Here is a 57352-nt window from a genome sequence, read left to right as displayed (position 1 = left end):
ACAGATCACTCATCGCATCAAGATAGAATGGATTTCCCGGATCTTGTGCCAGCAGTTTCTTCAGTATTGGTTCAGCTTTCGATAACTGTTTACTGTCTAAATAAACCAGAGCACGGCCATAATCAAACGCAGGCATGATATCAGCAGTGGCTTTCTTCTGTGTTCGCTCAAACCAACCTAATGCGGCTTGTCCGTCAATGCCGGCATAGCGGGCAACAATACGAGTTCGGGCTAGATGGTAGTCAATTGACGGAAGTATACGCAGTGGAGGGTAAGCCTGTGCTCGTTGTCGACTGTCCGCGATTCGGTCTTCAGGAAGCGGGTGAGTAAGTAGCATCGGAGGAGGCTTACTTGCATAACGATACTCGTCGGCTAATCGTCCGAAGAAGCGAGGCATGGCTTGTACATCAAACCCTGCTTTTGCTAGTGTCGAGATGCCAAAACGGTCGGCTTCTTTCTCGTTCGCGCGAGTATAGTTTATCTGGCTTTGCATGTTGCCAGCCGTAGCGGCTGTAATGGCGGCAATGCCAGCTTCTGGTGCTGCTATCGAAAGTAGCAGAGCTCCAGCTAACGCCGCCAATGATGCAGGTGAACGTCTTGCTTGCTCTTCCATACTACGAGCAAGGTGCCGCTGCGTAACGTGTGCGATTTCGTGGGCAACTACTGAGGCGAGTTCGCTCTCACTGCGAGCGTGTAGAAACAAACCGGAGTGCAGAGCGACATAGCCGCCAAAAAACGCGAAAGCGTTGATGTTGCGGTCACGAATCATGAAAAAATGGAACGGTGTCTTTACGTCATTTGCATTGGCCACTAAACGGTGGCCAAGAGAATCAATATACTCATTAATCACAGGATCGTTAACAAGCGGCTTGCTCGCTCTTAGCATCCGCATGTAGGCGTCACCATAAATCAACTCTTGGTCTATCGATAGAGTGCTACCTGCGGCTGTCCCAATATCGGGTAAGTCGATACTATTGGCGTAGGTTGTTGGCGAACTAATTGCAGCAGCAATACATAAGCAAACTAGCGATCGAGTGCGTTTTAACATACGTTTTAAAGGTTCTCCCAAATACCTAAGCATGTGGTAGGAGGTCGCGTACCTCACAACGTCACCACTATACTGTACGGTCATCCTGTTAATAGTATGCCCAAATAACCTCGAGAAACTCGCGTATCATGCACCTTGAAGTCATTTGGGTATATGCTAGCAATCAGACCGAGAATAAACGAATTGGTTTCGTAAATTGTTTATATCTGAGTGATTTCAGGATCTGGTTAAATCATGTCAGAAGTGCTAGCACCAACTTAAAAAGCCGTTACAATACAACCCTATCATAAGTGCAGAGCAATACAATGGAATCCATGCTACTTGATTTGCGCAAGCAACGCTGCCCCTTAGCACTGTTACTTGCAAAGCGTCACACTGTTGAGGCATTTGAAGGAGAAAATCCGCAATATCAAAAGCTTGTCATTCAAGTTACGGATAACAGCTCTAAACAAGATATTGTGAAATACTTAAATGCTCAAGGGTACGTGGTTGATTGCCAACCAATATCAGATCACTACACATTGACTGTTTTCAAAAAGGAATCCGCTTAGATGTTCGAAATGGTAAGTCGTTGGTATCAACGTCGATTCTCTGATCCTCATGCAGTGAGCCTGGTAGCGATTTTGCTGTTTGGTTTTATCACTATTTACTTCTTCGGTCATCTCATTGCTCCATTATTGGTGGCGATTGTACTCGCTTATCTGCTGGAGTGGCCGGTAGTGCAAATGTGCCGTATGGGAGTGCCGCGTACACTCGCTGTAATCATTGTATTGCTGATCTTCATTAGTTTGATGTTGATTGCTTTGTTTGGTTTAGTGCCAACTATCTGGACTCAGGTTGGCAACTTAATTAACGATATCCCTAATATGTACAATGGATTGCAGAAGTTCATTGTTACACTTCCAGAGCGTCATCCTGAGCTGGCTAACCTACAAATCGTAGAAACCATCGTGACAAATGCGAAAAATCAGGCTTTAGGGCTTGGGGAGAGCGTAGTCAAAGGGTCTTTGGCTTCTTTAGTCAGTCTCGCGACGTTAGCGGTGTATTTAATTCTGGTGCCTTTGCTGATCTTCTTTTTGCTTAAAGACAAAGAGGAAATGCTCGGTATGGCCAGTGGTATTCTGCCTAAAAACCGTAGACTAGCGAATAAAGTTTGGCACGAGATGAACGAACAAATCTCAAACTATATTCGCGGTAAAGTGCTCGAAATTCTGATTGTCGGAGGGGTAAGTTATGTCACTTTCGCGATTCTGGATTTACGTTATTCCGTATTGTTAGCCGTCGCGGTCGGTTTGTCCGTTCTTATCCCATATATTGGCGCAGCGGCGGTCACTGTCCCTGTGGCTATCGTGGGGCTGTTCCAGTGGGGGCTTACACCGCCATTCTATTGGCTACTGCTCGCATACGGGATTATCCAGGCACTGGACGGGAATGTATTGGTTCCGGTGCTGTTTTCTGAAGCGGTAAACCTTCATCCAGTCGCGATCATTATTGCAGTGCTAGTCTTTGGCGGGCTGTGGGGCTTCTGGGGGGTGTTCTTCGCTATCCCACTGGCAACGTTAGTAAAAGCGGTTTGGAATGCGCTACCAAGTACAGAAGACAGTGAACCTGCTGAGCAGGAATAACGATACCAATCTTATCTGCATTGAGTGTGTCAATTCTCACTGCCTGCGATAGAAAAAAGAAAGCCCAGCATGTACTGGGCTTTCTTGTATTTTAGGACATCGGTTCAATCAGACGTTGTTACGCGTTTTCGTTGAGATAATTTAAAACCACTTCATGGTGATCTTTGGTTTTAAACTTATTGAACACGTGCTCAATCACGCCTTCTTCGTTGATAAGAAAGCTGATGCGGTGTAGCCCATCGTAGATTTTACCCATGAACTTCTTTTCACCCCAAACGCCAAACTGGTCAGCAACCGCGTGGTCTTCGTCAGAAAGTAGCGTGAAATTAAGCTCATCACGTTCGATAAACTTACCCAGACGTTTTACTGGGTCAATGCTGACGCCAAGCACAACAACGTTGTGCGCGTCGAGTTCTGCTTTAATGTCACGCAGCCCTTTTGCTTGCGTTGTACAGCCCGGAGTCATGGCTTTCGGGTAAAAGTAGAAAAGTACTTTCTTGCCTTTAAAATCACCAAGCGTCACTGTGTTGCCGTCTTGGTCGAGCAAAGAGAAGGCTGGCGCTGGCGAGCCTGCTGTCAGCGTATTCATGTTGATTTCCTTTACTTTATAGTGTGTTTTTAATGAAATTCAGAGAACCTTGTACGTTGAGCGACTGACAAAGTTCATCGAAATCTTCTTGTAATTGCATCAGGTTGCAATCGGTACTCACCGATGCCGTAATGGCGATGTGGAATTGATCAACATCGGCCTGAATCTTTGATTTGCTAATGGTTTGTGCGCTTAGTGAGTCAAGCCCGATCTGCTGGTCAGCAAAGAACTGAGTGAATTTCTCAGTGAGGCCCGGACGGTCTTCTGACTCGATAAACACTTCCAAGGTGTAACTGTTGTCGAGTAAATCGTGAGTGGCAGTACGCTTCATTATGGTGATCAGGTCGTGTTCTTGTCCCAGTAAAGGCATCTGTGTTTCGACGCGAGTGATATTACTGGTGCTACCTGTCAGCAGCATGATTAGGGTAAATTCATTGCCAAAAATAGCAATTCGGCTATCGACAATATTACAGCCAGCTTGCGTAACGAGCTTTACGACTTGGTTACAGATACCTGGACGATCCGTTCCAACTGCTGTAAGTACCAGATGTTGCTTCATAAATGAGCTTCTTGTCCTTTGTTCAATAAAAAGATGTTAGCACAGATACGATAGAGAAAGATCGAGTCAGTCCGGTTTTGTTTACAGCCCGGTTTTTTTATTCACTCAAGTCTGACTTGATTAAGCGCTTCAGAGAGTATATTTCTGAGCATAGTAAAAATGAGGTCTTTCTTTTGCTCACGCCTTGTTCTTCAAAATTGAACCAGTTAACTAACGCTGTTATCAAGTTTTGTAGGAGTCCGGCCAAAGCGAGCATTTAATTTGCTAGATCTCTAACATCTGATAATTATTCACTCATTTGTACTTTGTAAGCGAGTTTACGCTCTTGTGTTTTTCAATCGCATTACAGTACCATGCAGAAAGAACTAAATAAGGGAGATAAACATGTTTTCAGGAAGTATCGTAGCGCTGATTACGCCATTCAAAGCGGATGGCGAAGTAGACTTTGATGGTCTGCAAAAGCTAGTGGAATACCATATCGAATCTGGTTCCGATGGTATTGTGGCAGTAGGCACAACCGGAGAGTCAGCGACACTGACGATTGAAGAGCATGTAAAGGTTGTTAACAAGACGGTAGAGTTTGCCAACGGTCGCATACCGGTGATAGCTGGTACGGGGGCAAATGCTACCCACGAAGCAGTGACGTTCAGTAAATTACTGGCGGATTCTGGTATCGCGGGTTTCCTAAGTGTAACGCCTTACTACAACAAGCCGACACAAGAAGGCTTGTTCCTGCACTATAAAGCTATTTCTGAAGCGAGTGATGTGCCGCTCATTCTTTACAATGTACCGGGTCGCACGGCTGTAGATATGAAGCCTGAGACAGTGGCACGTTTGTCAAAGCTTGATAATATAGTTGCTCTAAAAGATGCGACAGGCGATTTGGATAGAGTTGCAATTCACCGTGAACTTTGTGGCGAAGATTTTATCTTACTAAGTGGTGATGATGCGACGGGTCTCGATTTTGTCAAACTTGGCGGCAATGGGGTTATCTCGGTAACCAACAATATTGCAGCAAAAGAAATGGCAGACATGTTCCATTTGGCAAGTGAAGGTAAGTACGAAGAAGCAGAAGCTATCAACCAGCGTTTAATGCCTCTGCATAAGAATCTATTCGTTGAAGCAAGCCCGATCCCTGTGAAATGGGCAGCTCAAAAGCTGGGTTTGATCGACGATGGTAGCTTACGTCTTCCTCTAACCACGCTTTCTGAAAAATCGCAGCCGATCGTGGAACAGGCGTTAACCGACGCCCGTATTTATAAAGATTGAGTTACTAGGATTGACGTTCATACTGGGGGCCAATGGGCCCTCAGTGTTTTAGGAGTATAAATGAAGCTTTCAAGCCAGTTAGTGTTAAGTTCATTAGCTGTATTCGTATTGACTGCCTGTACAGGTGGTGCCACCCAACGTCGTCAGGCAAAGGACGATTTCGAGTACTTAAACACCCCAACGCTGGGTGAGTGGAATACGCCACAAGGTGTTCAGCCTCAGCTTTATCCAAACTACGATGTCCCTCAGGGTGCTTATGCTGGTGGTGTGGGTGAAAACGTTGATATTCGTCCGCCACAACAAGTGCTAGAACTGATTCCTGGTGCTCGCTTGGATCGCAGTCAAGATGGTGAAGTGACGCTGTGGTTGCTCCGTAAAGACGAGTTAGATAAGGTTTGGCAAACGGTACAAGGTATGGTTGAAGCCAACAAAATTCCGGTTGAGAGCCAAACGGATTCGCGTATCGAAACGAGTTGGGTAACTTGGGATTCTCCTGATGAAGATATGGAGATTGGCAGTAGATACGAGATTTTGCGTACACAAGCCGGTGGTCGTTATGGATTTAAAGTTGGTCTTATCGACTGGCGTGAAGGTAGCCAAATTAAAGAAGTTACTCCAACAAACCGCGAACGTTACAATGTGTTCATGACTAACCTGGTTACCGCTCGCTACGATCAACAAGTTCGTGAAGATGCGCAGCGTAAAGCTCAGGAGTTGGTAAAGCAGATTCCTATTACTATGGGTACAGACCGAAGTGGGCTTCCTGTCATCATCGCTCGTGCTCAATATGACGTACTGTGGCCGCGTTTGCCAGTGATTCTACCTAAGATGGGTTTCACTGTTGAGGATCGCACTCAATCTCAAGGTACAGTAGAAGCGAGATACGCATCACCAGATGATGAGTTCTGGAATGATATTGGCGTTAAGCCTGTTGACTTAAAGGCGGGTAAATACACCTTCCTATTTGGCGACTTAGGTAACCGAACGTCAATTAATATTACAGACTCTTCAGGTAAGCCTGTTGAAGAGGAATTCCTTAAGTCACTGGCACCAGTTCTGGCAGAAGTGGTCAAGCAGTAATTAATCAGTACATAGATAAAAGGGACCGTTTGGTCCCTTTTTTGTTGGTATTCATTAACGAGAACCGTCGTCTTTCTTGTCTTTATCCCCATTGTGTTCCTGGTCGAGCTCGTTCAATTTATCCAAATCGTTCTTACGACCTTTGTCCATTCGGTGGAATTTCATTTTTGCTGTGTACTTCAGAGCGGCAATGTTCCCAATGACCACACTCAAGACCACAATGATGATAACCCAAGGGTTGGTAAGAAATTCGATCATAACGCCTCCGGCGGTGGGGTGATATTGCGAATAAAGGTAGATAAGATGTTATCTAAATTATTTAGTATCGATTCTAACCCTGCAATGTTGTGCTTTTGATTTTGTTTGATCAGTTCACTTCTTAGCAGATCTGGTGTTAATTGCGAGCAACATTGTTGACCGACTGCCTTATGGCTAATGTGCCATGGTTCAATCGCGACGCCACCAAGATCGTCTTTATATGGGAAGAAAAAACCAAACTCACCGAGGTTCGCTTTCAACCATAGATAGAACTCATGTTGGTGACCTTGCAGGTACTCCCATGGTTCCAGTTGCAGTGCTGTTCCTTCAGGTAACAAGTTACGAGCATAGACATCAAAATCAGACCCCCAGTGGTGACGACTTCCTCCCGGTAGAGCTGACCATCGCAAAATCGCTACGAGCTTCTCCTCATCACTTAAAGCAGACTTTTTCAGTGGCTTCGAGTCTGAATCAAGAATTGGCAACGCTCCGGCAAATTTCCCGTTCCAGATTTCGCGTTGGCGTGAAAAATCGCGAAAACCGCTGGCAATCTCCATTTTAAACCCAGCTGCAGTCGCGGCCTCAATCATTCTGAGCAGGTCCGGAGCCACTTCTGGATGAAGCAAAAAGGCTTTCTGACCAACCATGGTTGATTGAAGATGAGAATCGGTGGTGCCTGTGAGTTGCGATGGTGTCATGTTATTCTCGTTAATTGGCTTCCAGCGAACGATTATTTCGCCAATAAATGCTTAAGCGTGTTTTGGTACATGTCCGTCAACTTCTCTAAGTCGTCAACTTTTACGCACTCGTTCACTTTATGAATGGTTGCATTTACCGGCCCAAGTTCCACAACCTGACCACCCATTCGAGCAATAAAACGACCGTCCGAAGTACCACCAGTTGTCAGTAACGCTGGTTTAGTATGGTTTACTTCATCCACGGCAGCCACAACGGCGTCGAGCAACGCGCCAGTATCGGTTAAGAACGGGTCACCGTTGAATGTCCAGTCTAGCTCGTAATTCAGGTCGTACTTATTCAGTGTCTCAGTGATTCGTTCAACGATGATTTCATTGTTGAGTTCGGTGCTGAAACGCAGGTTAAACTGAACGTTGAATTCACCCGGAATGACGTTTGAAGCCCCAGTACCTGCCGATACGTTTGGAATCTGGAAACTAGTTGGTGGGAAGTAGTCGTTGCCCTTGTCCCATTCCGTTGTCGCTAATTCGTGAATCGCTAACAGAGAAGAATGAACAGGGTTATTGGCTAAATGAGGGTATGCCACGTGTCCCTGAGTACCTTTTACAGTCAGATCACCAGTGATTGAACCGCGGCGACCGTTTTTCACTACATCTCCCACGATCTCGGTACTTGAAGGTTCACCAACGATACACATATCGATGTTTTCACCGCGTTCCATCAGGGTTTCTACTACACGCACTGTACCGTTGATGAAAGGACCTTCTTCATCTGAAGTAATCAAAAAGCCTATAGAGCCCTTATGATCCGGGTTGTCTGCAATAAAACGTTCAACGGCCACAATCATCGCAGCGAGAGAGCCTTTCATATCAGCCGCCCCGCGACCGTGTAGGTAACCATCGACTATTGTTGGCTCAAATGGATGTGTGTCCCAATGTTCAAGCTTACCCGCAGGTACAACGTCAGTGTGGCCTGCAAAGGCAAATAACGGTGCTTCGGTGCCGCGGCGAGCCCAGAAGTTAGTAGTATCTTCAAATACCATGACTTCAATTTCAAAACCAAGCGCTTTTAGTCGCTCGATCATTAAGTCCTGGCAGCCCGCGTCTTCAGGCGTTACGGATTGTCTGCTGATTAGGTCTTTTGCAAGAGCCAGTACTGGACTGTCTGTCATCCTTGAGTGTTCCTTAAATTATGAGTTAAAAATCGTTGTGTATTGATCAGCTTTAAAGCCAATATGGAGTTGATCATTCACTTTTAGAATAGGGCGTTTAATCATCGCTGGGTTTTCGACTAGCAGCTTGATAGCATTTTCTGCATTCAGAGAATCTTTCTGTTCCTGAGTCAATTGGCGGTAAGTGGTACCACGTTTGTTGAGCACGATTTCCCAGCCTAGAGCATCACAAAACTCTGTCACCAATGCCTCATCTACGCCTTGTTTACGGTAGTCATGAAACTCATACGCGATATCTTCCGCTTCTAACCATTTCTTGGCTTTTTTAATTGTGTCGCAGTTTGGGATACCGAACATGGTAATCGTCATAATGTTTCCTTTTCTTTTTACTTTGTTCTTATGCACAGAGGCTGTGATTCTCTGGTGCTCAAGCTATTTTGGGCTGTTTATCGCATCCTACCAAGAAGAAAACAAACTGACAAAATGCGATAGAGAATAATTGATAACTTCTCACCAATCCAAATTGCTGAGTTATAAACGTTGATAACTTACAGAATGAGTCAAAATGGGAATAAAATTGTAGGAATTTGAGTAAAAAGACACCAAAAAAGGGTGGATAAGTCGAGTTATTGATCAAACGCAACATCTCGCTGTGCAAAAACGAAATAATGATTCAGCACAAGTTTAGGAGGTGTCAATGGAGTTGAGTCCTGTTTTTGCAAGGCGGTTATATTTGGCCTTGTTGGTCGAAAGCCTGGAAAGGCCAAATGTACCAAAATTAATCGAACAAACGGGTTGGCCTCGACGTACAATTCAAGATGTACTCAAGGCATTACCGGGTATCGGCATCGAGCTCATATTTGTTCAAGATGGTCGACGTCACAATGATGGCTATTACCAACTTTCGGATTGGGGACCTTTTGATAGTCAATGGGTTCTGGAGCGAGAGCGTGATATCGCTAGTAGCCTTGGATTTCGTGCTTAAGCCAGCAATCGCTGGCTTTTTTTCTTTTCAGGTAGGTGAGAAATAGCTTACGAGACTGAATGAATCACCTAGCGGGAAGCTATGTAAATTATTTCCCCATGAAAATCGTGGCTGCGAAGCCAATCCAGCTAAGAACTAGGAGTACCCATGGTAACGCTGATGATTTCGACGTAGTGGATTCTACCGTAGTCTGAGGCTCTTGTTGCGGTTGTTCTTCAACCTGGCGTTGCTTCTCTCTTTGCTGTTTCTTTTTGGCTCTGTCTGCTTGTCGGCTTCGTTCTTTTTGTTGCTTTTTATACAGTGCGATACCTTTCTCGATGCCTTGAGCAATCAGTTTGGTTTGTTCCTTCGTTTGCCCTGGTTTCTGAGTGGCCTTGGCAATGCTCATTGCTTCGTTCTGAGTTTCTTGAGAGGGGATGGGAACTGCTGTGTTTTTCTTTTTCATGTCTTTATTTACTCGGCGCTAGGAGCCTGCATCTTGAAATTAGTTAAGCCTAGTCTACTCGCCAAGCAGGATGAAATGAACCGCCTAACGCAAGTTCTGAACAAGCTTTCGCTTTTTTATACGAGGTGGGGAAGCGTTATTAACGGCGGTAGGGACTTGCGTTGCAGTTTCTCTGCGATCAGGTAAAGTGATCGCAGTAAGTTATTAAAGAAGAAGATATTGTGCGCTACGCATTTGATCAATATGACGCTCATGGTTTTTTAAAAGCGCCTATTTTTGTTTGGCTAGGGTGGCTGTTTCTTGCCCGATCTTGGGTGGTATTTGCCATGGCAGGTGTAAGCCGGGAAAGTGGAAGTAAACTGCTGTCGATTGTCTATCCAGACTCGAGCACATTATATTTAGGCTTATCGATGGGCATTCCCAGTCTTTTGATGATGTGGTTGATGGGTTTACGCCAACCTGATCGAAAATGGGTAAATAAAATAATGAGCTACGGGCGAGAGGTGACTTTGATCTTGTGCGGTATTCAACTGGCTCAGACTTTGTATCATGTGTATCTAGAGCATGGTGTATTCAACTGGGCAAACGCGCTGACCATCACCTTACTAACTTGGTTTATTATCTACTTTCTGAATGGAAGGTGGGTGAAAGACTGTTTTAATGTGCCACATTTTGAGCATAATAAAGAACAGTCTTCAAAGAATTAAAAAAATCAATAACTTCCCGCACAGGGGCAAAGTATAGAGGAAACCTCAATGTTACAAGCTCAAACGGCTATCGTGCCAGAAGCAGGACCATTTGCACTGTACACTCAACTAAAAGTAAACCAAAACCGTGATAACGTGTTGGCGAAACTTAAAGCGCTTCCAAAGCTGGTTGAAGAGTTGAATAACAGCCAGCCAGGTGCTGATCTCACACTATCCATCGCATTCACAAAAGCATTCTGGCAGCACTTTAACGTTGATACACCTGAAGAGTTAATTGACTTCCCACAGCTTGGCGAGGGAGACACCGTTGCTCCAGCGAGCGATGTTGACGTATTAATTCACTGCCACTCAACGCGTCACGATTTACATTTTTACGTATTGCGTAAGTTCCTGACAGATACAGCAGAAGATGTCACTGTTGTTGATGAAACGTATGGCTATCGTTATCTAGATTCCCGTGATATGACAGACTTTATCGACGGCACAGAGAACCCTGAGGGCGAAGCTCGAGCTGAGGTTGCCTTGATTAAAGAAGGCCCGTTTGCGGGGGGGAGCTACGTGATGGCTCAGCGTTTCGAACACAACCTTCCTGCATGGAACCGTTTGAACGTAAAAGCGCAAGAGAAAGTGATTGGCCGTACTAAGCCAGATTCTGTTGAGTTGGATGATGTGCCAGCTGCATCTCACGTTGGTCGTGTCGATATTAAAGAAGAAGGTAAAGGTCTTAAAATCGTTCGTCATAGCTTGCCATACGGTACAGTAACTGGTGCACATGGGCTGTTGTTTATCTGCTACTGTCATACACTGCATAACATCAAAGTGATGCTGGAGAGCATGTACGGTGTCACTGATGGTAAGACTGACCAGCTTCTGCGCTTTACTAAAGCCGTTACTGGCGCGTACTTTTTCGCTCCATCTCAGGTAATGCTGGCGGAGCTGGCTATCAAATAAACCTAAGTTGCTGCTTTTCCAAACCCTCCATACTGGAGGGTTTTTTGTCTCTTCATTGTTATTTTTTTGCTTCCTATCTTATCTTGTTTCCCAAAACGCTAAACCTTCCACATATCTGGCCGATAAATATTCAATACTTCATTGTTTTGGAACACATATTTGTGGCTATCACCGTTAATACCAATGTTTCAGCTCTGGTTGCGCAGCGTCATTTAACCAACGCAACCGACATGCTGAGCCAATCCATGGAGCGTTTGTCTTCAGGGAAGCGTATTAACAGCGCAAAAGATGATGCCGCAGGTCTGCAAATCTCTAATCGCTTACAAGCGCAGATGCGTGGTTTGGATGTCGCAGTACGAAATGCGAATGATGGTGTTTCTATCATGCAGACCGCAGAAGGGGCAATGAATGAAGTCACCAACATTATGCAGCGTATGCGCGATCTTTCCTTGCAGTCAGCGAATGGTTCAAACAGCAACGCAGAGCGTATTGCGCTGCAAGAAGAAGTCAGTGCATTGAACGACGAGTTGAACCGTATCGCTGAAACCACCTCGTTTGGTGGACGAAAGCTGCTTAACGGCACTTTTGGTAAATCAGCCTTTCAGATTGGTTCAGCGTCAGGAGAAGCGGTACAAATTGAACTGAAATCCATGCGTTCGGATGGCTTAGAGATGGGTGGGTTCAGTTACATATCACGAGGAAGAGCTGATACCAATTGGAAAGTTAAGAGTGATGCAAATGCACTTAACATGTCTTTTACTAACCGATTAGGTGAAACGGAACAAATCCATATTCACGCTAACGCCGGCGATGACATTGAAACCTTAGCCACCTACATAAATGGTCAAACCGACAGAGTTTCTGCTTCAGTGAATGAAAAGGGGCAACTACAGATCTTTATGGCTGGCAAAGAAACCTCTGGTACGATTTCGTTCTCAGGTAATCTGGCAAACGAGTTAGATTTGGGACTGAAAGGTTATCAAGCGGTCGATAACGTTGATATCACCAGCGTTGGTGGGGCGCAGCAAGCGGTGGCGGTTCTGGATACGGCGATGAAGTATGTCGATAGTCATCGTGCCGAGCTCGGTGCTTATCAAAATCGCTTTAACCATGCGATAAATAACTTAGATAATATTCATGAGAATCTTGCGGCTTCCAATAGTCGAATCTTAGACACGGACTATGCCAAAGAAACCACACAGATGGTCAAACAGCAGATCTTGCAACAGGTCAGCACCTCTATCCTTGCTCAAGCGAAACAAGCGCCAAATCTTGTTTTGTCTTTGCTTGGCTAATGTCGTCTTCCCTAAAATTCAGAAAAACAGCCTGTATCGACAGGTGAAAAAGAAGCTTTAGAGAAAATTTAGCGTTTTTTTGCTTTTTTATCTATTTCGTCACGATCGCTCCTAAAAGTGAACTTTTTATAAAAAAATCGAAGATTTTCCCTAAAGAAATCAGATTGTGCGTCGTTAATAAAAGTAACTTTGAGAGAACTACTTGGTTTTCCGAGACGTCGGAAACCGCTACACCGGAAAATCAATTGGAGAAATCACCATGGCAGTGAATGTAAACACAAACGTATCAGCGATGACCGCTCAGCGTTACCTAAACAATGCAAACTCAGCTCAACAAACTTCTATGGAGCGTCTGTCTTCAGGCTTTAAGATCAATAGCGCAAAAGATGATGCTGCTGGTCTTCAAATCTCGAACCGTTTGAATGTACAAAGCCGTGGCTTGGATGTGGCTGTTCGTAACGCGAATGATGGTATCTCAGTTGCACAAACTGCTGAAGGTGCGATGAACGAGACAACTAATATTCTGCAACGTATGCGTGATCTGTCACTTCAATCTGCAAACGGTTCTAACTCAAAAGCAGATCGTGTTGCGATTCAGGAAGAAGTGACTGCACTGAACGACGAGCTTAATCGTATCGCAGAAACTACCTCTTTTGGCGGTAACAAGCTTCTTAATGGTACATATGGCACCAAATCGTTCCAAATCGGCGCAGACAACGGTGAAGCAGTCATACTTGAACTGAAAGATATGCGTTCTGACAACAAAATGATGGGTGGCGTGAGTTACCAAGCTGAAAATAGCAAAGGTAAAGACTGGAACGTATCTGCGGATAAATCAGACCTGAAAATCAGCCTGACAGACAGCTTTGGTCAAGAGCAAGAAATTTCGATTAGTGCAAAAGCAGGCGATGATATTGAAGAGCTGGCAACGTACATCAACGGTCAGACTGATCTGGTAAAAGCATCAGTCAATGAAGATGGCAAATTGCAAGTCTTTGCAGGTAACAACAAAGTGGATAGTGAACTGTCATTCTCTGGCGGACTATCTGGTGAATTAGGTCTGGATGAAGGTAATAAAGTAACGGTTGATTCTATTGATGTAACGTCGGTAGGCGGAGCGCAAGAATCAGTAGCAATCCTTGATGCCGCTCTGAAATACGTAGATAGCCATCGCGCAGAGTTAGGTGCATTCCAAAACCGTTTCAGCCATGCGATCAACAACTTGGATAACATTAATGAGAACGTGAATGCGTCGAAGAGCCGTATTAAAGATACCGACTTCGCTAAAGAAACGACAGAAATGACCAAGTCTCAAATTCTATCGCAAGCGTCAAGCTCAATCCTTGCGCAAGCGAAACAAGCGCCAAACTCAGCGCTAAGTCTGCTAGGTTAAGCGTTATAGCAACATTAACTCCAGACGAGAACCTCATTGGCTCGTGGTGAGAGATGAGCGAGTAAACCCGGCTTCGGCCGGGTTTTTTTCTATCTATAGAAAGCACGCTGATGGACTATTAGGCCACATTGGATGACGGTCACACTTCGCTAAGTAGTGGATAATAAGCGCAAAAAAATGGAAAAATCACCTAAAGGATATGTCTTGATCGCCGTTAAAGGGATTGAGAGAAATGAGATGTACCTAAGTGAGGTGAGAGACACGAGGGTACATTCACAAAAGCCTTAAGGAGATCAACTATGGCGATTAACGTTAATACTAACGTTTCTGCAATGACCGCACAGCGTTACCTGAATCAGGCCGCTGATGGTCAACAAAAATCAATGGAGCGCTTGTCTTCGGGTTATAAAATTAATAGCGCGAAAGACGATGCTGCGGGTCTACAGATTTCAAACCGTTTGAACGCACAAAGCCGTGGTCTGGACATGGCAGTGAAAAACGCCCACGACGGTATTTCTGTTGCACAGGTTGCTGAAGGTGCAATGAATGAATCGTCTAATATCCTGCAACGTATGCGTGACCTATCGCTTCAGTCCGCGAACGGTTCTAACTCAAAAGCAGAACGTGTAGCGATTCAGGAAGAAGTGACGGCACTAAACGATGAACTAAACCGTATTGCGGAAACCACATCTTTTGGTGGTAACAAACTTCTTAATGGTACTTACGGTACTCAGTCTTTCCAAATTGGCGCAGACTCTGGTGAAGCTGTCATGCTTTCTATCAGCAGCCTGCGTTCTGATACTTCTGCTATGGGTGGTAAAAGCTACGCCGCAGAAGAAGGCAAAGATGCATCTTGGGCTGTCGGTGAAAAAACTCAGCTGAAAATGAATTACACCAACGCGCAAGGTGAAGAGCAAAAGCTGACAATCAACGCGAAACAAGGTGATGATCTTGAGCAATTAGCGACTTACATCAACGGTCAAAGCGATGACGTAAAAGCGTCAGTAGGCGAAGACGGTAAGCTGCAAGTTTTTGCTTCATCTCAGAAAGTGACTAGCGAAGTTGAGTTTTCTGGCAACCTGGCTGGTGAGATTGGTTTCGGTGATGCCAAAGACGTCACGGTTCAAGACATCGACGTTACCTCGGTAGCGGGTTCCCAAGAAGCTGTGGCTGTTATCGACGGTGCACTTAAGTCAGTGGATAGCCAGCGTGCGTCTCTTGGTGCTTTCCAAAACCGATTTAACCATGCAATCAATAACTTAGATAACATTAATGAAAACGTTAATGCGTCTAAGAGCCGTATCAAAGATACTGACTACGCGAAGGAAACAACGGCAATGACTAAGTCGCAAATCCTTCAGCAAGCGAGTACTTCGATCCTGGCACAAGCGAAGCAGGCACCATCTGCAGCGCTAAGCTTGTTGGGCTAATTAGGCTGGTTTAGTCAAGCGATAGACCCTATCGTTAGCTCATAAGTTGGAAGGGAGATTGTCATGGAAATAGCCTCCTACACATCGAACATCCAGTCTTACGGTGCAGAGGATGGCATCAAAGTTGCTAGTAAAAATGGCTATGGCATAGGCGTGCCGGACCCAGCAAGTTCAGTCGGTGATATTTCTCTGTCAAAAGTGAAAGACACCGAGAGTGATTTCTCTGTTCAAGCTGCTATCAAAATGGCAGAGGGCCGTCAGGTTTTGAACAGAGAAGAACGTGAAAAAATGGTCGCACAAATGAATGAGTTTGTGACATCCATAAACAAGGGAGTGGCGTTTCGCGTGGATGAAGAGTCCGGCAGAGACGTGGTAACGATTTACGAAGCCAAAACGGGCGACGTGATTCGTCAAATTCCTGATGAAGACATGCTGGTCGTTTTGCGTCGCCTAGCTGAGCACACAGCTAACAGCGGTTTGTTAGTTGAAAAAGTGTAAGTCGTTTTTAGAGGTGATTTAATGAGTTTAGGCCCGTTGGGGATGTCTGGTGGCATGGATATTAACTCCATGGTCAGCAAAATTGTCGATGCCGAGCGTGTACCAAAGCAGCAACGCATCAACAATGAACGCACGACGATAGATACCAGCATCAGCGCCTATGGGCGACTCAGAGAATCTCTGGATACGATGAAAAACCTCATGGTGAACTTCCGTCAGGAAAAAGCTTTTGCTGCCCGGACGGTTGAGACCACGGACGATAAAATCGTATCTGCCACTGCAACTACCGATGCTATAGCAGGTAAGTATGCTATCGATGTGTTGCAGCTTGCACAAAGCCATAAAGTTGCGTCTGATGTTTTACCACAAGACGCAAAACTTGGTCCGGGTAAGCTGCATATTTCGCTTGGTGACGACAGCTTTAACATCAATGTTCGTTCAAGATCTAAGCTCGTAGATGTTGTGCGAAGCATCAACGGTGCAAAAGACAACATTGGCGTACGTGCTTCGCTTATTAACGATGCAGAAGGCCCACGCCTTATTCTTGCCTCTAATCACTCCGGCAAGGACCACCAAATTACTGTTACAGTGGACGCCGAACAAGGTAACCCCCTCAAAAAATTCGCTTACCTAACACTTGAACAGCGAGCTCGGGCTTTGGAAGAGGCACGCGCAGCCGCTGAAGAAGTGCTGGGTCCTTTGCAGACCCAACAACCACCACCGGAAATGCAATCTGCCGAAGGGAAACCAGAGGCTAAGCAAAACGGCGCTTCTAATGAGCCGGTTTCTCCGTCTGGTGCTGCTGCAGCCAAATCGGGCCAAGACGCGCTCGATAAAGCGCAAGAACGAGCAAGTTGGCGTCCAGAAGATCGTATTCCTGGCTGGACTGAAACCGCCTCAGGCACCTTACTTGATTCTTACCAAGAGCCAGAATTGGAGCTGGACGAAAAGGCGATTGAAAAAGCGCCTGAAGTCCCGGGTTGGAGTAATGCCGCATCTGGCACACTGACCGACTCTTATGTCACCACAAAAGAAGCAAAGCAGCTACTTGATCAAGAAAAAGCGAAAATCGAGCAGAAAATTACTGATGAAAAACAGGAGCTTGATGAAAAAGTAAAGCGTGGTGAATTGACAGAAGATCAGGCGAAACAAATCCACCGCTCTAAGCTCGATCCTGAAGAGCGTGAGCGACTCGAAAAAATAGACGCTGCCGAAGCAAAAATCGCGCATGCTCAGTCAATGCTTGAAGGTTATAGCGGTATGACTGAAGTTCAGGCAGGACAAGACTCAGTCGTATTATTAGATGGCGTCGCGAAACTTTCGAGCCATAACAACGTTATTGAGGATGCGATAGAGGGCGTAGATCTCACATTGAAAGGGAAGTCTGAACCTAATCAAACACCAGCCGAAATAGGCGTTGAATATGACCGTCAGGGCGTTCGTAGCGATATAGAAAACTTTGTGGCGGCTTATAATTCGTTTTATCAAACCTCTCAGGCCCTATCGAGCGTTGATCCACTTACCGGGCAAAAAGGCCCTTTATCCGGAGACAGCACAGTACGAAGCGCTGATACCAGACTTAAATCGGTCTTCTCCTCCCAAATTGAAAAAGCGCCAGAAAACCTCAAGTCACTTACTGAGTTTGGTATCACCACGACACGACAGGGGACGCTCGAAATTAACTACGACATGCTTGATCGTCAGTTGAACAACAACTTCAACGAGCTAGAAATGTTCTTTGGTGGTAACACTGGTTTCGCGAAACGAATCGAAGATGCTATCCACGGTATAACTGGTATTACTGGCAGTATTCGTACCCGAGAAAAAAGCCTTACAGAACAGAATTACCGTTTAAATGATGATCAAATCGCCCTCGATCGCCGGATGGAGAGCTTGGAAAAACGTACCCATGCAAAGTTTTCTGCCATGCAAGATGCAACGGGCAAGATGCAAGGACAATTAGGTGCATTAATGAGTGCTCTGGGTTAATCAATGCAAAGCGAACTTATTGAAATTAACCACTTGGATCAACGTATTAGCCAAGAACTGCAAAAAGTCGATATTAACGATGAAGAAATTCTTCGTTTGGTCGATATCAGAGAAAGCTTATTGCAAAACTTGCTGCCAATGGTTCAGAAAAACCCATTGGTTAAGCAAGAAATAGAGTGGCAAGATTTGCTCGCTCGTACCCAAAGTATTGTTGAACTGATGCAATTAGAAACATCAAAGGTTGGCAAAGAGCTGCACAAATTGCGCTATGGCCAACGCTCGCTTCAGCAGTACAAAAAGTTTATTTAGAAAGAGGATTACTATGCGCGGATCTTTGCAAGCATACAAAAAGGTATCAGTCGATAGCCAGCTAAGCGCGGCTTCTCCGCACAAAGTCATTCAAATGCTAATGGCGGGAGCAGTTGAGCGCCTTATTCAAGGTAAAGCAGCGATGCAAGCTGGTAACATCCCAGTGAAAGGTGAACGTCTAGGTAAGGCATTAGACATTATCATCGCTCTGCGAAGCTGTTTGTCGATGGATGACGGTGGCGATATTGCTTCAAACTTAGATTCACTTTATGAATTTATGATTACGCAGATTTCTGCGGCCAATCACCAGAATGATCCGCAACTTATTGATGATGTTATCGATATTATTCGAGAGATAAAGTCAGCGTGGGATCAAATTCCGGCAGAGTTCCACAACCTAACGGCCGAAGAGGTCGGTATTTAATAAATAAAACAAATTGTCACATTGATTTGGATGTATATTGAACGCCTAAGCAACAAGTTGTGCAGCAAGGTCACAATCACACTTAGAGCTCTCGATTGCTTGGTTGCCTTATTTTTATATTCAAATAAAATAAGCGCCATTAGTAGCCCTAATGGCTTTTTTTGTTGCTGATTTTCCCTATGTCTCTCGTGCATTGAGTGTGGCGTTCCAGCTTTTCTGAACACGCATTTGAGCTAATCAAGGTTTGGCCGCAACACATCCAAAAATAAAGGCAATCATTCTTAGTTATGCAAGGTTTGGCAAAACTGCTTGTAATTGATGACGATGTTTCAAGTCGTTTAAATTTAAGCAATATATTGGAATTTGTTGGAGAAAGTTGCGAAGCGGTCAGTTCTGATCAACTAGGTGATGTTGATTGGTCTGGGCTCTGGTCTGGTTGTATTCTAGGCAATATTTCTTCAGGTTCAGCAGCGACAACAGTCATGGCTCATCTTAGTGATGCCTATCACATTCCCTTGCTCGTCATGGGGCGCATATCGCTATCAGTCGATGACTTACCAAGCTATGTCGGTGAGTTAGAACTGCCTTTAAATTACCCGCAACTTAGTAACGCCTTGCGTCATTGCAAAGACTTCCTGGGGCGAAAAGGTGTGAACGTGATCGCAAGTGAACGAAAAAATACACTTTTCCGCAGTTTAGTGGGTCAGAGCCGTGGCATTCAGGAAGTTCGTCATCTTATTGAGCAAGTCGCCAAAACCGAAGCTAACGTTTTAATCCTTGGTGAGTCGGGTACGGGTAAAGAAGTGGTTGCGCGTAATATCCATTACCATTCTACGTTCTCTAGTGGGCCATTTGTACCAATTAACTGTGGTGCGATTCCTCCTGAGCTTTTAGAGAGTGAACTGTTTGGTCATGAAAAAGGTGCGTTTACCGGGGCATTGACCTCGCGTAAAGGCCGATTTGAATTGGCTGATGGCGGAACCTTATTCCTCGATGAAATTGGTGATATGCCAATGCCAATGCAGGTAAAGTTACTGCGTGTGCTTCAAGAGCGTTGTTTTGAGCGAGTAGGTGGCAACAATACGATTAAAGTGAACGTTCGCATCGTGGCTGCGACGCATCGCAACCTCGAGAGCATGATCGAAGAAGACACCTTCCGTGAAGACTTGTTCTATCGTCTCAACGTATTCCCTATTGAAATGCCTGCGCTGAAAGAACGAAAGCGTGACATACCTTTGTTGCTACAAGAATTGATGGCTCGTCTGGAAGCAGAAGGCGGGCAGCCAATCTGCTTTACTTCGCGTGCCATTAACTCTTTGATGGAACACGACTGGCCGGGGAATGTGCGTGAGTTAGCAAACCTGATTGAGCGCATGGTGATTCTTTATCCAAACAGCCTGATCGATGTGAATCACTTGCCGACGAAATATCGTTACAGTGATATTCCGGAATTCCAGCCTGAAGGTAATCCTTTTGTCTCGATTGAAGAGCAAGAGCGTGATGTATTTCAAGACATCTTCTCGGAAGACTTCAGCTTTGATGAACTCAATGAGATAGATAACAACGAAAATGCGCCGCAGGAGCTTCCTCCTGAAGGGGTCAACCTAAAAGAACTGTTAGCTGATTTAGAAATCAACATGATCAGTCAAGCGCTGGAAGCCCAAGGTGGTGTTGTAGCGCGAGCTGCCGATATGCTAGGAATGCGCCGCACGACTTTGGTTGAGAAAATGCGTAAGTACAACTTGCAACGCTAGTTCTGCACTCCCAATGAGTTGTTTGGTCCAAAACCAAACCGCTCATATTCTTATGTCAATTTGGTGTCAACTTATTGTCGCTAATATAACTGTCTGATAAATATGTAAAAATGTCATGGTACATTTATTGCTTACTAAGCTAACTTACTATTTAGTGGCGATATTTCGACAGGCAGTTAATGGAAGATAACACCAACCAATCCCATCTGGACTCAGTTGAAAACCAGGTCGAGCGTTATAAACAGGTCCTGGATGTTATGCCTGCGGGAGTCATCCTGCTCGATACGTTCGGTGTCGTGCGCGAAGCGAACCCCGAAGCACACCGTATTCTTGAAATACCCTTGGTCAGCGAAAAGTGGTTCAACGTCATTCAGGCAGTATTTGACCCACGTGAAGATGATGGCCATGAGGTCTCACTGCGCAATGGCCGAAAAGTTCGTTTGGCGATTTCTGCTTCTGAAACGGGTCAGCTTATTCTTATTACTGACTTAACCGAAACGCGCTTATTGCAATCCCGAGTCAGTGACTTGCAGCGCTTATCGTCTTTAGGGCGTATGGTGGCGTCTCTTGCTCATCAAGTCAGAACCCCCTTATCCAGCGCGATGTTATATGCGTCAAATTTGGCTGCGCCGAATCTTCCTGCAAATACGAGAGAGCGATTTCAAAGTAAATTGATGGATCGACTGCACGATTTGGAAAAGCAGGTCAACGATATGCTGCTCTTTGCCAAAGGTGGCGACAATAAAGTCATTAAGCCATTTACGATTGCTCAGTTGGTTGCGGAATATCAACCAATGGTTGAAACTGCCTTAAAAAACAACAACATTGACTACTTTCTTGAAGTGGAGGAAGAGCAAACAGGCCTACTTGGAAATGCCAATGCTATTGCATCTGCCTTGAGTAACTTAGTCATGAACGCGATTCAGATGTCTGGTAAAGCGTCGCAAATTGATATTTTCTTCCGCCCGGTCAACGGTGAACTGCGTATTTCTGTGCAGGATAACGGACCGGGAGTCCCTAAAGAGCTACAAAGCAAAATTTTAGAGCCATTTTTTACCACCCGTTCTCAAGGAACAGGGTTAGGACTTGCGGTAGTTCAAATGGTTTGCCGTGCCCATGACGGTCGATTGGAACTTATCTCAGAGCAGGGTGATGGAGCCTGCTTCACTATGTGCATTCCGCTAGAGCGAGTGCAAGCAGAAGCGCAATAAGCGGCTTCTGCCAATAAGGAGAATCATAATGGCACAAAGCAAAGTTCTTATCGTAGAAGATGACGAAGGTCTTCGTGAGGCCCTAGTGGATACTCTCGCTCTGGCTGGCTATGAATGGCTGGAAGCAGACTGTGCGGAACAGGCACTGGTCAAGCTGAAATCAAACACGGTCGACATCGTCGTCTCTGATGTACAAATGGCCGGAATGGGTGGCTTGGCATTGCTAAAAAACATCAAGCAAAACTGGCCGAATTTGCCTGTTTTATTGATGACGGCGTACGCCAATATTGAAGATGCCGTCTCCGCAATGAAAGACGGCGCGATTGACTATATGGCGAAACCATTCGCGCCTGAGGTTTTACTTAATATGGTCAGCCGCTACGCGCCAGTTAAAAGCGATGACAGTGGTGATGCAGTGGTTGCTGACGAAAAAAGCCTGCGACTGTTAGCTCTGGCCGACAGGGTGGCGCGTACCGATGCCAACGTTATGATCCTAGGGCCAAGTGGTTCAGGTAAAGAAGTCATGTCGCGTTACATCCATAATGCTTCAAGCCGCAAAGATGGCCCTTTTGTTGCGATCAACTGCGCTGCCATTCCAGACAATATGCTCGAAGCAACGCTATTTGGCTACGAAAAAGGCGCCTTTACTGGGGCAGTACAAGCGTGTCCGGGTAAATTCGAACAAGCTCAGGGTGGAACAATTTTGCTGGATGAGATCAGCGAAATGGACTTAAACCTTCAGGCCAAATTGCTGCGTGTACTGCAAGAGCGTGAAGTCGAGCGTTTAGGTAGCCGCAAGAGCATCAAACTGGATGTCCGAGTCTTGGCGACCAGTAACCGCGATCTTAAACAGTACGTGTCGGAAGGTAACTTCCGTGAAGACCTATATTACCGCCTTAATGTTTTCCCAATTGCATGGCCAGCACTGTGTGAGCGTAAAGGTGATATTGAGCCACTAGCCAAACACCTTGCTGAACGTCATTGCGGCAAGATGGGGATGCCTGTTCCGAAGATTTCTGCGTCTGCGGTCGATAAATTACTTAATTATCCTTGGCCGGGTAACGTTCGCGAGCTAGATAACGTCGTTCAGCGTGCACTGATTCTGAGCGAAAATGGCGACATTGATGGGGAACACATTTTGCTTGAAGGTGTGGATTGGCAAGACGCCAACAGCTTGCAACGTGTGGTGCAAAATGCAGAGCCATTGGTGCCGGACGTTAAGCCCGTCGCTCAGGCAGAAAGCGTGAACCGTGTGGTGTCTGGCGGTGAAGGATTGGGAAGTGAGTTACGCGATCAGGAGTATGCGATCATCCTTGATACCTTGGTTGAATGTAACGGTCGTCGTAAAGACATGGCAGACAAACTCGGTATCAGTCCCCGTACGCTACGCTACAAATTGGCTAAGATGCGAGATGCAGGCATCGACATTCCGAATTAATTCCGGTGAATGTAGCGTCGCCTTTTGCGTATATTGTCACAATGCTTGGGCAAAACTAGATAAATCATTACCGCCTTATGGCACGTTAATTGCTTCTATAATGAACAATTTTATTAATAGTCAAACATTTGGCTCCGGGGTGGTAATGAAAGTTGATGGTATTCAAGCAGATATGCGCGCCATGATGGTAGAAGCAACTAACACGGCTCCTGTAGCAACAGGTGCCAAAGTTGGGGCCGATTTTGGTGAGCTCCTCACAACCGCTATCAATAACGTAAACTCACTTCAAAAAGCCTCGGGCGATCTTCAAACTCGCTTTGATCGAGGTGACACCGATGTTTCCCTTTCAGATGTTATGATTGCCCGAAACAAATCCAGTGTCGCGTTTGATGCCACTGTCCAAATCCGCAATAAGCTCGTTGAGGCCTATAAAGACCTCATGAATATGCCCGTGTAATTTAGGTAATCAGTGTGGCAGACAAGTCTACAGATTTAACCGTTACTGAAGGCGGTGCAGATGGTGCTCTCATAGCAAACTCCGATCTGGATGTGGAAAGCCAAAATCCAGATTTGGAAGAGCGTAGTGCATCAAAGTTAGATATGGCCGTAGGCGACCTTGACTTACTTCGTCAGGTTGTTCTGGTGCTGTCCATTTCCATCTGTGTTGCGTTGATCGTGATGTTATTTTTCTGGGTGAAAGAGCCAGAAATGCGTCCGCTTGGCGCGTACCAAACCGAAGAGCTTATCCCGGTTCTTGACTATCTTGATCAGCAAAAAATTGACTACAAACTGGATGGTAATACCGTTTCGGTTGAGGCGAGTGACTACAATTCGATCAAACTTGGGATGGTGCGAGCGGGTGTCAATCAGGCGACCGAAGCTGGCGATGACATTTTGCTGCAAGACATGGGTTTTGGGGTTTCTCAGCGTCTTGAACAAGAGCGTCTCAAACTCAGTCGTGAGCGACAACTTGCCCAAGCGATTGAAGAAATGAAGCAAGTTCGCAAAGCTCGGGTGTTACTGGCGCTGCCTAAGCACAGTGTTTTTGTTCGTCATAACCAAGATGCGTCTGCATCCGTTTTTTTGACCTTATCGACAGGGGCTAACCTCAAGCAGCAGGAGGTCGACTCTATCGTCGATATGGTAGCCAGCGCGGTTCCGGGGATGAAAACCTCTCGTATCACCGTGACCGATCAGCACGGTCGTTTGCTGAGTTCAGGCTCTGAAGATCCGGCTTCTGCTGCACGCCGAAAAGAGCAAGAGTTGGAGCGAAACCAAGAGCAGACACTACGTGAAAAAATTGATTCCGTGTTACTGCCAATTTTAGGCATCGGTAATTACACCGCGCAAGTCGATATAAAAATGGACTTCAGCGCGGTAGAACAAACAAGAAAACGCTTTGATCCAAACACGCCAGCGACACGCAGTGAATACGCATTGGAAGACTACAACAATGGCAATATGGTTGCAGGGATTCCGGGGGCGCTGAGTAATCAGCCGCCAGCCGATGCGTCGATTCCACAAGACGTTGCTCAAATGAAAGATGGATCGCTCATGGGGCAAGGTTCCGTGCGTAAAGAATCGACACGTAACTTTGAATTGGACACTACCATCAGTCATGAGCGTAAACAGACTGGTACCATTGCGCGTCAAACTGTATCTGTGGCCATCAAAGATCGCCGAGAAGTCAATCCAGATACGGGTGAAGTCACTTATAAGCCAATGTCTGAATCCGAAATTAATGCGATTCGTCAGGTGTTAATTGGCACCGTTGGTTTTGATCAGTCGCGTGGTGACTTACTCAATGTATTGAGTGTGAAGTTTGCAGAGCCGGAAGCGGAGCTGCTTATCGACCAGCCAATTTGGGAACATCCAAACTTTAACGATTGGGTTCGTTGGTTTGCAAGCGCCCTGGTGATCATCGTGGTTGTGCTGGTTCTGGTTCGCCCTGCGATGAAGAAACTGCTTAACCCAACCAGCGACAACGAAAATGACATGTACGGCCCAGATGGTATTCCTATTGGTGCGGACGGCGAAACCAGTCTGATTGGCAGTGATATAGAGAGCAGCGAGCTGTTTGAGTTTGGTTCAAGTATCGACCTGCCGAACTTACATAAAGATGAAGATGTACTTAAAGCGGTTCGAGCTCTGGTGGCAAACGAGCCAGAACTGGCAGCTCAGGTTGTGAAAAACTGGATGAATGAAAATGGCTAACGATATCGTACCTCAAAGTGAAAATGGCGCAGGCATGCCAGTGGAGTTTGATGCATCAACCATCAGCGGTGAAGATAAGGCCGCCATTCTGTTGTTGAGCCTTAATGAGCAGGATGCGGCGGGCATCATTCGCCACCTGGAACCAAAACAGGTACAGCGTGTTGGTGGTGCGATGGCGCGAGCAAAAGATCTGAGCCAGGAAAAAGTGTCTTCTGTTCACCGTGCTTTTTTGGAAGATATCCAGAAATACACCAATATCGGAATGGGCAGTGAAGACTTCATGCGCAATGCGTTGGTCGCTGCGTTAGGTGAAGACAAAGCGAATAACCTGGTTGATCAAATTCTGCTTGGTACGGGTTCAAAAGGTTTGGATTCCTTGAAATGGATGGATCCGCGTCAAGTCGCGAGCATCATCGTCAACGAGCACCCACAAATCCAAACCATTGTGCTGTCGTATTTAGAAGCGGATCAGTCTGCAGAAATTCTGTCACAGTTTCCGGAACGTGTGCGTCTGGACTTGATGATGCGTATTGCCAACCTAGAGGAAGTTCAGCCATCGGCGTTGGCGGAGCTGAACGAAATCATGGAGAAGCAGTTTGCTGGCCAAGCTGGAGCGCAGGCGGCCAAGATTGGTGGTCTGAAGGCGGCAGCCGAAATCATGAACTACCTCGACAACAATGTCGAAGGCATCTTGATGGACCAAATCCGAGATCAGGACGAAGACATGGCGACGCAAATTCAGGATCTGATGTTCGTGTTCGAGAACTTGGCGGAAGTCGACGATCAGGGTATTCAGAAATTGCTGCGTGACGTCCCACAAGATGTACTGCAGAGAGCACTGAAAGGTGCCGACGATTCTCTGCGTGAGAAAGTATTTAAGAACATGTCAAAACGTGCTGCTGAGATGATGCGTGACGACATTGAAGCGATGCCGCCAGTGCGTGTTGCTGATGTGGAATCAGCGCAGAAAGAAATTCTTGCGATTGCGCGTCGTATGGCGGATGCGGGAGAGCTCATGCTCTCTGGCGGCGCAGACGAGTTCTTATAATCTCTTGCCCTGCTATTTTCCTACCGCAGGGCAACTTCACCACAAATCAAATAGGCATAGGTAACCCATGGTTGGCGATAGAAAACGTGGATTTATTCGTCCTGATGAAGATGATGCGATGATCGAACCGCAACGCTGGGGGCTGCCTGACTACGGCGAGCCAAAAGCCAAGCAAGCCAAACAGACGGCGTTTAACTACGATCCTGGCTGGGCTCCAAACTTTGATGAGCCAGAAGAAGAGCAAGTTCTTGAACTGACCGAAGAGCAGATAGAGCTGATCAAGCAAGGCGCTTATCAGGAAGGGTTGCACCAAGGTCAGGAAGCGGGCTTTAAACAAGGTTACGATAAAGGCAAAGAAGAAGGTTTACAGGCGGGTCATGCTGAAGGTTTAGAACTCGGTAAAGCTGAAGGTGTGAGTGCCGGGCAAGAGTTTATTCAGCAGCAGGTGGAAGTTTTCATGAATCTGGCCAATCAGTTTGCTCAACCTCTGGAGCTAATGAATGCTCAGGTTGAAAAGCAACTGGTGGACATGGTGCTGTGCCTTGTTAAAGAAGTCGTTCACATTGAGGTTCAGACCAACCCTCAAATTATTCTCGATACGGTCAAGCAGTCGGTTGAAGCACTGCCTATCTCTGGTCATCCCATTACGTTACATCTTAACCCGGAAGACGTATCCATCATTCGCTCTGCATACGGTGAGCAGGATTTAGATTGTCGTAACTGGACACTGGTTGCGGAGCCTTCACTCAATCGTGGTGATGTGCAGATTGCAGCGGGTGAATCGAGCATTAACTATCGTATGGAAGAGCGGATAAAAAATGTACTGCAGAGTTTTTGTGGCGCAAACCGTCATCAAGAGGGCGAGTAAACCATGTTAGCGCTGGCAGACCGCCTCAAAAACTACAAAGTCGAGGGGTTGACCTCAAGGCCGGTGGCCTCTGGCAAACTGGTGCGTGTGGTCGGTTTAACCTTAGAAGCGACAGGATGCCGTGCTCCGATTGGTAGTTTATGTCTGGTCGAAACCATGTCTGGGCATATGGAAGCGGAAGTGGTGGGCTTTTCTGGCGACAATCTGTTTTTGATGCCGAGTGAGCAAATCACCGGTATTTTGCCTGGTGCGAAAGTGACACCGTTGACCTGTGACGCCAGCTTACCCGTAGGAATGGAGTTACTTGGACGTGTTATTGACGGTGTTGGCAATCCACTCGATGGGCTTGGTCCTATCTATACCGATCACCGTGCTTCATTTAATGCTGAACCCATCAATCCACTGGCGCGTAAACCGATTTCAGAACCTCTTGATGTGGGTTTAAAAGCGATTAATGGATTACTGACGGTTGGTAAAGGTCAGCGCATCGGTTTGTTCGCCGGTTCTGGTGTGGGTAAATCGGTCACGCTGGGTATGATGACCAGGGGCACGACGGCGCAAGTGGTGGTGGTCGGGCTGATTGGTGAGCGTGGACGAGAAGTTAAAGAGTTCATCGAAGAGATCTTGGGTGAAGAAGGGCGTCGCCGCTCCGTTGTGGTTGCCGCACCGGCCGATGCATCTCCTTTAATGCGTTTAAAAGGCTGTCAGACAGCGCTTACTATTGCAGAATATTTCCGCGACCAAGGGTTGGATGTGCTGTTATTAATGGATTCATTGACCCGTTTTGCTCAGGCGCAGCGGGAAATTGCGCTGTCCGTCGGCGAGCCGCCTGCAACCAAAGGTTATCCACCATCAGTGTTTGCCAAATTGCCCGCACTGGTTGAGCGTGCTGGTAACGGCGGCGAAGAGCAGGGCTCAATTACCGCATTTTTTACCGTCCTGACAGAAGGGGATGACTTACAAGACCCGATTGCTGATGCATCTCGTGCGATTCTTGATGGCCACATTGTACTGTCTCGTGAAATGGCTGATGCTGGCCACTACCCAGCGATTGATGTCGAGAAATCAGTCAGCCGCGTGATGCCGCAAATTACGACCGAAGAGCATGTTCTGATGTCGAAAGCCGTCCGTCAGGTGTTGTCGATTTGCCGTAAAAATCAGGATTTGGTTTCCATTGGTGCTTACAAGCCGGGGACCGACCCAGCCATTGACAGTGCATTTACGATTAAGCCGAAGTTAGACGAATACTTGCAACAGCGTATGAAAGAATCCGTCCCATACGACATGTGCGTCAACATGCTAAGAAGTATTTTAGGTGGGTAATCACGATGAATAACGCCATGGAATTTTTGTTTGATCAAGCGAAAGAGCGGGAAGAGCAAGCCGTATTAGCTTTGAATAAAGCGCGTTCTGAGTTAGAGGATTACTACCGTCAAGTTGAGCAAATTGAAAAGTATCGGCTCGACTACTGTCAGCAGTTGGTTGACCGTGGACAGGCAGGCTTAACGGCAAGTCAGTATGGCCATTTGAACCGATTTCTTACTCAGCTGGATGAAACCTTGTCTAAGCAGAAGCAAGCAGAAAGCCACTTTAAAGAGCAAGTCGAAAACGGCAAAGAGTACTGGCTGAAAATGCGTAAAGAACGCATGTCTTATGAGTGGATGATTGAGAAGCGAGCTAAAGAGAAACAAGCCGCGGAAGCCAAGCGTGAGCAGAAGCAAATGGATGAGTTCTCGACGCTGCTCTATAGCCGCAAGGTCAAAGTGTTCTGACCCATACTCAGATAACTGTTGCCCGATCGCTTTGATGTATTTTCAGCGTCAGGAAAATTACGTTTTGTATTGGCGTGATTTTTGCAAATTCAACTTACCTCTGACATGTGATTTGGCCGAGCGAACTAGTTCAATGCCAAAAACGAGAATGTTTATATGAATGTGAATTTGTCTAATGTTGTTGTGACCAATAAGGCCTCGGTTTCTGAGACTGGTGCAAAAACGTCTACAGAAGGCTCAGAAAGCCAAGGTTTTATTGAAACCTTGGCTGGAGTATTCGCAGATTCACCCAAAGTTGAAGTGACTGATGAAAAATTGACGCCAGATGTACTTGAGGCTTCAGAAACGAGTGATAACACTCGTGCGTCTTCGCTGGAACCCTCTGAATCAGAAAATGAAGTTCAAGAGGGCATCGTAGCTGAGGAAAAAAGCGAAAATCAGTCAACCAATACATTGTTAGAGCAAGATGGTGTGCTGACGGAGTCTGAAGAACAAGAGGTGGCTACGGAAGCGGAAGAAAGCGTAAGTCACACGACAGCAGCGAGTAGTACGGTAACCGCGCAAAGCCAAGCTCCATCTGACCATGAACATTCTTTCGTGACGAAAAGGGAAGCTGAGCCGAATGTTGCCAAAAGCGATGAAGTTGTCGCTCTTGATGTGACTCATTCTATGGACGAAGGGCAGCAACTGCTCGGGAGAATTGAACAAGCAAATCAAGCCCTGAACTCTATGAATCGAGAGGTAGAGCGCGGCAAGGTTTTGCCTCCCAAGTCGACTGCTATTTTGGATCACGTTGGCAGCGAAAACGCTAAAAATTCAGAGGACTTAGGACTCATTGATACTTTTGAACGTGTTGAAAGTGGTGGGGATGCTGTTCCTGAATTGGCTGAGGGGAAAGATAAACCTCCTCAAAGAACTCAACTAGAAGCGACGCCGGAACAAAATGCCGTAAATATCGAGGCTATGACGTACACCGTGAGTGATTCTAGCCATGATGAGCTGGGTGTCATTCGTGAAAACTCAGTTAAGCGCGTCTCGATTGACGAACTTGAACTTATCGACACCAAGCTGGCTCAAGGTAAACCACTGACGAGTCAGGAAACTGCAATTATTGACGGTTTGAAAACGGGTGCCATTATCGCGGAGTTATCTGACGATGAACTCTCTCAACTAGTGGCTTTTCCAAACGAAGTAAAACTCGCACTATCAGAACCACAAACGGTTCAGCACAACGCGACGCGCCAACAGATGAACGTTTCGACTCCGACACCACAAGTGGCTGCTCAAGAGTTGAAAGCCGCGGCTGGACAAGTGCCAACGCAGGCGGCTGAAAAAGCCGTAATACCAGCCATGGCGGAAGGGCTAATGGCAGCAACTGTAAATCCTGCTATTGGGCAGATGGTGGCAAATACAGAAGTGAGCCATAAAGCAATGAACTCAGTATTGGCTACCGGAACATTAGCAGCTACGGCGGATAAGCAGGATAAAGCCGAGCCACTGCAGGGGTTAGCCACTCAGTTGCAAGCTGCTGTCAGTCAGCAAGGCTTAACGACACCTCAGCAAGCCCGAATTGATGCCGCGCAGCAAGCACAATTACCGTTGCAGTTAACCAAAGAGTTGGCTAACGATCAGGTCGCAGAAAAAGTGCAAATGATGATGTCGAAAAATTTGAAGAGTCTTGATATCCGCCTTGATCCCCCAGAGCTTGGCCGGATGCAAATTCGCATGACAATGAACAGCGATGTGGCCAACGTGCACTTTACGGTATCCAACCCGCAGGCGCGTGACATCATTGAACAAACACTGCCTCGATTAAGAGAAATGCTTGCCCAGCAAGGTATGCAGTTGGCTGACTCGTCGGTTCAACAGCAAAATAGTGGCCAGCAGCAAAGAGGATATTCTGCGGCGGAGCAAAATAAGCAGGATAGTTTTGGGCGAGGCTTCTCTGGTCAGACTGACGAGGACTTTGATGGCGGCGTTGAACTGAATGTGAATGTCACCGCACCGCATGATGGGATTAGTTTCTACGCATAACATCATTGAACTTGGATGATGAGAATAAATGTTGTCTCGTTATCTGCCAGATTAAATAAAAAATAAGAGAAATGAATGGCTGAAGAACAGTTACAAGGGGTGGGCGCACCTAAAGGCAAAGGTAAGCTACTGATTATAGTCGCGGTCGTGATTCTTTTGTTGGGAGCCGGTGCTGCTGCGTTCTTTTTCATGGGGTCGGATGATTCGGAGAAGTCTACCGATGCCAAACCGCAGCAAGCTCAAGTGGCCGCAGCCGAAGCTCCAGTCGCGTATGTGAACATTCCTCAGCCGTTTGTTTTCAACGTGACAGGAGACAGTCGTGACAGACTGGTGCAAATCAAAGCTCAGTTGATGGTACGTGGCTCAGAGAATGAACAACTGGCACGTTATCATTCGCCACTGATTGAGAGTTCACTGCTGTCAACGTTCGCTTCGGCAACCGTAGAGCAGTTGCGCTCGCCTACGGGACGAGTGGAGCTACGCGATCGCGCGTCTGAAGATATTAAAGCAGCACTCAATGCCGCTGTCGGCAAGTCAGTGATTGAAAAAGTACTGTTTACAGATTTTGTTATTCAATAGGTAAAACGTGACCGATCTATTAAGCCAAGACGAAATTGATGCGCTATTGCATGGCGTTGACGATGTTGATGACGTTGACGACTCCCTCGACGATGATTCCGGTGGTGCTGTCAGTTTTGACTTCTCGTCTCAAGACAGGATTGTACGTGGACGTATGCCGACGCTCGAGCTTATCAACGAGCGTTTTGCGCGGCACATGCGTATTAGCCTGTTCAATATGTTACGCAAAACGGCGGAAGTATCGATTAACGGCGTACAGATGATGAAATTTGGTGAATACCAAAATACGTTGTACGTCCCGACCAGTTTGAACATGGTTCGCTTCCGACCGCTAAAAGGTACTGCGCTGATCACTATGGAAGCGCGCTTGGTATTTATTTTGGTAGAAAACTTTTTTGGTGGTGATGGTCGATTCCACGCCAAAATTGAAGGCCGGGAATTTACCCCTACCGAGCGACGTATTATCCAATTGCTATTGAAAGTCGTGTTTGAAGATTACAAAGAAGCATGGTCGCCTGTTATGGGAGTGGAGTTTGAATATCTCGACTCTGAAGTCAACCCAAGCATGGCAAACATTGTTAGCCCAACCGAAGTGATTGTGGTCAGTTCTTTTCATATCGAAGTCGATGGTGGCGGTGGTGATTTCCATGTGGTCATGCCTTACTCCATGGTTGAACCGATCCGTGAACTGCTTGATGCAGGTGTCCAGTCAGACAAGATGGAAACCGACGTTCGCTGGAGCTCTGCTCTGCGCGAAGAGATCATGGATTGTCCGGTTAACTTCCGCGTGAACTTGCTGGAAAAGAATATTTCACTGCGTGATCTGATGGAGCTGCAGCCGGGAGATATCATCCCGATAGAAATGCCGGAGCATGCGACTATGTTTGTCGAAGATTTGCCGACCTATCGAGTGAAAATGGGACGTGCAGAAGACAAGCTGGCGATACAGATTTCAGAAGAAATTGATCGTCCTCACGTCGTAAAAACAGAATTATCTTTCTTGAGTAAAGACATCATGTCTGAACTTGAGAAGGACAACGAAACAGAAAATTAGATACCTTACCGAGCTCCTATGTTGTGGCGCAAGTAAGGAAAAGAACAGGATAGAAAAATGGAACCAAGTGACGATCAAAAGCTAGCGGACGAATGGGCAGCCGCTCTTGGTGAAGACCCGTCTGCACCGTCAATTGACGTAGATGAAGTCTTGGCAGCACCTCTGGAGGAGCTGAAAGATACCTCGAGCCCAATAACTGATGATGAACGTCGTAAACTCGACACAATCATGGATATTCCTGTGACGATTTCTATGGAAGTCGGTCGTTCGCAAATCAGCATCCGCAACCTACTGCAATTGAATCAGGGATCGGTGGTGGAATTAGATCGCCTGGCTGGTGAATCACTGGATGTATTGGTTAACGGCACTCTTATTGCTCACGGTGAAGTGGTTGTGGTCAACGACAAGTTTGGTATCCGTTTAACCGACGTGATCAGCCAGACTGAACGTATTAAGAAGCTTCGCTAATGATCAGTGGTTCAAAAAGATGGAAGCAAATGCTAGGGGCACTGAGTTCCACTCTGAGTGCGCCATTGGCATTTGCTTCTTCTGCTTCGTTATCTGCGCCAAGCAGTTTCGATCTGTTTACCACCCTCGGCTCGCTTGTGCTGGTGATTGGTGTGATATTGCTGCTTGCTTGGTTGTTGAAACGCATGCAAGGGCCGACATTCGGGCAACAAAAAGGCTTAAAAATAGTCCGCCAGTTACCAGTGGGAACCAAAGAGCGAATTGCGGTTATTCAGGTCGGTGAAGAGCAGTTCTTAGTTGGCATAACCAGCCAATCTATCCAAACGCTTGCCAAGCTTGAGAAGCCTCTTAAAGAGGAAGAGTTGGCGAATAATGCTTTTGCCAATCAATTTAGTCAGCTGATAAAGAAAAATGACCAACGCTAATCCCACTCGTCTCATCATGAGCACCTTGATTTTGCTGGCGAGCGTATTGTTTTCTTCACTTTCGTTTGCTCAGGTGGAGGAGTCTTCTCTGCCTGCTAACTTGGCTGAAGGGGACAGCGTAACCGTTCAGGCTATGCAGAGTGATGCGGGGGCTAGCCGTTCAATATCGGTCACCAATAGCGGTGGAATCCCTGCGTTTACCATGACCGCAAATCCCGATGGTAGCGAAGATTATTCAATTACGCTGCAAATCCTCGCCTTAATGACCATGCTTGGCTTCTTGCCTGCAATGGTGATTTTGATGACGTCATTTACGCGAATTGTTGTAGTCATGTCGATTCTTCGTCAGGCGATGGGTCTGCAACAAACGCCTTCCAATCAGGTGATTATTGGTATTGCACTTTTCCTTACCTTCTTTGTGATGTCACCGGTTCTGAATGAGATCAATGACAACGCCATTCAGCCTTATTTGAATGAGCAAGTGACTGCCCGTGAAGCGTTTGATGCCGCACAGGTGCCAATGAAAGCCTTTATGCTCAAACAGACTCGAATTAAAGACTTAGAAACCTTCGTCAATATGTCGGGAGAGCAGGTGACAAACCCAGAAGACGTATCCATGGCAGTACTGATTCCGGCGTTTATTACTTCTGAGCTGAAAACCGCCTTCCAAATTGGCTTTATGTTGTTCTTGCCGTTTTTGATCATCGACCTTGTCGTCGCTTCAGTACTTATGGCCATGGGTATGATGATGTTGTCACCAATGATTGTATCTTTGCCGTTTAAGCTGATGCTATTCGTGCTGGTGGATGGCTGGAATTTGATATTGTCGACGCTCGCCGGCAGTTTTGCCTTGTAGATTGGCGCCGAGTAGAGGATAAGACATGACTCCAGAAATGTTTGTCGAGCTGTTCCGTGAAGCGCTGTGGATGGTGCTGATCATGGTCTGCGCCATTATCATTCCGAGCTTGCTTGTGGGGCTTATCGTGGCTGTTTTTCAGGCTGCAACGTCAATTAACGAACAAACCTTGAGTTTTTTGCCTCGTTTGATCATCACTTTGCTCGCTCTGATGCTTTTTGGTCACTGGATGACACAAATGTTGATGGAGTACTTCTACGGCTTGATTGAGCGCCTGCCTCAAGTGTTGTACTAGGGACGTGCATGGAATACCCCACTAGTATCATTTTGGAGTGGATCGCCAATTACTTTTGGCCCTATGTCCGTATATCGTCCATGTTGATGGTGATGACCGTCACTGGGGCACGTTTTGTGTCGCCTCGAATTCGCCTCTATCTGGGGATCGCAATCACGTTTGCGGTCATGCCCGCGATACCCACTGTTACGCAAGATATTGAGTTGGTCTCATTTCGCGGTTTTATAACCATTGCCGAGCAGATGGTCATCGGTATTGCGATGGGCATGGTGACGCAATTCATGATTCAGACTTTTGTCTTGTTAGGGCAAATTCTCGGCATGCAATCCAGTTTGGGTTTCGCCTCTATGGTTGACCCGGCTAACGGCCAAAATACCCCTTTGCTCGGTCAGCTGTTTATGTTTTTAACCACCATGTTTTTTCTTGCAACAGACGGGCATTTAAAAATGTTGCAGCTGGTGGTTTTCAGCTTTAAAACACTGCCCATCGGCTCAGGTACCTTAACAGCAGTGGATTTCCGTGAACTGGCTGGCTGGCTGGGTATCATGTTTAAAACTGCACTGAGTATGTCTTTATCGGGCATTATCGCTCTATTGACGATCAACTTATCGTTCGGTGTTATGACGCGCGCTGCGCCACAGTTAAACATTTTTTCACTTGGCTTTGCGTTCGCCTTGATGGTGGGGCTATTAATTTGTTGGTACATCTTGGCTGGCTTGTACAGCCACTACGAGCTGTACTGGGCAGTCGGTGAAGCGCAGATTTGCCGCCTCATTCGCTTGGAGTGCTAGGGTTTGGCAGAGTCAGACGGTCAGGAACGCACCGAAGAAGCCACGCCCCGACGGTTACAACAAGCCCGAGAAAAGGGGCAGGTTGCTCGTTCTAAAGAGCTCGCGTCGGCGTCGGTACTGATAGTCGGTGCTATTTCGCTGATGTGGTTTGGTGAGGCATTAGCGCGCGCGTTATTTTCCATCATGAGTCGCCTATTTAACCTGACCCGTGATGAGATTTTTGATACCGCTAAGTTGTTTGATATCGCTTTAGGCGCAATGACAGAGCTATTCTTTCCGCTCTTTCTTATTTTGGTCACCTTATTTATCGCAGCCACGCTAGGTGCAGCGGGTGTTGGTGGCATCAGTTTTTCTGCCCAAGCCGCTATGCCGAAGCTGTCAAAAATGAACCCTCTCAGTGGCCTCAAGCGTATGGTTGGTATGCAAAGTTGGGTTGAGCTCATCAAGTCGATCCTTAAAGTCGTGCTGGTGACCGGGATAGCGATTTATTTGATTCAGGCTTCGCAAGCAGACTTGATTCAACTGAGTATGGATGTCTATCCGCAGAATATTCTCCACGCCCTCGATATTTTGCTGAATTTTATCTTAACGATCAGTTGCTCATTGCTGATAGTGGTTGCCATCGACATTCCTTTTCAGATTTGGCAACACTCAGATCAATTGAAAATGACCAAACAAGAAGTCAAAGATGAATATAAAGAGACGGAGGGTAAGCCTGAGGTTAAAGGTCGAATCCGTATGTTACAACGGGAGGCAGCACAGCGCCGTATGATGGCTGATGTACCTCAAGCGGATGTTATCATCACCAACCCTGAGCACTTCTCGGTCGCGTTGCGCTATCAGCAGAAAACGGATCGTGCCCCTGTTGTTATCGCCAAAGGTACTGACCATATGGCAATGAAAATCCGCGAGGTCGCACGCGAGCATGACATTACCATTGTTCCAGCGCCACCGTTAGCTCGTGCGCTATACCACAGTACAGAGCTGGAGCAGGAAATCCCGGATGGTCTGTTTACTGCTGTGGCGCAAATATTAGCATTTGTCTTCCAGTTAAAGCAGTACCGCAAGCGTGGTGGTCAGAGACCTAAGCTTCAGGATTATGATTTACCTATCCCACCAGAACATCGTCACTAGACTTAGTGGCACGTCAAATAAAAGTTTTTGATTCAACGATTTGTGACCTGTTGAGCCTTTAGTCATTATTTTGGCGTAAATCATGGTACGCAGATTGCTAAGAATGAGGTAACTATCAACAATACCTAAACTTTTAGGCCGAAGCCGTCGCGCATAACTTGGTTACCAAAGCGATGCTTTCACTCGATTGAGATACTTTGCAGTATGAAGTTAAACCTGCCATTTGCAGATAAATTGCCACGAATTCCTCAGCGTGAAATGCCAGCCATCGGCGCACCTGTTATGGTCTTGGCCACCCTTGCAATGGTGGTGTTGCCGATACCTGCATTCCTGCTTGATATGTTTTTCACCTTCAATATCGCGCTATCCATGGTGGTGTTATTAGTCACGGTTTACACTCGGCGTCCGCTTGACTTCGCGGCATTCCCTACCGTCCTGCTAATCGCGACGTTACTGCGTCTGGCGCTGAACGTCGCGTCGACGCGCGTCGTATTACTGCATGGTCATGAAGGCGGCGATGCGGCGGGTAACGTTATCGAGGCGTTTGGTAACGTGGTGATTGGCGGTAACTATGCAGTTGGTTTAGTTGTTTTCCTTATCTTGATGATCATTAACTTCATGGTGGTCACCAAAGGTGCTGGTCGTATTTCAGAGGTAAGCGCTCGCTTTACTTTAGATGCCTTACCGGGCAAGCAGATGGCGATCGATGCTGACTTAAATGCGGGGCTAATCGATCAGGAACAAGCGCGCGTGCGCCGTTTTGAAGTGACCAAAGAGGCGGACTTTTACGGCTCAATGGATGGTGCATCTAAGTTTGTTAAAGGTGATGCGATTGCCGGCATCCTGATTCTGTTTATCAATATTATCGGTGGTCTTTCCATCGGTATGGCGCAATACGGTTTAGGTTTTGGTGATGCGATTGAAATCTACACGCTGTTGACCATTGGTGACGGCCTTGTCGCACAGATCCCGTCACTATTACTGTCGATTGCCGCTGCAATGATGGTGACGCGCCAAAATACTGATGAAGACATGGGCGAGCAGTTGGTTTTCCAAATGTTTGATAACCCGAAAGCGCTCATGATCACTGCCGCAATCCTCGGTGTGATGGGGATTGTCCCGGGCATGCCACATTTTGCGTTCCTGAGTCTGGCTGTTGTTGCCGGAACAGCTGCGTATTTGATCGATAAGCGTCAAAAACAGAAAGCCAAAGAGCCTGCTCTACCAGCGACAGCCGAGGAGGGCAGTGAGCCGTCCTCGCAGCGTGAGCTTTCATGGGATGATGTTCAACCTGTCGATATTATTGGATTAGAAGTGGGTTACCGCTTGATTCCGCTTGTTGACCGTGACCAGGGTGGGGAACTGTTGGAGCGCGTCAAAGGAGTACGTAAAAAGTTATCTCAGGATTTCGGCTTCCTCATTCCGGCGGTCCATATTCGAGACAACCTGGAACTGACCCCGAACAGCTACCGTATTACCTTAATGGGCGTTGCGGTGGGTGAGGCTGAAATTCGTCCGGACCAAGAGCTCGCGATTAACCCCGGACAGGTTTACGGCATGATTGATGGGGAAGCCACCATTGATCCGGCATTTGGACTTGAGGCCGTATGGATCCGTGAGGAACAGAGAGAGCATGCTCAGGCACTAGGTTACACGGTAGTGGATTCATCCACGGTTTTGGCAACACACCTTAGCCAGCAGTTAACCAACAATGCGTCGCAATTGATTGGTCATGAAGAAGTTCAGAACCTGATGGAAATGTTGGGTCGAAGTGCACCTAAGCTGGTGGAGAATTTTATACCAGATCAGTTACCGCTGGGGGTGGTGGTGAAAGTGCTGCAAAACCTGCTTAATGAAGCGATTCCAATTCGTGATATCCGTACCATCGTGCAAACCTTGGCGGAGTACTCCAGTAAGAGTCAAGAACCTGACATTTTAACGGCGGCCGTTCGTATCAGTCTAAAACGTCTAATTGTTCAGGAAATCAATGGTATAGAGCCTGAGTTGCCAGTAATCACTCTGATTCCTGAGCTGGAACAGATATTGCATCAGACAATGCAGGCATCAGGCGGCGAATCCGCAGGTATTGAACCTGGGCTTGCCGAACGACTGCAGTCTTCACTGAGTCAGGCAACGCAAGAACAAGAATTGAAAGGTGAACCTTCTGTTCTGCTAACTTCTGGCGTTCTGCGATCGACGTTGGCTAAATTTGTGAAGAACACAATCCCTAATCTCCGGGTTCTGTCCTATCAGGAAATACCGGATGAGAAACAGATCAGAATTGTGCAAGCCGTGGGTAACTGATTCTCACGCCTTTTTAATGGATTGATAGTTTGAAAATAAAGCGATTTTTTGCCAAAGACATGCGAACAGCGCTGCTCCAAGTAAAAGAGGAGTTGGGTGCGGAAGCGGTAATCATGTCGAATAAGAAAGTGGCTGGCGGGGTAGCTATCGTGGCAGCCATCGATAGCGAATCAAACTCGTCTTCACCACAGGCTTCTGCGCAACAGAATCGCGCTACCTCTCTACCTAATCGTTACAACGAACATCGTCAAATGTCTTCTTCAACGGCTGAGCGTTTTCAGGAGCGTAGCTTAGAAGAAGATAAAATAAGCCTGCGTAGTAATAAAACCGATTCTCACGAAAAATCAGGCTCAATGACGCAGCGTTTTGCGAGCATGCTTAAGCATTACAGTGGTGGCAAAGAGGACTCTGATGAGTATGTTGCTGAAAATGAAGACTCGCTGTCAGCACTGCTAAAGCGCCAAAACAAGCAACGTGATGAATACAGTAAAGAGAGGCCTGTGCCTTATCAGCCAGACTCACCCTTAGCGAAGCTGATCGCTCAAGATGATCGTTTTGAACCGCCAAAGCCAAAACTAGACCCAACACGCTACGATCGTCGCAGGCCCTCTGATGCCCGTGATGACTCACCGACGGAACTGGAAAATATGCGCGAAGAGATGACATCAATTCGACGTCTGTTGGAGCATCAGGTTTCTGGTTTAATGTGGCAGGAAGTAGAGCGCCGTGAGCCGTTAAGAGCCATGCTAATCAAACGATTAGAGCGGATGGGCGTGTCTCCTGAATTAGCGGATCAAATGGCTTGTTATATCCCAGAAGATACCAAACCTGCTCGAGCATGGAAGGCACTACTTTCACTCGTAGCAGATCAAATCCATATTCCAAAGCAAGATATTTTAAAGCGCGGCGGTGTGGTTGCATTGCTCGGGCCAACGGGCGTCGGCAAAACGACAACCGTAGCAAAGCTGGCGGCTAGGGCTGCAATGGAATATGGTGCCGACAATGTGGCACTGGTTACAACAGATACTTATCGTATCGGCGCACATGAGCAGCTCTCTATTTATGGAAGAATTATGGGTTGTCCCGTAAGAGTTGCTAAAGATTCTAAGGAGTTAGCCGATGTAATATATCAGCTACGAAACAGAAGATTGATTTTGGTTGATACGGCAGGGATGGGGCAACGAGATGTGAGGCTGACTGAGCAACTCGATACCCTGATGCAAGAAAGCGGCGAAGTGATTCACAGCTACCTTGTTTTGCCAGCTACCGCACAACGCCGCGTTCTGCAAGAAACGCTGGATCACTTCCGACGCATTCCTTTGTCAGGATGTATAATGACTAAACTTGATGAATCCTTGAGTTTAGGGGAGTTCATCAGTGTAGTGATCCAAAATGCATTGCCAGTGGCTTACATTGCTAACGGTCAGCGCGTACCAGAAGACATTGTGATAGCACAACCAAAATACATGCTTGCGAAAGCAAATGAACTGTTAGAGAAGTCGATAGAGAACGAACCTCACTTTTGGAACAGTGAAAGTGAAGGACTCTAGGGCGACGGATTACTATGACTGAGAATATGATACACGATCAAGCAAGCGGCCTCCGTCGCTTAACACAGCCATCATTAACCAAAGTAATTGCTGTTACTGGTGGTAAAGGTGGTGTGGGTAAATCAAACGTAACACTGGGTTTGGCGATCTCTATGGCTCGTCAAGGCAAGAAGGTAATGGTTCTTGACGCTGACTTAGGTCTGGCTAATGTTGATGTAATGCTCGGTATTCGTGCAAAGCGAAACTTAGGACATGTCCTAGCCGGGGAATGCGAGCTAAAAGATGCGATTGTGGAAGGACCTTATGGGATTAAGATAATTCCGGCAACATCTGGCTCACAGAGCATGACTGAGCTTTCTCATTCACAGCATGCCGGGCTTATTCGTGCATTTGGCAGTCTCGAAGATGAAATGGATGTCCTACTGGTTGATACCGCCGCAGGTATCTCAGACATGGTTATCAGTTTCTCGCGAGCAGCCCAAGATGTGGTTGTCGTTGTGTGTGATGAACCGACGTCTATCACTGATGCATACGCATTAATCAAACTGCTGAGTAAAGAGCATCAGGTTCAACGCTTCAAAATAGTCGCGAATATGGTTCGAAGCTATCGCGAGGGGCGAGAACTGTTTGCAAAACTGACACTTGTCACAGAACGATTCTTGAATGTAAGCCTTGAGCTCGTCGCCTGTATTCCTTTAGATGATAAAGTACGTCAGGCAGTTAAACGCCAGAAAATTGTCGTAGATGCGTTCCCACGCTCTCCTGCTGCTTTAGCGATCAGTTCTTTAGCGAATAAAGCATTAACGTGGCCAATACCAAAAACGCCAAGTGGACACTTGGAATTTTTTGTCGAAAGGTTGCTAAATCGTAGTGAATTCACAGAGGACCCATTTGGTGAATAATGCAGTAACCTACGATCAACGCGGGAAAGTAAACAGTCAACAGGCGTTCATAGAACGTTATTCTGTGTTGGTTAAGCGTATTGCTCATCACCTTCTAGGCCGCTTACCGCCGAGTGTTCAGGTAGAGGATTTAATCCAGGCCGGCATGATCGGCCTTATCGAAGCTCAGCAGAATTATGACGGCACTAAAGGTGCGAGTTTTGAAACCTATGCTGGTATCCGTATTCGTGGCGCAATGTTAGACGACATGCGCAAAGGTGATTGGGTACCGCGTTCGGTTCATAAAAATAATCGTGAAATCAATCAAGCGATTGCAGAGCTCGAAGGTATTCTCAACCGTGATCCGACAGACTCTGAAGTGGCGGCACATCTCGAAATGACACTGGATCAATATCATAGTGCACTAACTGATATAAACTGCTCAAAGTTAGTCGGTATTGAGGATTTAGGTGTTTCAGATGATGTGATTTCACCGTCTGATGAAAGTGATAACAGCAACCCATTTAAAGGCGTGGCTGATGAATCTTTTCGTAAAGCACTGATTGAATCAATAAAACAGCTTCCAGAGCGTGAAGCGTTGGTACTTTCGCTTTATTATGACGAAGAACTTAATTTAAAAGAAATTGGCGATGTATTGGGCGTAAGCGAATCTCGCGTAAGTCAAATTCTGAGTCAATCGATGCAACGTTTACGCACCAAGCTGAGTGCGTGGACACAAAATCATTAGAAAACACTGACTTTATGATTCAGTGGAGGCAATTTTGAATAAAAACATGAAGATCCTTATTGTTGATGACTTCTCAACAATGCGCCGTATTGTTAAAAACCTGCTTCGAGACTTGGGTTTTAATAACACTCAAGAAGCGGACGACGGTTTAACTGCATTACCAATGCTGAAAAAAGGTGACTTCGATTTTGTGGTAACTGACTGGAATATGCCAGGTATGCAAGGTATCGATTTGCTGAGACATATCCGCGCGGATGGTGAGCTAAAGCACCTTCCGGTTCTAATGATTACAGCTGAAGCGAAACGCGAGCAGATCATCGAAGCTGCTCAAGCTGGTGTTAATGGTTACATTGTTAAGCCATTTACCGCTGCAACATTAAAAGAAAAGCTAGAGAAAATTTTCGAGCGTTTATAACTCGCTTATTCTTTGTTAGTCGAGTCATTAATACCAAATAAAAAACCTCAACAATGACTCGATTCGTGTTTCCCCAAAGCAATAAGAAGAACTAAACGTAAAAGGTCTATTCAGAATGATCTCACTAGAGCAGGCGAAGTCGCTCGTTCAAATGCTAGAGAACGGGCAACAAGAGCAAGCCAATATGCTCGTTTCCTCGTTATATGAAGGCGTTGAGAATCCAATGCTTCAAGAAATTGGAGCGTTAACTCGCGATCTTCACGATTCACTCAAGCAGTTCAACTTCGATCAACGCATGACTGAAATCGCTCAAGATGAAATTCCGGATGCACGGGATCGTCTTAACTATGTGATTGAGAAAACAGAGCTGGCAGCGAACAAGACGATGGATGCAGTCGATTACTGCTTTCCTATCGCAGATAACTTGCATGAAGGCCTTCTGCAAGTCCGTCCTCAATGGAATGAACTGATGCGTGGTCGTATTGAGTTAAGTGAATTCAAAGCACTTTGCCATCGTATCGACAAGCTGTTGGTTCAGGTAGAAGGCGACAGTACTGAACTGCGCGGTCAATTGACCGAAATTCTCATGGCGCAAGATTTCCAAGACTTAACGGGCCAAATCATTCGCCGTGTAATCACGTTGGTGAATGAAGTTGAAGGCCGCTTAGTGGAAATTCTTACCGTTTTCTCTGGCAACAAACCAGAAGAACAGGCTCAAGTTTTAGAACAACCGGCAGATAAAAAGAGTAAACCATCAAGTGAAGCCGAGGGCCCAATTCTTCATCCTGAACTGAGAGAAGATGCGGTTTCATCGCAGGACGAAGTCGATGACTTGTTGTCCAGTCTTGGATTTTAAAGGTAACGTATGAGCTACGATTTAGACGAAGATATTTTGCACGACTTTCTCATTGAAGCGGGCGAAATTCTAGAGCTGCTTTCCGAGCAATTAGTCGAACTGGAAAACAACCCAGAAGACAAAGACTTACTCAATGCTATTTTCCGCGGGTTCCACACTGTAAAAGGAGGCGCTGGCTTCCTTTCATTAGCTGAGCTAGTGGATACGTGCCATGGTGCGGAGAACGTGTTTGACGTATTGCGCAATGGTCAACGCTCAGTCACCCCAAGCTTGATGGACACCATGCTTAAAGCGTTGGATACGGTCAACACCCAATTCCAGGCTGTACAAGCACGCGAAGTTCCAGAAGCCGCAGAACCTACACTCCTCGCAGAGCTACACCGCTTGTGTAAGCCTGAATCAGAAGACGCGGCAGTGGCAAGTGGGGTTGAAGATACGGTGACTCCTTCAGAGCCAGTCGTTACAGAACAAGAGCCTGCAGTACCGACGGTTGCTTCAAGTATTGGTTCTGTAGACGAAATTACTCAAGACGAATTTGAAAAGCTGTTGGATGAATTGCATGGTAAAGGCAGCGCACCGGGCCTCTCTAAATCGGAACCTTGTAAACCAACGCAAGCAAACGCTTCTGTCAGTGATAGCAGTGATATAACCGACGACGAATTTGAACGTCTTCTGGATGAACTTCATGGTATCGGCAAAAGCCCATCGTCGTCGACTTCTGCGCCAGTTGAACCACCAGAATCTCCAGAACCCGTTGCTCCAGTCAGCTCTTTACCATCAACAGATAATGACAGCGATCTGATGACGGATGAAGAGTTCGAGAAACTTCTGGATGAACTGCATGGTACGGGCAAAGGACCATCGGTTGACGAGCTCGATATGGCGACAAAGCCGGCTTCTGCCAATGTAGTGCCCGAAGTGCCAAAGGAACCAACAACACCGACACCACAGCCAGTTGCCAAACCAGTCGCGGTGAAGGAAGAAGCCAAAGCCTCGGCACCTGTGGTCAAGAAACCACAAGCAGACGCGACAGTGCGCGTGGATACCTCAACGCTTGATACCATTATGAACATGGTGGGTGAGCTGGTATTGGTCCGTAACCGCCTATTAAGTCTTGGACTTAACAGCAACGATGAAGAAATGTCGAAAGCCGTCGCGAATTTAGACGTTGTGACGGCCGATCTGCAAGGTGCGGTAATGAAAACGCGCATGCAACCAATCAAAAAAGTGTTTGGCCGATTCCCGCGTGTTGTTCGCGATTTGGCGCGTAACCTGAATAAAGACATCGTGCTGGAAATGCGTGGCGAAGAGACGGATCTGGATAAAAACTTGGTTGAAGCTTTGGCCGATCCATTGATCCACTTGGTACGTAACTCGGTAGACCATGGCATTGAAATGCCAGATGAGCGAGTAAACGCGGGTAAATCACGTACTGGTAAAGTGATCCTTTCTGCGTCTCAGGAAGGAGATCATATTGAACTGGCGATCGTCGATGACGGTGGCGGCATGGACCCGAACAAACTTCGTGGTATCGCTGTTAAACGTGGCATGATGGATGAAGATGCCGCTGCTCGTTTGACCGATAAAGAGTGTTTCAACTTAATCTTTGCTCCTGGTTTCTCTAGTAAAGAAAAGATCTCTGATATCTCAGGTCGAGGCGTTGGTATGGATGTAGTGAAAACAGCCATCAATACTCTCAATGGTTCAATCGATATTGATTCTGAGCTTGGCAAAGGCACCAAGATTACCATCAAAGTTCCGCTTACGCTGGCGATCTTACCAACGCTGATGGTTGGCGTCGGTGGTCATCCGTTCGCATTACCTTTGGCGTCTGTAAATGAAATCTTCCACTTAGATTTAAGCCGTACGAACGTCGTCGATGGTCAGCTCACGATTATTGTCCGTGATAAATCTATCCCATTGTTCTATTTGCAAAACTGGCTGACGGCAAAGTCTCCACGAGTTCAGGAACGTACTGGTCATGGTCATGTTGTCATCGTTCAGATAGGCAGCCAACGAGTTGGTTTTGTTGTCGATACGCTGATTGGACAAGAAGAAGTGGTGATCAAACCTCTGGATAAATTATTGCAAGGTACACCGGGTATGGCGGGAGCTACGATCACCAGTGATGGTCACATCGCATTGATTCTTGATGTGCCTGATTTACTAACGCGATACGCATCGGCTTCACGCATTTAACCGAAGCAGACGTTTAGAAAAGGAATAAAATGGCGATTAAAGTACTAGTCGTTGATGATTCGAGTTTTTTCCGTCGTCGCGTCAGCGAAATCATCAACTCGGAATCGCGCCTAGAGGTGATTGACGTTGCAGTGAACGGCAGAGAAGCGGTAGAAAAAGCCAAATCTCTTAAGCCTGACGTCATTACCATGGATATTGAAATGCCCGTGATGGACGGCATCACGGCTGTGCGTGAAATTATGGCTGCGTGTCCCACGCCAATCCTGATGTTTTCGTCACTGACTCATGATGGGGCGAAAGCAACGTTGGATGCGCTCGATGCAGGCGCTCTGGATTTCTTACCGAAAAAGTTCGAAGATATCGCGCGCAACCGTGATGAGGCGGTATCTCTACTTCAGCAGCGCGTTATCCAGATTGCGTCCAAGCGTGCTTTCTTACGTCGTCCTGTTGCTCGCACATCTCCGGTGGCAACCACGTCATTGACTCGACCGCTTGCAACACGCGATCCGAGCCTGGCAACACCAAAGCCTCGCTCTTCGGTAGCGAAGTATCGAGCGTCCGGAAAGCGATATCAGCTAACGGCGATCGGCACGTCTACAGGTGGCCCAGTGGCGCTGCAAAAGATTCTGACGCGTTTGCCAGTGAATTACCCGCATCCGATTGTGCTGATTCAGCATATGCCGGCTGCCTTTACCGCCGCATTCGCCAGTCGTCTGAATACGCTGTGCAAAATTCAAGTGAAAGAAGCACAGGATGGTGATGTATTGCAAGCGGGCGTGGCGTATCTCGCTCCGGGTGGTAAACAGATGATGGTCGATGGTCGCGCAAGTGTGGCACGGCTACGCATTATTGATGGCGGTGATCGAATGAACTACAAACCGTGTGTCGATGTGACCTTTGGCTCTGCTGCGAAAGTGTACGGAGATAAAGTGCTCTCGTTAGTGTTGACCGGAATGGGCGCAGATGGCCGCGAAGGTGCACGCATGTTGAAGTCTGCTGGCTCTACCATTTGGGCGCAAGATGAAGAGAGTTGCGTGGTTTACGGTATGCCTCAGGCGGTCGCGAAAGCCGGTATTTCGTCTGAAAATTTACCCCTAGAGCGTATTGCTGAGCGCATACTGATCGAAGTTGGGTTAGCGTAGGATAGATCATGATCGTTTGGAGTGTAGCTAACCAAAAAGGTGGGGTAGGTAAAACCACCACAACAGTGACATTAGCCGGTCTTTTAAGTCAGAAAGGCCATCGTGTGCTCATGGTCGATACCGATCCGCATGGTTCACTAACGACTTATCTGGGTTATGACTCTGATACCGTGGCATCAAGCTTGTTTGATCTTTTTCAGCTTAAGACCTTCACGCATGAAACTGTAAAGCCGTTGATTCTTAAAACTGAACTGGACGGTATGGACATCATTCCAGCCCACATGTCCCTTGCGACGCTGGATCGCGTGATGGGAAATCGTAGTGGTATGGGACTGATACTCAAGCGCGCGCTTAAAGCGGTCTCCCAAGATTATGATTACGTGTTAATCGACTGTCCGCCAATTCTTGGTGTGATGATGGTCAATGCACTTGCCGCCAGTGACCGTATTTTGATCCCGGTTCAGACTGAATTTTTGGCGATGAAGGGGCTTGAGCGCATGATGCGCACTCTGAGTATCATGAAAAAGTCACGCCCGAATGGCTTTAAAGTCACGATAGTGCCGACCATGTATGACAAGCGTACCCGAGCTTCATTGCAGACACTGACCCAATTGAAACAAGACTACCCAAATCAGGTGTGGTCATCGGCAGTGCCGATTGATACAAAGTTTCGTGATGCGAGCTTGAAGCATCTACCCGTTTCACACTTTGCATCAGGCAGTCGGGGTGTTTTTGCTTATAAGCAGTTGCTGATTTATTTGGAGAGGTTAGCGCTTGATGAGTAATCATGATGTCATTTCCAGTGAACAGGCACTTGATGATTACTTCTACGCGTTGTTAGACGAAGATACTGAGCTTGAAGAGCTTAATGAGGAGTTTGACTTACTTGCTCAAGAGTTAGCATCTTCAGAGCCAGAGCCAGAGCCAGAGCCAGAATTACAGTTGCAACCTCTTCAAGTTGAGCCTTCCGCATTTCGAGAAAATAACGCTCCGGAGCTGAAAGCCCCAAACTTAGAAGACGTAGAACGTTTATTAAGTCAGCTTGAGTCGACCAATGTGGTTGACGAACTGGATATCGAAGAAATTCTGGCTCAGAACACCATGGCCATTGCTCAGGACACTAAGCCGGTTGTAGCAGAGATGTCTCAGCCTGTTGAAGTTGAAATAGCGAAACAAGCTCAAGAATGGATTATTGAAGAGCCTGATATCGAAGTCAAACAGCCTGATCTTGAGGAAGTCATCGAAACAGAAGCGCAATTGATTGTAGAGGCTGAAACTCAAGCTAGCTCGGAATCGATTCATTTTTGGGAAACGACTCAGCGAAATGAAGATTTTCAGGTGCTTTACTTCGATGTGAACGAAGTGATGTTTGCGGTTCCTCTAGATGAGTTGGGTGGAATTCATCGTATCACTGAACTTAATCATTTGATTGGTAAACCCGACTGGTACTTAGGGTTACAGACTAATCGCGAGCAAAAGTTTGATGTGGTCGATACAGCAAGGTGGGTGATGGCCGACAAGCTTTGCAGTGAAGAATATAAAGATAATTACCAATATGTCGTCATGCTTGGTGAAAGTATGTGGGGGTTAGCCAGTAACCAGTTGATGGGGACTGAGACACTCAATGTCGACAACGTTCGCTGGCGTGAAAAGGCCGGAAAACGCCCATGGCTAGCGGGCATGGTGAAAGAAAAAATGTGTGCTTTAATTCACATCCAAGCACTTATTGACATGCTAAACGCTGGTTTAGATGTGAAATCAATGAATTAGAATTAAGTCGGGAACGACATTAACGAGGATTAACTATGTCTCAAGCTTTTGAAGTTGAAGTGAAGAAAGGTGCCACAAATGACGAAGTGCTTCAGTGGGTGACGTTCCAGCTAGAAGAGGAAACGTACGGCATCAACGTAATGCAGGTACGTGAAGTTCTTCGTTATACAGAAATTGCACCTGTACCTGGTGCGCCAGATTACGTGCTGGGTATTATTAATCTGCGTGGTAACGTGGTTACTGTAATCGATACCCGTTCACGCTTTGGATTAATTGAAGGCGAAGTGACTGATAATACACGTATCATTGTTATCGAATCTGAGCGTCAGGTGATTGGTATTCTGGTCGATAGCGTGGCAGAAGTGGTTTACCTACGTTCTTCTGAGATTGATACTACCCCTTCTGTTGGCACTGACGAGAGTGCGAAGTTCATTCAAGGCGTTAGCAATCGTGATGGCAAGCTCCTTATCCTAGTTGATTTGAACAAGTTATTAACTGAAGACGAATGGGATGACATGGCTCATCTGTAATTGGCTGAATGATCATGGCTGAAGTGAATTTTTTATCGATACCCTTCATCGCTGGTGGCGTCGCTTTTATCGTGCTCGTACTGCTCGTTTTGCAACTGCGTATTCGCTCAGGTTTGCAAAGGAAAATCGAGTTGCAGAGAGCTCAAACTCGACACGCTGATAAAGAAGTACAGAAACTGAGTAAACAGTTATTGGAAGTTCGCTCTGTGGTTGTTGGCTTAGGGCAAAAGGTTACCGAGCAGCAAGATATTATCCAGCATCTGAACGAGCGTATCCGAGAGTTGGAACATGCTGATACGGATGGGCGTTTGTATAGCCGAGCCTCTAAAATGGTTCAACTGGGTGCAGATATTAACGAGTTGATCGAAGAGTGCGAATTACCCAAAGCAGAAGCTGAACTCATGCTATCGCTACAGAAAAAACTGGCTGGTAAAGAGAAAATTCCGCCACTCAGTGGTCGACCTTCTGAAGCCTCGAGTTATCCATCATACGGAAGATGACGCCAGAGTAAAAAAGAAGCTTCGGCTTCTTTTTTTGTCCAGTGCCCCAAACGGTAAGTTTTGCCTCTTATTAACTAAAGGTACCATCCTAATTCATCTATATAACCATTTATGGTTATATTTGTCGGGTTGTGCAAGTAAGTTAACAAAATTTCATGAACTTACTTACATCTCTTGTCTCTTGTTCTGTTTCGTCTTAACTAAGCTGTGCTAATATAACCGCTCGTTAATTATTTAGTTGAAGCCCTATGTTAGAAGTGTCTAACCTTACTGCGATCCGTGACGAAAGGGTCCTGTTTGAGAACCTGAAATTTACCATTAAACCAGGCGAGCTAGTCCAGATTGAAGGGCGAAACGGAACGGGTAAAACGACGTTGCTACGCATTGTGACAGGGTTGGGCGATAGAGAAGAAGGCATCATTAAATGGAAAGGAGAAGAGGTTGAAAAATCTCGTGATTTTTTCCATCAAGATTTGCTTTTCTTAGGGCATCAAACTGGGGTGAAACGAGAACTTACCGCACTAGAAAACTTACGTTTTTACCAATCTATTCAAAATAACTGCTCTTCTGACGAAGAAATCTTCACCGCTTTAACTCAAGTTGGCTTAGCTGGCCGAGAAGACGTCCCTGTAGCACAGCTTTCCGCAGGTCAGCAACGACGAGTTGCATTAGCGAGATTATGGCTCAGTAAGCAAATTTTATGGATTTTGGACGAACCGCTTACCGCCATTGATAAGCAAGGTGTCAAAGTGCTTGAATCGTTATTCGCAAATCATGCTGATAATGGTGGCATTGTGATTTTGACTACGCACCAAGATATGTTTGCAGATAGCCCGAAACTTAGAAAAATAAAGTTGGGTGATTGATATGATTTCAGCCATGACCACTATTATTCGTCGAGAACTCTTGATCGCTTTTCGCCGTCAGGCGGATATTTTGAACCCACTTTGGTTCTTTATTATTGTTATTACCCTGTTCCCTCTCAGTATTGGCCCCGAGCCAAATTTGTTAGCACGTATTGCAGCGGGCATTGTTTGGGTTGCTGCATTGCTATCTGCCTTATTATCATTAGAGCGTCTATTTCGTGATGATTTTCAAGACGGTGCATTGGAGCAAATGATGCTGATGCCAATTCCATTGCAACTTGTGGTGGTTTCAAAGGTCATAGCTCATTGGTTGTTAACAGGATTACCACTTATCCTGATCAGCCCATTATTGGCGGTTTTACTTTCGCTCGATTTCAATACTTGGCTATCTATCGTACTTACCTTGATGATCGGTACTCCGACGCTAAGTTTTATTGGTGCTATTGGTGTGGCACTGACGGTTGGGTTGCAAAAGGGTGGCGTTCTTTTGAGTTTGCTTATTCTTCCGCTCTACATCCCAATTTTGATTTTCGCAACATCGGCAATTGATGCTGCCGCACTCGGTATGGCGTATAACGGTCAGCTAGCGATTTTAGGCGCGATGCTAATGGGGGCGATGACGTTGACGCCTTTTGCCATTAGTGCCGCATTGCGAGTTAGTGTTAACTAACTAAATAAAGTGCCAATGAAGCGGCGCTTGATCAAAGAATTATTATTAAAGCACTGCTACGGTCTCAACCTTTTAGACAGTGCCCCTGAAGTAAGAGTGAGAACAAAACATGTGGAAATGGCTACATCCTTATGCCAAGCCAGAAGCAGCTTACCATTTGAGCGGTAAGTTTCTGCCTTGGTTTTCTGTATTGGCCCTCGTATGCTTATCGGTTGGTACGGTTTGGGGGCTTGCATTTGCGCCTTCAGATTACCAACAAGGTGACAGTTTCCGAATCATCTACATTCATGTCCCATCTGCAATTTGGTCAATGGGCGTATATATGTCGATGGCGATTGCTGCATTTATTGGCTTAGTATGGCAAGTACGTCTGTCAGACATGGCGGCACTTGCGATGGCGCCGATTGGTGCGGTATTTACCTTTATTGCGTTACTCACCGGTGCCGTTTGGGGCAAGCCGATGTGGGGAACTTGGTGGGTATGGGATGCCCGTCTTACTTCAGAATTGATTCTTCTATTTCTTTATCTTGGTGTTATTGCACTGTATCACGCGTTTGACGATCAAAAAACAGCAGCAAAAGCCGCTGGTATTTTAGCTATCGTGGGCGTTGTGAACTTACCTATCATTCACTTTTCAGTGGAGTGGTGGAATACTTTGCACCAAGGTGCGACTATCACGAAATTTGAACAACCTTCTATTTCATCCGACATGCTTTGGCCGTTGTTGCTAAACATTTTTGGCTTTGCGTTCTTCTTTGGTGCTGTGACTATGGTGCGTTTCCGTAACGAAATCATCAGCAAAGAGAGTCATCGCCCTTGGGTGCACAAACTTGCAACAGAACAAACTCAGTGAGGTAATTGGTTATGCATTTTGAATCTCTGAGCGACTTTTTTGCCATGGGTGGCTATGCATCATACGTATGGAGCGCGTTTGGTATTACTTTCTTATCCATGCTGATTCTTCTGATCACCAGTCTTCGTCGCGGTGATGCATTACGGAAAGAAGTGAAAGCAAAAATTGACCGTCAAGCGCGTATTGACGCAGCGAAGAATATGGAGAACACGTTATGAATCCGAGACGTAAAAAGAGGTTAGGTATTGTACTAGCGATCTTTATCGGTATTAGTGCCACCATTGGTTTGATACTTTATGCGCTTAACCAAAATATGGACCTTTTCTACACACCGACAGAATTAGTTAACGGTAAGCCTGATGGCACCAAACCTGAAGTAGGCCAGCGTTTACGTATCGGTGGCATGGTTGTTGAGGGATCGGTGCGTCGAGATCCTGACTCTTTGAAAGTGAACTTTGATCTACACGACATAGGTCCTAAGGTTACGATCACATACGACGGTATTCTTCCAGACTTGTTCCGTGAAGGGCAGGGTATTGTTGCTCAAGGTGTATTAAAAGACGCCACGACGGTTGAGGCGTTCGAAGTCTTAGCTAAGCACGATGAAGAGTACATGCCACCAGAAATTGCAGAAGCGATGAAAAAAACGCATGAACCGCTTCAATACAGCACCGAACAGAAACAAGGAAGCGGCCAATGATTGCTGAAGTCGGTCACTTTGCTCTCATTCTTTCGCTTGCGATGGCAGTGCTACTGAGCGTATTGCCATTGTGGGGAGCATCGAATAATAACAACATGCTAATGAACACTGCACGACCATTATCATGGTCTATGTTCCTTATGCTGTTGTTCTCTTTCGCGATTTTATGTTGGGGATTTTATACCAACGACTTTACGCTGCAGTACGTAGCGAGTAACTCTAATAGCCTGCTTCCTTGGTACTATCGTTTAACCGCAGTGTGGGGTGCACACGAAGGTTCACTGTTGTTATGGGTTTTAATCCAAGCGGCATGGACGGTAGCCGTGGCGACATTCAGTCGTGGTATGCCACAAGAATCGGTTGCGCGTGTGTTGGCCGTTATGGGTATGATTTCAGTGGGCTTCCTGCTGTTCATTATCCTGACATCTAACCCGTTTTTACGTACGTTGCCTTTCTTCCCGGTTGACGGCCGTGACTTGAACCCGCTTCTTCAAGACCCAGGTTTGATTGTTCACCCGCCAATGCTGTACATGGGTTATGTTGGATTCTCGGTTGCGTTCTCATTCGCAATTGCATCCCTAATGACAGGTCGTCTTGATACCGCATGGGCACGTTGGTCGCGTCCTTGGACAACAGCGGCGTGGGTATTTCTAACACTAGGTATCGCACTAGGTTCTTGGTGGGCATATTACGAACTTGGCTGGGGTGGCTGGTGGTTCTGGGATCCAGTAGAAAACGCATCATTCATGCCTTGGCTAGCGGGTACAGCGCTAATGCACTCCCTCGCTGTGACTGAAAAACGCGGCACATTTAAAGCGTGGACAGTACTGCTTGCTATCTCTGCATTCTCATTGAGTCTGTTGGGGACGTTCCTAGTTCGTTCGGGTATTTTGGTTTCAGTACATGCGTTTGCCTCTGATCCTGCGCGCGGCATGTTTATTCTTGCCTTCCTTGTATTTGTTATCGGCGGCTCGCTGCTGCTGTTCGCGGTAAAAGGCGCATCGGTTCGTGTTCGTGGTAACTTCGACTTAGTGTCGCGAGAGAATGTTTTGCTTGGCAACAACGTACTGCTGATCGCCGCACTTGTTGTTGTCTTAGTTGGTACGTTGTTACCGTTGGTACACAAGCAAATTGGCCTTGGATCTGTCTCAATTGGCGCGCCATTTTTTGACATGCTGTTTGCGTGGTTGATGATGCCATTTGCCTTCTTGTTGGGTATTGGTCCGCTTATTCGCTGGAAACGAGATCAATTATCTTCAATCGTTAAGCCGATGGTGATCTCTGGGGTGACTGCTCTGGTATTAGCGGCGGTTTGCGTATACCTATTCGCGGACTTCTTCCAAATTATGGCTTACATCGGTTGGGTCATGGCGATTTGGATTATCGTCATGCATGGCTTCGAACTGCATGAGCGTGCGACTCACCGACACAGTTTCGTCGAAGGTGTAGGTAAGTTGCAGCGCAGTCACTGGGCAATGATGTTAGGTCATATTGGTTTGGCGGTAACCATCATCGGTATCGCAATGGTGCAGAACTACAGCATTGAGCGTGATGTACGTTTGGCTCCGGGAGAAAACTTCCAAATCCAGGGTTACGATTTCTATTTCTCTGGTTTGCGAGATAAAGATGGCCCTAACTACGATGGTTATATTGCGGATTTTGAAGTCACGCATAACGGTAACTACATCAATACACTGCATGCAGAGAAGCGATTCTACCGTACAGCTAAATCAATGATGACAGAGGCCGCAATTGATCGTGGCGTGACACGAGATCTTTACGTTGCGATGGGTGAGCGTTTAGAAGACAACCGCTCATGGGCTGTACGTATTTATTACAAACCATTCGTCCGTTGGATTTGGGCCGGTGCTTTGATCATGGCAATCGGTGGTGGTCTGGCTATTTCAGACAAGCGCTACCGCTTCCGTAAGTCATCTAAGAAGAGTGCTAAGGAAAAGGAGCAGGTCGCACAATATGAATAAGAAAGTCTTGTTTATTCCGTTAGTTGCTTTCATGGTTCTAGCGGGGATTTTTGCAACCCAATTGATGCGTAACCAAGAGGGTGATGACCCGACAAAACTTGAGTCGGTGTTAGTGGGTAAACCTGTACCGGCCTTTCACCTTGAAGACTTGGCTGAGCCGGGTAAAGAATATGATCAATCTATTTTCAAAGGTGAGCCTTTACTACTTAATGTATGGGCCACTTGGTGCCCAACCTGTTATGCAGAGCATAAGTATCTGAATGAACTGGCTGGTAAAGGTGTCAAGATCATCGGTATGAACTACAAAGATGATCGCACTAAAGCAGTAGGTTGGTTGAATGATTTGGGTAACCCGTACCTGATCAGTTTGTTTGACGGCAGCGGTATGCTTGGTCTGGACTTAGGAGTTTATGGGGCTCCGGAAACCTTCATTATTGATGCCAATGGTATTGTGCGCTATCGCCACGTTGGGGATGTTAATCCACGCAATTGGTCCGAGACATTAGAGCCACTTTACAATCAATTGGTTGAGGAGGCGAAGCGATGAAAAAGGTCATTTTAGCCGTATTTGCAGCACTGACACTCTCGTTAACGGCTAATGCCGCCATTGAAGTGTACGAGTTTGATAACCTCAAACAAGAACAGCAGTTCAAAGAGCTAAGCCACACTTTGCGCTGCCCTAAATGTCAAAACAACACGATTTCAGATTCTAATGCCGAGCTGGCTCAAGACTTACGCCACAAAGTGTACGAAATGACCAAAGAGGGTAAGTCTAAACAAGAGATCGTCGATTACATGGTCGCGCGTTACGGTAACTTTGTAACTTACAACCCGCCATTTACTATTGCTACGGCTATTTTATGGCTGGGGCCTCTTGCTGTTGTATTGGTTGGCTTTGCTTTGATCGTATTACGTAGTCGCAAAACAAAGGCAAAAGTCGTCGCAAATAGTGATGAACAATGGGACGAACAAAAAGAAGCTCGCCTCAAAGCACTGCTTGAAGAAGAGAATGACGGAGATAAGAAGTAATGACACTATTTTGGATATCTACTGTTGTTCTCACGCTGATCGCTTGTGCTTTAGTCGCAATGCCGTTGCTAAAACAAAAAGCGAACAACGATGAAGTATTACGCGATGAACTCAATAAAGCGTTTTACAAAGATCGTTTATCAGAGCTACAAGAAGAGACCGAAGAAGGCTTGGTTGAAAGCCAGGAAGAGCTGATTTCGGATCTTAAGCAATCATTGTTGGATGATATTCCTGGAGATAACAGACACAAAGAAACGAAAATTTCTCCTATTGCTGTCTTAGTTCCATCCGTCATTTTGACTGCCGTATTAAGCTACGGTTTGTACTACCAATTTGGCGCCTCTCAGGAGGTCGTTAGATGGCAGGAAGTGTCATCAAACTTACCAGAGCTGTCGAAAAAACTGATGTCGTCGTCAGCAGAACCGCTGAGTGATGAAGAGATGGCAGATTTAACCTTAGCGTTGCGTACTCGCCTGCATTATCAGCCGGAAGATTCAACCGGTTGGTTGTTGTTAGGGCGTATTGCCTTGGCGAATCGTGATGTTTCCACCGCGATCGATTCCATGGCAAAGTCGTTCAACCTTGAGCCTCAAGACCCGGATATTATGCTGGGGTATGCGCAAGCTCTGATGCTTTCTCAGGAAGAAGTGGATCAGAATACGGCCCGTTCTCTGCTAGCGCAGCTAGTACAACAAGACCGAGTTGATCTGCGTGTTTTCTCACTGCTTGCATTTGATGCCTTTGAACGCCAAGACTACCCAGGCGCGATTAAATACTGGGGTGTGATGCAACAGATGATTGGCCCTGAAGATAGCCGCTATGAAATGCTTTCTCGCAGCATTGATAGTGCACGTAAGCAAATGGGTGAAGCGGTTTCTCCGGATAAAAGTGTTGCGGTTACCATCAGCCTTGCTCCTGAAGCTCAGGTCGATCCGAATGGTGTACTTATTGTATCTGTCCACCGTGCTGATGGTTCCCCTATGCCTGTAGCCGCTGCTCGTTACCCATTAGCATCCTTCCCGAGAACAGTGGTTCTGGATGATGGTAATGCCATGATGCAAGGCTCAAAGTTGTCTTCATTGGATAAGCTTTTGGTACGTGCCCGTGTAGACTCGGATGGTAACGTTGCAACCCGTGATCATGACTGGCACGGCGAAAGTGGTGTTGTTGAATTCGGGCAACCTGTTGAAGTTATTATCAATAAGCAATTTTAATAGTTGCGAGTCATATCCATATAGTGGTATGGCTCTAAACTATCGAGTAGAATGAAAAGGCCAGCTTATGCTGGCCTTATTTTTATACTTAAGTGACTTTTAAACCGTATTAGATTAGGGCGTTTTATAGCAAGGTTACTTCAGTATATTAATAGTCGTTATGGAACACAGAATGTATAACAAGGGTAAATCCATCTTCTTAATGCTGTTAGCACTTGGACTGGTTGGCTGTTCAAGTGCTCCTGAGGAGGCAGCGACAGAAGAAACAAATCAAACGACTTCTGATGCATACGATCCGTTAGAAGGCTTTAACCGTACTATGTGGGATATTAACTACGATTACTTGGATCCGTATATAGTACGCCCGGTGTCACTGGCTTATGTGGAATATACGCCCACACCAATTCGCTATGGTATTGCTAACTTTTTGGCTAACTTAGACGAACCAGCAAGTATGGTGAACAATCTGCTCATGGGTAAT

Annotated in this window: 62 protein-coding genes (2 of these 62 only partly in view); 54 read left to right on the top strand and 8 right to left on the bottom strand. The window is 46.4% G+C overall.

What is annotated here, in order from left to right; genetic code table 11:
• Window positions 1-1048 carry the 5' portion of a M48 family metallopeptidase gene (locus tag L3V31_RS05415; protein ID WP_237315109.1) on the bottom strand. 404 nt of this gene lie to the left of the window's left edge, so the window shows 1048 of its 1452 coding nt (coding positions 1-1048); its start codon is at window positions 1046-1048; its stop codon lies beyond the left edge, outside the window.
• Between the two features lie 314 nt (window positions 1049-1362).
• Between L3V31_RS05415 and L3V31_RS05410 the strand changes: the two genes are divergently transcribed.
• Complete coding sequence (locus L3V31_RS05410) at window positions 1363-1599, top strand: sulfurtransferase TusA family protein (protein WP_237315392.1); 237 nt, start codon at window positions 1363-1365, stop codon at window positions 1597-1599.
• Entirely contained in the window at window positions 1600-2673 is a 1074-nt protein-coding gene (locus L3V31_RS05405) for an AI-2E family transporter (protein ID WP_237315108.1), read from the top strand.
• A 118-nt stretch (window positions 2674-2791) separates the two neighbouring features.
• On the opposite strand, the gene bcp is transcribed toward L3V31_RS05405, so the two are convergent.
• Both bcp and L3V31_RS05395 read right to left on the bottom strand, forming a co-directional pair.
• Window positions 2792-3262: a thioredoxin-dependent thiol peroxidase gene (gene bcp, locus L3V31_RS05400; protein WP_020333623.1), complete on the bottom strand. Its 471-nt coding sequence runs from the start codon at window positions 3260-3262 to the stop codon at window positions 2792-2794.
• 16 nt (window positions 3263-3278) lie between these two features.
• Complete coding sequence (locus L3V31_RS05395) at window positions 3279-3821, bottom strand: glycine cleavage system protein R (RefSeq protein WP_237315107.1); 543 nt, start codon at window positions 3819-3821, stop codon at window positions 3279-3281.
• A gap of 384 nt (window positions 3822-4205) precedes the next feature.
• Here L3V31_RS05395 and dapA point away from each other — a divergent pair, with 384 nt between their 5' ends.
• Both dapA and bamC read left to right on the top strand, forming a co-directional pair.
• On the top strand, window positions 4206-5090 hold the full coding sequence (dapA, locus tag L3V31_RS05390; RefSeq protein ID WP_237315106.1) for a 4-hydroxy-tetrahydrodipicolinate synthase: 885 nt from the start codon (window positions 4206-4208) through the stop codon (window positions 5088-5090).
• Window positions 5091-5150: 60 nt separating this feature from the next.
• Window positions 5151-6170, top strand: coding sequence for an outer membrane protein assembly factor BamC (gene bamC / locus L3V31_RS05385; protein ID WP_237315105.1), 1020 nt, complete (start codon window positions 5151-5153; stop codon window positions 6168-6170).
• Window positions 6171-6224: 54 nt separating this feature from the next.
• Here the strand turns inward: bamC and L3V31_RS05380 are convergent, their stop codons facing one another.
• The 4 genes from L3V31_RS05380 to L3V31_RS05365 are packed head-to-tail and all read right to left on the bottom strand — an operon-like array spanning window position 6225 to window position 8664.
• Entirely contained in the window at window positions 6225-6428 is a 204-nt protein-coding gene (locus L3V31_RS05380) for a DUF2897 family protein (RefSeq protein WP_237315104.1), read from the bottom strand.
• The gene (locus L3V31_RS05375; RefSeq protein WP_237315103.1) at window positions 6425-7126 is read right to left on the bottom strand and encodes a M15 family metallopeptidase; all 702 of its coding nucleotides are present in this window, start codon (window positions 7124-7126) and stop codon (window positions 6425-6427) included. The genes L3V31_RS05380 and L3V31_RS05375 overlap by 4 nt, the downstream gene beginning before the upstream one ends.
• A 32-nt stretch (window positions 7127-7158) precedes the next feature.
• Entirely contained in the window at window positions 7159-8295 is a 1137-nt protein-coding gene (gene dapE / locus L3V31_RS05370) for a succinyl-diaminopimelate desuccinylase (RefSeq protein ID WP_237315102.1), read from the bottom strand.
• A gap of 18 nt (window positions 8296-8313) precedes the next feature.
• Window positions 8314-8664 (bottom strand): ArsC family reductase, encoded by a 351-nt coding sequence (locus L3V31_RS05365; protein ID WP_237315101.1) that lies wholly within the window; start codon window positions 8662-8664, stop codon window positions 8314-8316.
• A gap of 328 nt (window positions 8665-8992) precedes the next feature.
• Between L3V31_RS05365 and L3V31_RS05360 the strand changes: the two genes are divergently transcribed.
• Window positions 8993-9280, top strand: coding sequence for a helix-turn-helix domain-containing protein (locus tag L3V31_RS05360; protein ID WP_014232685.1), 288 nt, complete (start codon window positions 8993-8995; stop codon window positions 9278-9280).
• 88 nt (window positions 9281-9368) lie between these two features.
• Here L3V31_RS05360 and L3V31_RS05355 read toward each other — a convergent pair whose 3' ends face one another.
• Entirely contained in the window at window positions 9369-9725 is a 357-nt protein-coding gene (locus L3V31_RS05355) for a DUF2956 domain-containing protein (RefSeq protein WP_237315100.1), read from the bottom strand.
• A 221-nt stretch (window positions 9726-9946) separates the two neighbouring features.
• Between L3V31_RS05355 and L3V31_RS05350 the strand changes: the two genes are divergently transcribed.
• The 49 genes from L3V31_RS05350 to L3V31_RS05110 all read left to right on the top strand — a co-directional run.
• Window positions 9947-10432 carry a DUF2919 domain-containing protein gene (locus tag L3V31_RS05350; RefSeq protein ID WP_237315099.1) on the top strand — a complete coding sequence of 162 codons (486 nt, stop codon included), beginning with the start codon at window positions 9947-9949 and terminating at the stop codon, window positions 10430-10432.
• A gap of 48 nt (window positions 10433-10480) precedes the next feature.
• On the top strand, window positions 10481-11383 hold the full coding sequence (locus L3V31_RS05345) for a Dyp-type peroxidase (protein ID WP_237315098.1): 903 nt from the start codon (window positions 10481-10483) through the stop codon (window positions 11381-11383).
• A 161-nt stretch (window positions 11384-11544) separates the two neighbouring features.
• Window positions 11545-12678 (top strand): flagellin, encoded by a 1134-nt coding sequence (locus L3V31_RS05340; protein ID WP_237315097.1) that lies wholly within the window; start codon window positions 11545-11547, stop codon window positions 12676-12678.
• Between the two features lie 259 nt (window positions 12679-12937).
• Entirely contained in the window at window positions 12938-14071 is a 1134-nt protein-coding gene (locus L3V31_RS05335) for a flagellin (protein ID WP_237315096.1), read from the top strand.
• Between the two features lie 299 nt (window positions 14072-14370).
• Window positions 14371-15501, top strand: coding sequence for a flagellin (locus L3V31_RS05330; protein ID WP_237315095.1), 1131 nt, complete (start codon window positions 14371-14373; stop codon window positions 15499-15501).
• Window positions 15502-15564: 63 nt separating this feature from the next.
• The gene (gene flaG / locus L3V31_RS05325) at window positions 15565-15999 is read left to right on the top strand and encodes a flagellar protein FlaG (protein WP_237315094.1); all 435 of its coding nucleotides are present in this window, start codon (window positions 15565-15567) and stop codon (window positions 15997-15999) included.
• A gap of 21 nt (window positions 16000-16020) precedes the next feature.
• Complete coding sequence (gene fliD / locus L3V31_RS05320) at window positions 16021-17988, top strand: flagellar filament capping protein FliD (protein WP_237315093.1); 1968 nt, start codon at window positions 16021-16023, stop codon at window positions 17986-17988.
• A 3-nt stretch (window positions 17989-17991) separates the two neighbouring features.
• Window positions 17992-18297 carry a flagellar protein FliT gene (locus L3V31_RS05315; protein WP_237315092.1) on the top strand — a complete coding sequence of 102 codons (306 nt, stop codon included), beginning with the start codon at window positions 17992-17994 and terminating at the stop codon, window positions 18295-18297.
• A 13-nt stretch (window positions 18298-18310) separates the two neighbouring features.
• On the top strand, window positions 18311-18721 hold the full coding sequence (gene fliS, locus L3V31_RS05310) for a flagellar export chaperone FliS (protein WP_237315091.1): 411 nt from the start codon (window positions 18311-18313) through the stop codon (window positions 18719-18721).
• 287 nt (window positions 18722-19008) lie between these two features.
• On the top strand, window positions 19009-20475 hold the full coding sequence (locus tag L3V31_RS05305; RefSeq protein ID WP_237315090.1) for a sigma-54 dependent transcriptional regulator: 1467 nt from the start codon (window positions 19009-19011) through the stop codon (window positions 20473-20475).
• A 179-nt stretch (window positions 20476-20654) separates the two neighbouring features.
• Window positions 20655-21686, top strand: coding sequence for an ATP-binding protein (locus L3V31_RS05300; RefSeq protein WP_237315089.1), 1032 nt, complete (start codon window positions 20655-20657; stop codon window positions 21684-21686).
• Window positions 21687-21714: 28 nt separating this feature from the next.
• Complete coding sequence (locus L3V31_RS05295; RefSeq protein ID WP_237315088.1) at window positions 21715-23124, top strand: sigma-54 dependent transcriptional regulator; 1410 nt, start codon at window positions 21715-21717, stop codon at window positions 23122-23124.
• A gap of 145 nt (window positions 23125-23269) precedes the next feature.
• Window positions 23270-23581, top strand: coding sequence for a flagellar hook-basal body complex protein FliE (gene fliE / locus L3V31_RS05290; protein WP_237315391.1), 312 nt, complete (start codon window positions 23270-23272; stop codon window positions 23579-23581).
• Between the two features lie 14 nt (window positions 23582-23595).
• A complete protein-coding gene (gene fliF, locus L3V31_RS05285; RefSeq protein ID WP_237315087.1) occupies window positions 23596-25338 on the top strand; it encodes a flagellar basal-body MS-ring/collar protein FliF in 1743 nt (580 codons plus the stop codon).
• Window positions 25331-26386 (top strand): flagellar motor switch protein FliG, encoded by a 1056-nt coding sequence (fliG, locus tag L3V31_RS05280; RefSeq protein WP_237315086.1) that lies wholly within the window; start codon window positions 25331-25333, stop codon window positions 26384-26386. The genes fliF and fliG overlap by 8 nt, the downstream gene beginning before the upstream one ends.
• 67 nt (window positions 26387-26453) lie before the next feature.
• The gene (fliH, locus tag L3V31_RS05275) at window positions 26454-27254 is read left to right on the top strand and encodes a flagellar assembly protein FliH (protein ID WP_237315085.1); all 801 of its coding nucleotides are present in this window, start codon (window positions 26454-26456) and stop codon (window positions 27252-27254) included.
• A 3-nt stretch (window positions 27255-27257) separates the two neighbouring features.
• On the top strand, window positions 27258-28577 hold the full coding sequence (gene fliI / locus L3V31_RS05270; protein ID WP_237315084.1) for a flagellar protein export ATPase FliI: 1320 nt from the start codon (window positions 27258-27260) through the stop codon (window positions 28575-28577).
• A gap of 5 nt (window positions 28578-28582) precedes the next feature.
• Window positions 28583-29026: a flagellar export protein FliJ gene (gene fliJ / locus L3V31_RS05265; RefSeq protein WP_237315083.1), complete on the top strand. Its 444-nt coding sequence runs from the start codon at window positions 28583-28585 to the stop codon at window positions 29024-29026.
• Window positions 29027-29182: 156 nt separating this feature from the next.
• Window positions 29183-31060, top strand: a complete 1878-nt coding sequence (locus L3V31_RS05260; protein ID WP_237315082.1) for a flagellar hook-length control protein FliK — start codon at window positions 29183-29185, stop codon at window positions 31058-31060.
• 75 nt (window positions 31061-31135) lie between these two features.
• Window positions 31136-31639 carry a flagellar basal body-associated protein FliL gene (gene fliL, locus L3V31_RS05255; protein WP_237315081.1) on the top strand — a complete coding sequence of 168 codons (504 nt, stop codon included), beginning with the start codon at window positions 31136-31138 and terminating at the stop codon, window positions 31637-31639.
• 7 nt (window positions 31640-31646) lie between these two features.
• Window positions 31647-32693, top strand: a complete 1047-nt coding sequence (gene fliM / locus L3V31_RS05250; RefSeq protein WP_237315080.1) for a flagellar motor switch protein FliM — start codon at window positions 31647-31649, stop codon at window positions 32691-32693.
• A 57-nt stretch (window positions 32694-32750) separates the two neighbouring features.
• A complete protein-coding gene (gene fliN / locus L3V31_RS05245) occupies window positions 32751-33161 on the top strand; it encodes a flagellar motor switch protein FliN (RefSeq protein ID WP_005433003.1) in 411 nt (136 codons plus the stop codon).
• Window positions 33161-33586 (top strand): flagellar biosynthetic protein FliO, encoded by a 426-nt coding sequence (gene fliO, locus L3V31_RS05240; RefSeq protein WP_237315079.1) that lies wholly within the window; start codon window positions 33161-33163, stop codon window positions 33584-33586. Before fliN ends, fliO begins: the two co-directional genes overlap by 1 nt.
• Entirely contained in the window at window positions 33573-34442 is an 870-nt protein-coding gene (gene fliP, locus L3V31_RS05235; protein ID WP_237315078.1) for a flagellar type III secretion system pore protein FliP, read from the top strand. Before fliO ends, fliP begins: the two co-directional genes overlap by 14 nt.
• Window positions 34443-34467: 25 nt before the next feature.
• The gene (gene fliQ, locus L3V31_RS05230; protein WP_014232658.1) at window positions 34468-34737 is read left to right on the top strand and encodes a flagellar biosynthesis protein FliQ; all 270 of its coding nucleotides are present in this window, start codon (window positions 34468-34470) and stop codon (window positions 34735-34737) included.
• 8 nt (window positions 34738-34745) lie between these two features.
• The gene (fliR, locus tag L3V31_RS05225) at window positions 34746-35528 is read left to right on the top strand and encodes a flagellar biosynthetic protein FliR (RefSeq protein ID WP_237315077.1); all 783 of its coding nucleotides are present in this window, start codon (window positions 34746-34748) and stop codon (window positions 35526-35528) included.
• A gap of 3 nt (window positions 35529-35531) precedes the next feature.
• Window positions 35532-36662, top strand: a complete 1131-nt coding sequence (gene flhB, locus L3V31_RS05220; RefSeq protein ID WP_237315076.1) for a flagellar biosynthesis protein FlhB — start codon at window positions 35532-35534, stop codon at window positions 36660-36662.
• A 204-nt stretch (window positions 36663-36866) separates the two neighbouring features.
• Entirely contained in the window at window positions 36867-38966 is a 2100-nt protein-coding gene (gene flhA / locus L3V31_RS05215; RefSeq protein WP_237315075.1) for a flagellar biosynthesis protein FlhA, read from the top strand.
• Window positions 38967-38995: 29 nt separating this feature from the next.
• On the top strand, window positions 38996-40516 hold the full coding sequence (gene flhF, locus L3V31_RS05210) for a flagellar biosynthesis protein FlhF (protein ID WP_237315074.1): 1521 nt from the start codon (window positions 38996-38998) through the stop codon (window positions 40514-40516).
• Between the two features lie 14 nt (window positions 40517-40530).
• Window positions 40531-41418 (top strand): MinD/ParA family protein, encoded by an 888-nt coding sequence (locus L3V31_RS05205; protein WP_237315073.1) that lies wholly within the window; start codon window positions 40531-40533, stop codon window positions 41416-41418.
• A complete protein-coding gene (locus L3V31_RS05200; protein ID WP_237315072.1) occupies window positions 41411-42145 on the top strand; it encodes an RNA polymerase sigma factor FliA in 735 nt (244 codons plus the stop codon). Before L3V31_RS05205 ends, L3V31_RS05200 begins: the two co-directional genes overlap by 8 nt.
• A 46-nt stretch (window positions 42146-42191) precedes the next feature.
• Window positions 42192-42560, top strand: a complete 369-nt coding sequence (cheY, locus tag L3V31_RS05195) for a chemotaxis response regulator CheY (protein WP_237315390.1) — start codon at window positions 42192-42194, stop codon at window positions 42558-42560.
• Between the two features lie 115 nt (window positions 42561-42675).
• A complete protein-coding gene (locus tag L3V31_RS05190; protein ID WP_237315071.1) occupies window positions 42676-43416 on the top strand; it encodes a protein phosphatase CheZ in 741 nt (246 codons plus the stop codon).
• Between the two features lie 9 nt (window positions 43417-43425).
• Entirely contained in the window at window positions 43426-45615 is a 2190-nt protein-coding gene (locus tag L3V31_RS05185; RefSeq protein ID WP_237315070.1) for a chemotaxis protein CheA, read from the top strand.
• Window positions 45616-45644: 29 nt separating this feature from the next.
• Window positions 45645-46757, top strand: a complete 1113-nt coding sequence (locus L3V31_RS05180; protein ID WP_237315069.1) for a chemotaxis response regulator protein-glutamate methylesterase — start codon at window positions 45645-45647, stop codon at window positions 46755-46757.
• 8 nt (window positions 46758-46765) lie between these two features.
• Window positions 46766-47542 (top strand): ParA family protein, encoded by a 777-nt coding sequence (locus L3V31_RS05175; RefSeq protein WP_237315068.1) that lies wholly within the window; start codon window positions 46766-46768, stop codon window positions 47540-47542.
• Complete coding sequence (locus L3V31_RS05170; protein ID WP_237315067.1) at window positions 47535-48527, top strand: chemotaxis protein CheW; 993 nt, start codon at window positions 47535-47537, stop codon at window positions 48525-48527. Before L3V31_RS05175 ends, L3V31_RS05170 begins: the two co-directional genes overlap by 8 nt.
• A 35-nt stretch (window positions 48528-48562) precedes the next feature.
• Window positions 48563-49057: a chemotaxis protein CheW gene (locus L3V31_RS05165; RefSeq protein ID WP_237315066.1), complete on the top strand. Its 495-nt coding sequence runs from the start codon at window positions 48563-48565 to the stop codon at window positions 49055-49057.
• A 14-nt stretch (window positions 49058-49071) separates the two neighbouring features.
• Window positions 49072-49557, top strand: a complete 486-nt coding sequence (locus tag L3V31_RS05160) for a DUF2802 domain-containing protein (RefSeq protein WP_275949718.1) — start codon at window positions 49072-49074, stop codon at window positions 49555-49557.
• Between the two features lie 248 nt (window positions 49558-49805).
• Window positions 49806-50423: a cytochrome c biogenesis heme-transporting ATPase CcmA gene (ccmA, locus tag L3V31_RS05155; protein ID WP_237315064.1), complete on the top strand. Its 618-nt coding sequence runs from the start codon at window positions 49806-49808 to the stop codon at window positions 50421-50423.
• Window position 50424: 1 nt separating this feature from the next.
• Complete coding sequence (gene ccmB / locus L3V31_RS05150; RefSeq protein WP_237315063.1) at window positions 50425-51093, top strand: heme exporter protein CcmB; 669 nt, start codon at window positions 50425-50427, stop codon at window positions 51091-51093.
• Between the two features lie 109 nt (window positions 51094-51202).
• Window positions 51203-51946, top strand: a complete 744-nt coding sequence (locus L3V31_RS05145) for a heme ABC transporter permease (RefSeq protein ID WP_237315062.1) — start codon at window positions 51203-51205, stop codon at window positions 51944-51946.
• 11 nt (window positions 51947-51957) lie between these two features.
• Entirely contained in the window at window positions 51958-52164 is a 207-nt protein-coding gene (gene ccmD / locus L3V31_RS05140; RefSeq protein ID WP_237315061.1) for a heme exporter protein CcmD, read from the top strand.
• On the top strand, window positions 52161-52646 hold the full coding sequence (gene ccmE / locus L3V31_RS05135) for a cytochrome c maturation protein CcmE (protein ID WP_237315060.1): 486 nt from the start codon (window positions 52161-52163) through the stop codon (window positions 52644-52646). Before ccmD ends, ccmE begins: the two co-directional genes overlap by 4 nt.
• A complete protein-coding gene (locus L3V31_RS05130) occupies window positions 52643-54628 on the top strand; it encodes a heme lyase CcmF/NrfE family subunit (RefSeq protein WP_237315059.1) in 1986 nt (661 codons plus the stop codon). The genes ccmE and L3V31_RS05130 overlap by 4 nt, the downstream gene beginning before the upstream one ends.
• On the top strand, window positions 54621-55175 hold the full coding sequence (locus L3V31_RS05125) for a DsbE family thiol:disulfide interchange protein (protein WP_237315058.1): 555 nt from the start codon (window positions 54621-54623) through the stop codon (window positions 55173-55175). Before L3V31_RS05130 ends, L3V31_RS05125 begins: the two co-directional genes overlap by 8 nt.
• Window positions 55172-55657, top strand: coding sequence for a cytochrome c-type biogenesis protein (locus L3V31_RS05120; RefSeq protein ID WP_237315057.1), 486 nt, complete (start codon window positions 55172-55174; stop codon window positions 55655-55657). The genes L3V31_RS05125 and L3V31_RS05120 overlap by 4 nt, the downstream gene beginning before the upstream one ends.
• A complete protein-coding gene (gene ccmI / locus L3V31_RS05115; protein WP_237315056.1) occupies window positions 55657-56871 on the top strand; it encodes a c-type cytochrome biogenesis protein CcmI in 1215 nt (404 codons plus the stop codon). Before L3V31_RS05120 ends, ccmI begins: the two co-directional genes overlap by 1 nt.
• Window positions 56872-57043: 172 nt before the next feature.
• On the top strand, window positions 57044-57352 hold the beginning of the coding sequence (locus L3V31_RS05110) for an MlaA family lipoprotein (RefSeq protein ID WP_237315055.1). The gene runs 462 nt beyond the window's last position; only the first 309 of its 771 coding nucleotides appear in the window; its start codon is at window positions 57044-57046; its stop codon lies off the right edge, out of view.

The organism is Vibrio sp. J1-1 (genome assembly GCF_021728395.1).
In the GTDB taxonomy this organism is placed as follows: domain Bacteria; phylum Pseudomonadota; class Gammaproteobacteria; order Enterobacterales; family Vibrionaceae; genus Vibrio.
This window is presented reverse-complemented; position numbering and strand designations above follow the sequence as displayed.

Excerpts from the sequence above, each read along its gene's own strand:
- L3V31_RS05375 (WP_237315103.1), bottom strand. The coding sequence starts at position 7,126 with ATGACACCATCGCAACTCACAGGCACCACCGATTCTCATCTTCAATCA.
- fliQ (WP_014232658.1), top strand. The coding sequence starts at position 34,468 with ATGACTCCAGAAATGTTTGTCGAGCTGTTCCGTGAAGCGCTGTGGATG.
- dapE (WP_237315102.1), bottom strand. The coding sequence starts at position 8,295 with ATGACAGACAGTCCAGTACTGGCTCTTGCAAAAGACCTAATCAGCAGA.
- L3V31_RS05180 (WP_237315069.1), top strand. The coding sequence starts at position 45,645 with ATGGCGATTAAAGTACTAGTCGTTGATGATTCGAGTTTTTTCCGTCGT.
- dapA (WP_237315106.1), top strand. The coding sequence starts at position 4,206 with ATGTTTTCAGGAAGTATCGTAGCGCTGATTACGCCATTCAAAGCGGAT.
- L3V31_RS05330 (WP_237315095.1), top strand. The coding sequence starts at position 14,371 with ATGGCGATTAACGTTAATACTAACGTTTCTGCAATGACCGCACAGCGT.
- ccmI (WP_237315056.1), top strand. The coding sequence starts at position 55,657 with ATGACACTATTTTGGATATCTACTGTTGTTCTCACGCTGATCGCTTGT.
- ccmB (WP_237315063.1), top strand. The coding sequence starts at position 50,425 with ATGATTTCAGCCATGACCACTATTATTCGTCGAGAACTCTTGATCGCT.
- L3V31_RS05305 (WP_237315090.1), top strand. The coding sequence starts at position 19,009 with ATGCAAGGTTTGGCAAAACTGCTTGTAATTGATGACGATGTTTCAAGT.
- fliO (WP_237315079.1), top strand. The coding sequence starts at position 33,161 with ATGATCAGTGGTTCAAAAAGATGGAAGCAAATGCTAGGGGCACTGAGT.
- L3V31_RS05175 (WP_237315068.1), top strand. The coding sequence starts at position 46,766 with ATGATCGTTTGGAGTGTAGCTAACCAAAAAGGTGGGGTAGGTAAAACC.
- L3V31_RS05300 (WP_237315089.1), top strand. The coding sequence starts at position 20,655 with ATGGAAGATAACACCAACCAATCCCATCTGGACTCAGTTGAAAACCAG.
- ccmD (WP_237315061.1), top strand. The coding sequence starts at position 51,958 with ATGCATTTTGAATCTCTGAGCGACTTTTTTGCCATGGGTGGCTATGCA.
- L3V31_RS05335 (WP_237315096.1), top strand. The coding sequence starts at position 12,938 with ATGGCAGTGAATGTAAACACAAACGTATCAGCGATGACCGCTCAGCGT.
- L3V31_RS05380 (WP_237315104.1), bottom strand. The coding sequence starts at position 6,428 with ATGATCGAATTTCTTACCAACCCTTGGGTTATCATCATTGTGGTCTTG.
- L3V31_RS05360 (WP_014232685.1), top strand. The coding sequence starts at position 8,993 with ATGGAGTTGAGTCCTGTTTTTGCAAGGCGGTTATATTTGGCCTTGTTG.
- fliJ (WP_237315083.1), top strand. The coding sequence starts at position 28,583 with ATGAATAACGCCATGGAATTTTTGTTTGATCAAGCGAAAGAGCGGGAA.
- L3V31_RS05410 (WP_237315392.1), top strand. The coding sequence starts at position 1,363 with ATGCTACTTGATTTGCGCAAGCAACGCTGCCCCTTAGCACTGTTACTT.
- L3V31_RS05125 (WP_237315058.1), top strand. The coding sequence starts at position 54,621 with ATGAATAAGAAAGTCTTGTTTATTCCGTTAGTTGCTTTCATGGTTCTA.
- L3V31_RS05355 (WP_237315100.1), bottom strand. The coding sequence starts at position 9,725 with ATGAAAAAGAAAAACACAGCAGTTCCCATCCCCTCTCAAGAAACTCAG.
- fliS (WP_237315091.1), top strand. The coding sequence starts at position 18,311 with ATGCGCGGATCTTTGCAAGCATACAAAAAGGTATCAGTCGATAGCCAG.
- flhA (WP_237315075.1), top strand. The coding sequence starts at position 36,867 with ATGAAGTTAAACCTGCCATTTGCAGATAAATTGCCACGAATTCCTCAG.
- L3V31_RS05145 (WP_237315062.1), top strand. The coding sequence starts at position 51,203 with ATGTGGAAATGGCTACATCCTTATGCCAAGCCAGAAGCAGCTTACCAT.
- fliE (WP_237315391.1), top strand. The coding sequence starts at position 23,270 with ATGAAAGTTGATGGTATTCAAGCAGATATGCGCGCCATGATGGTAGAA.
- fliI (WP_237315084.1), top strand. The coding sequence starts at position 27,258 with ATGTTAGCGCTGGCAGACCGCCTCAAAAACTACAAAGTCGAGGGGTTG.
- L3V31_RS05260 (WP_237315082.1), top strand. The coding sequence starts at position 29,183 with ATGAATGTGAATTTGTCTAATGTTGTTGTGACCAATAAGGCCTCGGTT.
- fliN (WP_005433003.1), top strand. The coding sequence starts at position 32,751 with ATGGAACCAAGTGACGATCAAAAGCTAGCGGACGAATGGGCAGCCGCT.
- fliH (WP_237315085.1), top strand. The coding sequence starts at position 26,454 with ATGGTTGGCGATAGAAAACGTGGATTTATTCGTCCTGATGAAGATGAT.
- L3V31_RS05120 (WP_237315057.1), top strand. The coding sequence starts at position 55,172 with ATGAAAAAGGTCATTTTAGCCGTATTTGCAGCACTGACACTCTCGTTA.
- fliG (WP_237315086.1), top strand. The coding sequence starts at position 25,331 with ATGGCTAACGATATCGTACCTCAAAGTGAAAATGGCGCAGGCATGCCA.
- L3V31_RS05165 (WP_237315066.1), top strand. The coding sequence starts at position 48,563 with ATGTCTCAAGCTTTTGAAGTTGAAGTGAAGAAAGGTGCCACAAATGAC.
- L3V31_RS05405 (WP_237315108.1), top strand. The coding sequence starts at position 1,600 with ATGTTCGAAATGGTAAGTCGTTGGTATCAACGTCGATTCTCTGATCCT.
- L3V31_RS05185 (WP_237315070.1), top strand. The coding sequence starts at position 43,426 with ATGAGCTACGATTTAGACGAAGATATTTTGCACGACTTTCTCATTGAA.
- bcp (WP_020333623.1), bottom strand. The coding sequence starts at position 3,262 with ATGAATACGCTGACAGCAGGCTCGCCAGCGCCAGCCTTCTCTTTGCTC.
- L3V31_RS05190 (WP_237315071.1), top strand. The coding sequence starts at position 42,676 with ATGATCTCACTAGAGCAGGCGAAGTCGCTCGTTCAAATGCTAGAGAAC.
- L3V31_RS05315 (WP_237315092.1), top strand. The coding sequence starts at position 17,992 with ATGCAAAGCGAACTTATTGAAATTAACCACTTGGATCAACGTATTAGC.
- L3V31_RS05395 (WP_237315107.1), bottom strand. The coding sequence starts at position 3,821 with ATGAAGCAACATCTGGTACTTACAGCAGTTGGAACGGATCGTCCAGGT.
- cheY (WP_237315390.1), top strand. The coding sequence starts at position 42,192 with ATGAAGATCCTTATTGTTGATGACTTCTCAACAATGCGCCGTATTGTT.
- L3V31_RS05160 (WP_275949718.1), top strand. The coding sequence starts at position 49,072 with ATGGCTGAAGTGAATTTTTTATCGATACCCTTCATCGCTGGTGGCGTC.
- L3V31_RS05365 (WP_237315101.1), bottom strand. The coding sequence starts at position 8,664 with ATGACGATTACCATGTTCGGTATCCCAAACTGCGACACAATTAAAAAA.
- L3V31_RS05205 (WP_237315073.1), top strand. The coding sequence starts at position 40,531 with ATGACTGAGAATATGATACACGATCAAGCAAGCGGCCTCCGTCGCTTA.
- bamC (WP_237315105.1), top strand. The coding sequence starts at position 5,151 with ATGAAGCTTTCAAGCCAGTTAGTGTTAAGTTCATTAGCTGTATTCGTA.
- ccmE (WP_237315060.1), top strand. The coding sequence starts at position 52,161 with ATGAATCCGAGACGTAAAAAGAGGTTAGGTATTGTACTAGCGATCTTT.
- ccmA (WP_237315064.1), top strand. The coding sequence starts at position 49,806 with ATGTTAGAAGTGTCTAACCTTACTGCGATCCGTGACGAAAGGGTCCTG.
- L3V31_RS05345 (WP_237315098.1), top strand. The coding sequence starts at position 10,481 with ATGTTACAAGCTCAAACGGCTATCGTGCCAGAAGCAGGACCATTTGCA.
- L3V31_RS05130 (WP_237315059.1), top strand. The coding sequence starts at position 52,643 with ATGATTGCTGAAGTCGGTCACTTTGCTCTCATTCTTTCGCTTGCGATG.
- fliP (WP_237315078.1), top strand. The coding sequence starts at position 33,573 with ATGACCAACGCTAATCCCACTCGTCTCATCATGAGCACCTTGATTTTG.
- fliR (WP_237315077.1), top strand. The coding sequence starts at position 34,746 with ATGGAATACCCCACTAGTATCATTTTGGAGTGGATCGCCAATTACTTT.
- fliL (WP_237315081.1), top strand. The coding sequence starts at position 31,136 with ATGGCTGAAGAACAGTTACAAGGGGTGGGCGCACCTAAAGGCAAAGGT.
- L3V31_RS05295 (WP_237315088.1), top strand. The coding sequence starts at position 21,715 with ATGGCACAAAGCAAAGTTCTTATCGTAGAAGATGACGAAGGTCTTCGT.
- L3V31_RS05170 (WP_237315067.1), top strand. The coding sequence starts at position 47,535 with ATGAGTAATCATGATGTCATTTCCAGTGAACAGGCACTTGATGATTAC.
- fliD (WP_237315093.1), top strand. The coding sequence starts at position 16,021 with ATGAGTTTAGGCCCGTTGGGGATGTCTGGTGGCATGGATATTAACTCC.
- flaG (WP_237315094.1), top strand. The coding sequence starts at position 15,565 with ATGGAAATAGCCTCCTACACATCGAACATCCAGTCTTACGGTGCAGAG.